Raw genomic sequence first — 54,922 nt, forward strand, 5'->3', positions numbered from 1 at the left:
TGTCCGGCAAGATCAAGCTCGGGCGGCGCGCGGCCGACGGCCGGCAGAATCTTGTCTCGATCATGGGTCCGTCGGACATGCTGGGCGAGCTGTCGCTCTTCGACCCGGGGCCGCGCACCGCGACGGCCACCGCGGTCACCGACACCCGGCTGGCCCGGCTGCGCAAGCAGGCGCTGCGGCCGTGGCTGCACAACCGGCCGGAGATCTCGGAGCAGCTGCTCCGGGTGCTCGCGCGCAGGCTGCGACGGACGAATGACAACCTGGCGGACCTCATATTCACCGACGTCCCCGGCCGGGTTGCGAAGAACCTCCTGCAGATGGCAGGCCGGTTCGGCACCCGCGACGGGGGCGTCCTCCGCGTCACGCACGACCTCACCCAGGAGGAGCTGGCCCAGCTGGTCGGCGCGTCCCGGGAGACCGTCAACAAGGCGCTCGCCGACTTCGCGTCGCGCGGCTGGCTGCGTCTGGACGGCAAGAGCGTGATCATTCTGGACCCGGAGCGCCTGGCCCGCCGGGCCCGCGTCTAGATCCTCTCCTCATCGTTACGAGCCCCGGCGGGTGATCCGCCGGGGCTCGGCGCGTTTCGCCCCTGCTGGTCGCTCGTTACGACGTGTGGCAACAGGGCCGGGCCGCAAACGTAGAGGGGTTGCACATGGCTGTCCTCGACACCGCCATCGATCCACGCAACCCGACGTACCAGGAGAACCGTGACGCGATGCTCGAGCGCCTCACGGTGCTTGCGAACGCGCTTGACCTGGCACGGGCAGGTGGCGGCGAACGACACGTCACCAGGCACCACGCCCGCGGGCGGCTGATGCCCCGCGAGCGGATCGATCTGCTCCTCGACCAGGACGCGCCGTTCCTGGAGCTCTCCCCGGTCGCGGGCTGGCACACCGACCACCCGGTCGGCGCCGGCGTGGTCACCGGGCTCGGCGTCGTGGAGGGCGTCGAGTGCGTCATCGTCGCCCACGACCCGACCGTACGCGGCGGCGTGCTCAACCCGATCGCGCTCCGCAAGATCGAACGCGCCGGCGAGATCGCGCTGGCCAACCGGCTGCCGCTGGTCAGCCTGGTCGAGTCCGCCGGCGCGGACCTGCCCGCGCAGGCCGAGGCGTTCGTGCCCGGCGGCTCCGTGCTTCGCGACCTGGCCCGGCTCTCCGCCGACCGGATCCCGACCGTCTGCGTGGTCTTCGGCGACGCGGTCGACATGGCCGCCTGGCTGCCCGGACTCTCCGACTACACGGTGCTGGTCCGCGCGCAGGCCAAGGTCTCGGTGGCCGGGCCGCGGCTGGTCCAGGAGGCGACCGGCGAGGTCTCCGACGGCGAGGCGCTCGGCGGCGCCGCCATGCACGCGAACCGCTCCGGACTGGCCGACTTCCTGGCCGAGGACGAGCGCGACGGGGTACGCCTGGCCCGCCAGTGCCTGCGCCGGCTGAACTGGCGCAAGCTCGGCCCGCCGCCGCGCACCGCGCTTCCCGCACCGCCCAAGCACGACGCCGAGGATCTGCTGGCCATCCCGTCCGCGGACGAGCGTGGCCCGTTCGACCCGCGCGAGGTGCTGGCCCGGATCGTCGACGGCAGCGACTTCGACGAGTTCAAGCCCGGCTACGGCCCCGCGCTGGTCACCGGCTGGGCCGAGGTGCACGGCTACCCGGTCGGCGTGCTCGCCAACGCGCGCGGCGTCCTGGTCTCCGCGGAGGCGCAGAAGGGTGCGCAGTTCATCCAGCTCGCGAACGCGACCGGTACGCCGCTGGTGTTCCTGCAGAACGCGTCCGGCCTGATGACCGGCGCGGAGTTCGAGCAGGGCGGGATCGTCAAGCACGCGTCCGCAATGATGAGCGCCGTCGCCGCATCAGGCGTCCCGCACCTCGCCGTCAACCTGGGCGCCGCGCACGGAGCCGCGGCGTACGCGATGTCCGGCCGTGCCATGCGCCCCCGATTCCTGTTCAGCTGGCCGAACGCGCGCGCCGCAGCGCTCGCGCCCGCCCAGCTCACCGGCGTGCTCACTGCGCTCGCCCGGCAGGCCGCCGAGGTCAAGGGCCAGCGCTACGAGGAGGACTTCGACCGCAACCTGCGGATGAACGTCGAGCGGCAGGTAGACGCGCAGACCGCCGCGCTGTTCGTCTCCGGCCGGCTGCACGACGACGGCGTGATCGACCCGCGGGACACCCGGACCGTACTGGGCCTGTGTCTATCCGCGATCCACAGTGGCCCGGTCGGTGGCGCCGACCGGTTCGGCGTTTTCCGGATGTGAGGACTTGATGATCCGACGACTCCTGGTCGCCAATCGCGGAGAGATCGCCAGGCGGATCTTCGCGACCTGCCGGCTGATCGGCATCGAGACGGTCGCGGTCTACTCCGACGCGGACGCCGAGGCGCCGCACGTGGCCGAGGCCGACTACGCGGTGCACCTGCCGGGTAACGCGCCTACCGCGACGTACCTGCGGGGTGATCTGATCCTGCACGCGGCCCGGAAGACCGGCGCTGACGCGGTGCACCCCGGCTACGGGCTGCTCGCCGACAGCGCGGACTTCGCGGCCGCGGTCATCGACGCGGGCCTGACCTGGATCGGTGCACCGCCGAAGGCGATCGCGCTGCTCACGTCGCGGCTCGAGTCGCGGGCGCTGCTCGCCGACGCCGGTGTGCCGATGCTTCCCGCGTTCGGCGAGCCGGAGCACGTGCCCGGCTTCCCGGTGCTGGTCAAGGCGGACACCGGCAGCGGCGGGCGGGCCATGCGCATCGTCCGCGACCCGGACACGCTCTCCGACGCGTTCGCGGCCGTACGCCGCGAGGCCGCGCAGCTGTTCGGCAACGGCACCGCGCTGGCCGAGCCGTACATCGAGCGGGCCCGGCACATCGAGATCCCGGTGATCGCGGACGCGGTCGGCGGCGTGATCACCTTCGGCGAGCGCGAATGCTCCATCCAGCGCCGCTACCAGAAGCTGATCGAGGAGACGCCGTCCCCCGCGGTCTCCCCAAGCCTCCGCGCCGAGCTGTGCACGGCCGCCACCGCGGTGGTCCGCGCCTCCGGTTTCGTCGGGGCCGGCGCGGTCGAGTTCCTGCTCGCGCCGTCCGGCGAGTTCTTCTTCCTGGAGATGAACACCGCGCTGCAGGTCGAGCACGCGACAAGCGAGTGCGTCTCCGGCTTCGACCTGGTCCGCCTCCAACTGCTTGTCGCCGAGGGCGCGCCGCTGCCGATGAGCAGCCCGCCACCGGTCCGCGGCCACGCGATCGAGGTGCGGCTCTGCGCCGAGGACCCGGCCTACGCCTGGCTGCCGTCCACCGGCCGCCTGCACCGCTTCCACGTGCCGGACGTGACCGGCTCGTTCAAGCCGCTCCCCCAGCCCGGCCTGCGCCTGGACACCGGCGTCGGCGACGGCTCGGTGGTCGGCGTCTACTACGACTCGATGCTCGCCAAGCTCGTCGCCTGGGCACCGACCCGGCACGAGGCCGCGCGCATGCTTGCGGCCGCGCTCACCCGGTCACACATGCACGGCGTCGTCACGAACCGGGACCTCCTGGTCCGCGTGCTGCGCCACCCCGCGTTCCGCTCCGGAAACGTCGACATCAGCTTCCTGGACCGGCACCCCGAGGTCTTCGCGCCGCTGCTCTCCTCGGTCGACGCGGTCCGGGTCTCCTGCCTCGCCGCCGCGCTGGCCGGGGCCGCCGCCCGCCGCGCCTCCAGCCCCGTCCTCGCCACCATCCCGTCCGGCTGGCGCAACGTGCCGAGCGGCGCCCAGATCACGGTCTACGACGGTCCGGCAGGCCCGGTCGAGGTCGGCTACCGCCTGGAACGCACGGGTGAACTGGCCGGCTGGTGGGTCCGCGCCGTCGACCCCGAGGAACTCGACCTGGCCGGCCTCGGCGCGCCCCCGCTGACCGACGACCACCCGCCGGTCGCGGTCGTCGACGCCGACCCCGAACGCGTCGTCCTTGACGTCAACGGCATCCGGCTGGCGTTCGGCGTACACCGCGTCGGCGACGTCTCCTACGTCGACAGCCCCGAAGGCTCGGTCGCCCTCACCGAACTGCCACGCTTCCCCCGCCCGTCCGAACTCTCCGACGGCTCGCTCACCGCGCCGCTGCCCGGCGCCGTCGCCCGCGTCATGGTCGTCCCCGGCCAGCGCGTACGCGCCGGTGACCTGCTACTCACCGTCGAGTCCATGATGGTCGAGCATCCGGTCCACGCCCCGTCCGCAGGCGTCGTCGCCTCGGTCCCGGTCCAGCCCGGCATCCACGTCGCCGCCGGCACCCTGCTGGCGGTCCTCAACCCCGACTGAGATCCAGATCTACCCGCTCCCGCCGTGGTTCCGCCCGCATGCTCCCGCGGGCACTCGAACCTGCCTGGGGACGACCCCAGACCCCGACCCAGATCTACCCGCTCCCGCCGTGGCCCCGCCCGCATGCTCCCGCGGGCCAACCTCGCGGCGGGCTCCGCTGGCGCTCCGCACGTCGCTCGGAGCCGGTTCCGCCGTGGCCGGGAAGACCCTAGGAGCCGAGGAACCGGCGGAACCAGCTGCGGAAGCCGGGGTTCGGCACGGTCGGGTGCGGGTCGCCGTGGGAGGCACGTGGCGGCGTGTACGTGTCCCCGCGGTACACCCGGCCCGGCTGACGCGGCGGCTTGTTCGGCCCGGGGCCGGGCGGCGCCTCCGGACGCGGGTTCGGGAACGGGTTGCCGCCCTGGGCCGGCAGGCGGACGTCGTAGAGCATGTCGCGCAGGTCCGCGGCGGTCGGCCGGGCCTCCGGCTCGTTGGCCATGCCGCGGCGGAGGACCGCGATCAGCTCGTCCGGCACGTTCGGCAGGCCGGGGATGGGCTGGTTGAACATGTCCATGATGGTGAGCAGGCTGGGGTTGCGGTCGTCCTTCCACCGCGGCGGCTTGCCGCGCAGCATCGCGTAGAGCGTGGCGCAGAGCGCGTAGACGTCGACCGCGGCGGACGGGCGGGACGCGCGGAACATCTCCGGCGGCGCGTAGGCGGGCGTGAGGACCTCGAGCGTGACGTTCGGGTCGCGCATCTCGGCCAGCACGGCCAGGCCGAAGTCGGCAAGGACCGCCTCGTTGAACTTGGAGTAGAGGATGTTCGCCGGCTTCACGTCGCGGTGCAGGACCTGCTCGTTGTGCGCGTCCGCGAGCGCGTCGGCGATCTTGATGCCGACCGAGCGGGCCTGCGCGGCCGCCAGCGGCGTGCGGTTGGCGTAGGAGCCCTCGCACAGTTCCATGATCAGGTACGGGTGCCCGTCCGCGGTCACACCGACGTCGAAGAGGTCGACGACGTGCGGGTGGGAGGACATCCGGCTGGCGGCGCGGGCCTCGCGGAGGAAGCGGGCCCGGTCGCGTTCGTCCCCGAGCGCGCGGTTCTCCACCTTGATGGCGACCTCGCGGTCCACCGAGATCTGGGTGGCCCGGTAGATCGTGGCGTACCCACCGCGGGCAAATTTCTGCAAATCCGTCATTCCGGGCACGACGGGCACGCGTGCATTACCGCCGGACCCGTCAGCGGGAGGCGGTGGCCGTTCCGAGTCCCCGGTCACGGATTAGAAAATACGCGATGCCGCCGGTCGAGCCACAGGCCGATGCCGGTCGCCACCGCGCCGATGCCCTCCCAGGCCGCCACGCCGAAGAACCGGCCGGGTGCCTCGCCGGTCACCACAAGCAGCGTGAACACGGTAAACGTCATCAACCGGAAGAGTGCGGTGAAGAGGTAGAACGACCGCCACTCGGTCCAGACCGAGACGAGGTAGTAGACGCCCATGTTGAACGAGGCCATCGACGACGCCAGGATGAACACCCGCGTGTAGTCGCCCGCGGCCCGCTGCGCCTCCGGGACAACCTCGAAGCCAAGACTTGCGAGCATGGAGTCCGGCGAGATCAGGCCGGTCGCGCCCATGATGATCGCCAGGACACCGAAGACGGCCATGGTCCATCCGGCCATCGATCGAGGCAACCTCATTGCACCCTCCACACAGGAGTTCCGGCTACGGCCGGATCATGCTAGCGGCTGTTCCAGAGCGAGACCATCCGTCAACGGACTGCCACCGAGGCGATCGAGCATCGCGTCCGCCTCGGCCCGCTCGCTCACCTGCTCGCTCGCGTAGGCCAGCCGCACCGCCTCGGCCGCCTCCTGGCAGGCCTGCTCCGGCTGGTCGTTGGCGAGCAGCGCGGCCGCCAGCACCCGGTGCGACCGCACGCCGCTGCGCACGTCCTCGGCAGGCATCGCCACCGCCCGGCGCGCCCAGTCCAGCGCCTGGATCGTCTGCCGCTCGGCCAGCAGCGCCTGTGCGTAGGTGGCGACCGCGTCCCGCCGGGAGAACAGCAGCGACGGCGCCCGGCCGGCCGCGATCGGCGCCAGCAGGCCCACAGCGGTCAGTGCGTCCCCGGAGGTGAGCCGGACCGCGGCCAGCAGCACGCGCGGCGCGACCTGCGCCGGTGCGAGCGGGTTGTGCGGCTCGACAGCGGTCAGCACGGACCGCGCGTCCTCCTCCGCGCCCGGCACGTCACCGAGCCGCAGCCGGACGAAACCTCGCATGGTGCCGGCGATGCCCAGCAGCAGCGGATGCGACGTGCGGCTGCCGTAGCCGAGCGCCTCGGTGAGCAGGTCGTGCGCGTGCTCCCACTGGCCGAGACCGCGGGCCACCGCGCCGCGTACGGAGAGCGCCAGCCCGCGCCCCCAGTCGTCGGAGATCTCGCCGAAGTCCCGGTACGCCACCCGCGCCTGATGATCCGCGTCCACCAGATCGCCGAGTTCCGCCGCGGCGAACGCGTCCACCGCCCGCAGCGTGCCGACCGCCCACGACTCGCCCAGCCGCTCACCGAACGGCAGGAACGAGCCGGCCAGCCGCCGCGCCTCGCCCAGCTCACCGGCGAGCAGTCGCGCGAACGCGGTGGTGCCACGCACCCAGGCGTGCCCGACCGGGTCGCCCAGCTCCGCGAAGAGCTTCGTGGCCCGGTCCAGCACCGCCTCACTGCCCGCGAAGTCGCCGCGCGCGGTGGTGACCCAGGCCAGGTCCTGCAGTGACCACGCCTGCCCGTGCCGGTCGCCCGCGGCCTTGGTCACCTGGAACGCGGCCGCGAACCGGCTGCTGGCCTGGCTGAGCCGGCCGGTGAAGAAGTCGTTCATGCCGAGTCGGCGCATCGCCTCCGCGCGTTCGGCGGGCAGGCCCGCGTCGGTCGCCACGTTCAGCGCGTCCTGCCAGGCCTGGGCGGCACGCTGGCCGTCGCCGAGCATGCGCAGCGCCTGGCCCGCGATCAGCAGCGCGCCGGACCGGCAGGCCGCGTCGTCGCCCGCGTTCGCGCTGAGCTTCTCGGACAGGTCGAGCGCCTCGGAGATCCGGCCGTTCTGGAGCAACGCGTTCGCGTGCACGAGCTGGTCGGAGTCGGAGAGGGCGTCGTCGGAGAGCGCGATGGCCCGCTCCGCGTAGTCGACCGCGAGACCGGGCTCGCCCATCGCGTGCGCGCGCCTGGTCGCCCGGCCGAGCGCGGCAACGCCGAGCGGCACCACGTCGCGGACGTCCGAGTCGGTACGCAGCCCGACCGCGTCCGCCAGCCGCAGCGCGCACTCCACGTGGTGCGCGATGAACAGGTCACGCGCGTCGTCGGTCATGCCGCTCGGGCCGGTGAACCCGCTGGACAGCAGCGGCTCCACCTCCTCGTCCTCGGCCGCGGCCCAGCGGGCCAGGAACGCGTGCCGCTCGGCCAGGTCCGCCTTGCCGATCCCGGCGTACGCGGCCTCCCGCATCAGCGGCGTGCTGAACGCGAAACCGCCACGGGTGCGTACCAGCATGCGCCGCTGCATCAGCTCCTCCACCGCGCGCTCGAAGTCGCCCGGGTGCCGCCCGCAGAGCGCGTGAAGCGTGGCCGTGGCCACCTGGTCGCCGATCACGGACGCGTCGCGCAGCACCACCCGCGAGTCCGCGGGCAGCGCGTCGATGCGCGCGGCGAGCACGGCCGCGAGATCGCGGGAGAGCAGCTGGCGGTCGAGCGAGCCGGCCGAGAGCCGCCACTTGCCGGCCGCGTTGGCGCCGACCGCGGCCTTCAGCGCACCGCGTTCCATCAGCAGTGTGACAAGCTCGGCGAGGTAGAACGGGTTGCCCTGCGCGGTGGCCAGCAGCCGGTCGGAGTCCTCCGGCGGCAGCTTTCCGCCCTCCAGATAGGAGGTGAGCAGCCGGGCCGCGTCCGCGCCGCGCAGCGGGGGCAGCGAGTACACCTCGGCCTCGGACATCCGGGTCATGATCCCGGCGGTGCGCACCACCTCTGGCCGGCCGAGCAGCAGCACCAGCGCGGGCCCGGAGAGCCGGCCGAGCGTCACGCCGAGCGCCTCGATCGTCTCCGGCGTGGCGTCGTGCAGGTCGTCGACGACCACGAACAGCGGCGCCTCCGCGGCGAGCGCGCTGAGCAGCACGGAGACCGCGGCCGGCAGCATCTCCGCGTCCGGCGGGGCCGGGATGTCCTGTGACGACCAGTCGGGCGCGCCGGTGGCTGTCTGCGTCTCGCCGTAGCCGAGCAGCGTCATCAGCGCCTCCACCGCGACCGGCGAGTCCGGCGAGGTCTTGGCCAGGCGCTGGGCCACGCGGCGCACGCGCTCCTCGACCGCGGCCCGGGTGGCGCCGGTGAACGGCTCGTTCGGCAGGCCGATCGCGGACCGGACCAGGTCGGCAAGGGGTGCCAGCCGGCGACGCTCGCCGAACGCCACGCACTTGACCGCGAGCACTGTGGCGCCGCCGGTGCCCTCGAAGCCGGCGGCAAGCCGTTCCGCCTCCGCGCCGAACCGGGACTTCCCGAGCCCGGCCTCGGCCGTCATGATCAGCACGCCCGGCTCGTGGCGGTCGATGACCTCGGCGAGGCGGCTGGCCACCCGGCCGAGTTCCGCTTCCCGGCCGACGAACGGCGCCTCGTCGCCGAGGCCGGACCGGGTGCCGGGCGCGTCGCGCAGCCCGAGCAGCTCGAACGCGGCGACCGGCTGCCGCTTGCCCTTCAGCTTGAGCGGGCGCAGCTGGCGCCAAGACGCGAGGTGCCGGGTCGCGGCCATGGTCGTCTCGCCCGCGTAGACCGCGCCGATCGCGGACGCGTCCGCAAGCCGGGCCGCGGTGTTCACTGTGTCGCCGATGACCGTGTACTCGAGCGAGGCCTGGATGCCGGCGACCACCTCGCCGGTGTTCAGCCCGACGCGCAGGCCGAGCGGGGCGCCGCCGCCGCGTTCGTCGTCGAGCACGCGGCGCACCGCGCGCTGCATGGAGAGGGCGGCCCGGACCGCGCGCTCGGCGTCGTCCTCATGGGCCACCGGCGCACCGAAGACCGCCATGATCCCGTCGCCGGTGAGCTTGTCCACGTGCCCGCCGAACGTCTTGACCGCGCCGGCAAGCGCGGCGGTGACCCGGTCGGTGACCGCGCCGACCCGCTCCGGGTCGACCTCCTCGGACCAGGACGTGAAGTCGGACAGGTCTCCGAACAGGACCGTGACGACGCGGCGTTCCGCTGCCGGCAGCGCTGTGGCGGTCTCGGCAGCGGCGGGTAGGGCTGCGCCACAGTTGTGGCAGAACCGGGCATTCGGGACCGCCACCGTCCCACACACCGGACAGGTCACGGTGGGTCCAACCCGGCGGATCCGCTCGGGAATTCCCGGTCGAGCGCGTGCAGGTGGTCGAGCTGGGCGCGCACCGACCACTCGGCCGCCCACCACAGCGAGCGGTCGACGTCCGCGTACACCCGCGCCACCACCTCCTGCGCCGTGGTCGCGCCGGCGCGCACCGCGTCCCGCACCTGGTCGAGCCGGGCGGTCCGGTGCGCGTGGTAGAACGCGGCGGCCGCGCCGGTGTCCGCAAGCGCCGGGCCATGACCCGGAAGACCGACGATCCCACGGTACGACGAGAGCCGCTCGAGACTCCCCAGATAGTCCCCGAGATGTCCGTCCGGCCAGGCGACAACTGTCGTGCCCCGGCCCAGGATCGTGTCGCCGGTGAGCACCACCCGCTCGTCGCCGAGACCCGCCACGAAGCTCACCGAGTCGAGCGTGTGGCCGGGCGTGCTGAGCACCTCAAGAGTGAGGCCGGGGACGGCGAGCGGCCCCGCGCTCAGCAGCTGATCGCCGTGCTCCGGGTCCGCGGCCAGGATCGGCGTCCCACCGAGCCGCGCGGACAGCGACCGGGCGCCCTCGGCGTGGTCCGCGTGCCCGTGCGTGATCAGGATTGCCGCGAACGGCAGGCGCTCGGCGATCGCGGCCAGGTGCTCCTCGATCTCCGGCCCCGGGTCCACGACCAGGCCGAGCGCGACGTCGGGCGCGCGCAGCAGCCAGGTGTTGGTGCCGTCAAGAGTCATCGGGCCGGGGTTGGGCGCACGAAGCAACGTCACCCAACGAGGCAACGCCTCCGCGAGTTCCCCCGCGGAGGCGGTGATGTGTCCTGGCCCACTCATGACTCGAATCTTACGGCGATACCTGGATCAGGCCGTGAGCTCGACGATGACCTCGACCTCGACCGGTGCGCCGAGCGGCAGCTCAGCCACGCCGACCGCGCTGCGGGCGTGCCGGCCGGCCTCGCCGAACACGGCGCCGAACAGCTCGGACGCACCGTTGATCACACCGGGCTGGCCGGTGAAGCCTGGTGCGGACGCGACGAAGCCGGTCACCTTGACGATCCGCGCGACCCGGCCGAGGCCGACGAGCGCCTCGATCGCGCCGAGCGCGTTCAGCGCGCACTGGCGGGCCAGCGGCGTGGCGTCCTCGGCGGAGACCTCCGCGCCGACCTTGCCGGTGGCCGGGAGCTTGCCGTCGACGAACGGCAGCTGGCCGGAGACGTAGACGTGATTGCCGGACTGCACGGCCGGCACGTACGCGGCGACCGGCGGCACGACCTCGGGCAGCACCAGACCGAGCTGCGCGAGATTGGCGTACGGGTCGATCGGCTCGGTCATCGTCACTCCTTCGGGCGCTTCAGGTAGGCCACCAGCTGCTCCGGGTTGGGTCCCGGCACGACCGCCACGAGCTCCCAGCCGTCGTCACCCCAGTTGTCGAGGATCTGCTTCGTGGCATGGGTCAGCAGCGGCACGGTCGAGTACTCCCACTTCTGCATGGTCCACAGACTAGAGGCTGCGTCGTCGAGCCCCGCATGACCGCTCCGGTTACGCTGGCCGACGGCGTCGCTGACGCCCGGTGAAGAGCGACCCCGCCGCACCCCGACCGGAGGAAGTGAGATGACGACCCCGCCAGACGGTTCGTACCCTCAGGAGGGTTTCGGTCCTGCTCCTGCGCCTCCGCAGGAGGGGTTCGGCCCCGCTCCAGAACAGCCGAGACGGCGTAGGCCGACGGTCCTGATCGCGTCGATCGTGCTGGCCGTGGTGGTCGTGCTGTGCGGTGGCGGCGGCCTGGGCGCGTTCCTGCTGCTGCGCTCCGTCGAGTCCGGGACCGGCGCGCCGGAACCCGCGCAGGCGGTGGACAGCTTCCTCACCGCGGTCTACGCGGACAAGAACACCGGCGAGGTCGCGCAGTACGTCTGCTCGGACAGCCGGGACAGCGCGGACATCGACGCCAAGATCCAAGAGGTCCGGGGGTACGCGGAGCAGTACGAGGACCCCAAGTTCGACTGGACCGCGCCGCAGGTGTCGAACGAGAACGGCGACACCGCGACGGTGACCACCACGGTGACGCTTGTCACCGCGGACGAGAAGACCGCGGACCAGGCGCTGACCTTCACAGTCGTGGAGAACAATGGGTGGTGGGTCTGCGAGGTCAAGGGGTGAGCAGGTGACGGCGGTGGACTGGTCGGCACGCCTGCACGTGGTCACCGGTAAGGGCGGCACCGGCAAGACGAGCGTGGCCGCCTCGCTTGCGCTAGCGCTCGCCCGGGACGGCAACCGCGTGCTGCTTGTCGAGGTGGAGGGCCGGCAGGGCATCGCCCAGCTGTTCGGGCTGGACCCGCTGCCGTACGAGGAGCGCCGGATCGCCACGGCCCCGGGCGGCGGTGAGGTCCGTGCGCTCGCGGTCGACGCCGAGGCCGCGCTGCTGGAGTACCTCGACATGTTCTACAAGCTCGGCGCCGCGGGCCGGGCGCTGCGCAAGGTGGGCGCGATCGACTTCGCCACCACAATCGCGCCCGGCCTGCGGGACGTGCTGCTCACCGGCAAGGCCAAGGAGGCCACCACCAGGTCGGTGAACGGGCGCCGGGCGTACCACGCGGTGGTGGTGGATGCTCCGCCCACCGGCCGGATCGGCCGGTTCCTCAATGTGACCGCGGAGACCGCACGGCTGGCCAAGATGGGCCCGATCAAGACGCAGTCGGACGGGGTGGCCGCGCTGCTGCGGTCACCGATGACGTCGGTGCACGTGGTGACGTTGCTTGAGGAGATGCCGGTCCAGGAGACGCTCGACGCGATCGTGGAGCTGGATCAGCTCGGCATCCCGGTCGGCAACGTCATCATCAACAACGCGCTTCCGCCGTTGCTGGCCGCGGGCCGGCCCACCCAGGCGGAGCTGCGGCGCGGGCTGGCCGCGGCCGGGCTGCCTGCGGACCGGGCGACCGTGACCGGGCTGCACGCGGAGGCGAAGAGCTATCTGGCCCGCCGCGAGCTGGAGGATTCGCTGCGTGCGGAGCTTTTGGAGTTGAACCGGCCGCTTATCGAGCTGCCGCAGCTGCCGGGCGGGATCACGCGCCACGGGCTGGACGTGCTCGCCGACACGCTGCTGCGCTAGGCGACGGCCGTTAGGCTCGGATCGTGTCCGCTGATCTCGACGTCGACGCGATCCTCGCCGACCCCGGCTCCCGCATCATCGTGTGCTGCGGCGCCGGCGGGGTCGGCAAGACCACGACCGCGGCCGCGGTGGCGCTTCGCGCGGCGGAGCGCCACGGCCGCCGCACGGTCGTGCTGACCATCGACCCGGCGAAGCGGCTGGCCCAGTCGCTCGGCCTCTCCGAGCTGGACAACACGCCCCGGCAGGTCAAGGGCATCGACACCGAGGCGACCGGCGGCGAGCTGCACGCCATGATGCTCGACATGAAGCGCACGTTCGACGACGTGGTGCTCGCGCACACCGACCCGCAGCGGGCGCAGGAGATCTTCGCGAACCCGTTCTATGCGGCAATGAGCTCGACCTTCTCCGGTACGCAGGAGTACATGGCGATGGAGAAGCTCGGGCAACTGCGGGCCCGCGACGAGTGGGACCTGATCGTGGTGGACACGCCGCCGTCCCGGTCCGCGCTTGACTTCCTGGACGCGCCGGCCCGGCTGGCCCGGTTCCTGGACGGCAAGATGCTGCGGCTGTTGCTGGCCCCGGCCAAGACCGGCGGCCGAAGCGTGTTCAGCCTGGTCACGGCATCGTTCGGGGTGTTCTCCCGGGTGGTCCAGAAGGTGCTTGGCGCACAGCTGCTGACTGACCTGTCCGGGTTCGTGGCCGCGCTCGACTCGATGTTCGGCGGGTTCCGGCAGCGGGCCGAGCAGACGTACCGGATCCTGCAGGCCGAGGAGACGTCGTTCCTGCTTGTGGCCGCGCCGGAGCCGGACGCGGTACGGGAGGCCGCCTACTTCGCGCAGCGACTGCGCGACGACCGGATGCCGCTGGCCGGCCTGGTGCTCAACCGCATGCACGCGTCTGCCGCGCCGGGGCTCACCGCGGCGGACAGCCTGGCCGCGGCAGATGCGCTCGAGGAGTCGGGGGAGAGCCCGGCCACGGTGGACGCGCTGCGCATCCACGCGGCGCTCACCGAGCAGGCGGAGCGGGAGCAGCGGGTGGCGGCGCGGTTCACCACAGCGTTCCCGACAGTGCCGACGGTGGTGGTGATGGCGCAGCCCGCCGACGTGCACGACGTCGACGGGCTGCGGAGTATCGGTGAAGCGCTCGCCTAGCCGGCGTGCACCAGAACGTTAGGGCGACTCTTGTCCTGTTCCCGGAGCGCCGCCTCGAACATCTTCCGCCACGATGCCACATGCGGATGCCGGCGCAGCAGCGCACGCCGTTCCCGCTCGGTCATTCCTCCCCATACGCCGAACTCGATGCGGTTGTCGAGCGCGTCCGCCAGGCATTCGTTACGGACCGGGCAGCCGCGGCAGATCCTCTTCGCCACGTTCTGCTCGGCGCCCTGCACGAAGAGCGCGTCGGGATCGCCGTTCTGACACGCCGCCATGGTCGGCCAGTCGCTGATCATCCCCATCTGTGCACGTCCCCCCAAGCTGTACCGCCGCCGACCCGTATCCCCCGGTCGCGGCACGTGTCCCCTGCCGGTTCGTCCCGACCGGCCACCAGATCCCCCGGTCACTCCCCGCAATCCTTGCGGCACGAAGAGTGACATTCGATCTCCGGAACATCATGCTCTGTAGTTAGGCGATTACGCAACGTTGTCTCTTAAATCGACCAGGTCGGACACTTCGCCCTCTTCACCCGATAATTCGATATTTATCGATCAGTTGCTCATGCATCCGGGCGGATCTGCGCAAACGGCGACACCGGCGGCCGGGAGCAGGCACACTGGTGCGGGGAGAGATGCCGCGCGCCACGGTTCGTGCGACTTGCACAACGATTCCGGCAGCCGCCGCGACATGCTCTCGATCGGTCATTTTTCGGCCGCGCGTGCCATACCGGACACAACCGGCAAAATGCGCTATTCGCCGTAGCCTGTCGTGGTGAGCTGGATCAGGAAACGCGACCACACCGTCTTTTCCGGGGCTGCCTCATTGGGCATCTGCGGACTGCTGGCCGGCCTTGTCGTGGCCGCGGCCGCCTTTCCGGCGGTGGCCATGTCCGGCCTGGCCGCGAAGGCCGGCGCCGAGACGTTCGACAGGTTGCCGAATGAGCTGATCGTGCAGCGTGCGCCGCAGAACACCTATCTCTACGCGTCGGACAACCACACGCTGATCGCCATGATCTACGACGAGAACCGGAAAGACGTCGCGATCAACGACATTCCGCCCGTCATGCGAAACGCCATCATCGCGGCCGAGGACCACAACTTCTACCGGCACAACGGCGTCGACATGAAGGGCATCGCGCGCGCGTTCGTCAACAACAAGTCGGGCGCCGCACAACAGGGCGCCTCCACCCTCACCATGCAGTACGTCCGGATGGCGATCTCCTACTCCGCCACCCACCCGGCCGATGTGGTCCGCGCCACCGAGGACACCAGCGCCCGGAAACTGCGTGAGATGCGTTACGCGATGCAGGTGGAGAAGGAACTCTCCAAGGATCAGATCCTGGAGAAGTACCTGAACATCGCGCCGTTCGGCAACGGCGCATACGGCGTCTGGGCCGCAAGCCAGGTCTACTTCAGCCGGCAGCCCGAGGATCTGAGCACCGAACAGGCCGCGATGCTGGCCGGCATGGTGAAGGCGCCCTCCGCGTTCGACCCGACCACGAAGACCGGCCACCCGCTCGCGCTCACCCGGCGCAACTATGTGATCGACAACATGACCGAGATCGGCGCGATCACACCGGCCGAGGCGATCCGGGCCAAGGCCGCGCCGCTCGCCGTCAACGGCACCCGCGCGCCGAACGGCTGTGTAAGCGCGTCCGAGAACATCTGGGCCTTCTTCTGCGACTACGTCTACCGCTGGTGGATGGAGCAGGACGACTTCGGCGACAGCCCGTACGACCGGGAGCGCCGGCTGAAGAGCGGCGGCTACCGCATCGTCACCTCGATGGACGTCAAGACGCAGCAGGCCGCGCGGAAGAACGTGCACAAACGCGCGGCCGACGGCAACCGCAACGCCATCATGGTCGCGGCCGTCCAGCCCGGCACCGGGCGGGTGCGCGCGCTCGCCGTCAACCGCGTCTACAAGAACGACGACGCGCACAACCGGCCGAACAGCGACCCGAACAAGCGCCGCGCCGGCCTGCGGGGCACCTACCCGAACACCACCAACCCGATCATCACCGGCAGCGTGGACGTACCCGGGTATCAGGGCGGTTCGGTGTTCAAGATGTTCACAATGGTCGCGGCGCTGGAGAAGGGCTACCCGCTGAGCTACACGATCTACGCGCCGGACACCTACCAGTCGCGGTACATCGTGGCCGCGTCGAGCCCCGCGGCCTGTGCCGGGCGGGCGCTCTACTGCCCGAAGAACGCGGTCAAGAGCATGGCCGGCGTACACAACATGTGGAGCGCGTTCGGGCAGTCGGTGAACACCTACTTCATCCCGCTGCAGGAACGCGTCGGCGCACAGAACGCGGTGGACGTGGCCAAGCGGCTCGGCATCCGGTTCCGGGCCCAGAACGACGCCCGGTTCGCCGGCGATGAGGACGCGGCCGCGCAGTGGGGCGCGTTCTCGCTCGGCGTCTCCGCCACCACGCCGCTCGACCTGGCCAACGCGTATGCCACGCTCGCCGCGGACGGCCGCCACTGCGAGCCGATCCCGGTGATCGAGATCCGCCAGGAGGGCAAGCCGCTACCGGCCGGCGAACCCCGCTGCGACCAGGCCGTGGACAAGGAGGTCGCGCGCGCCGCGATCGACGCGGCCCGCTGCCCGGTCGGCGACCGCTCGGCGACGTCCCGCTGCCGGGGCGGCACGTCCACCGCCACCCGCCGCGCGGTGGGCAAGCCGATCGCCGGCAAGTCCGGCACCACGGACGGGGAGCGCACCGCCACCTTCGTCGTCACCACGAAGCAGCTCACGGTCGCCGGCATGGTCGCGGATACGGACAACGCCAACACCACGATGAGCGGCGGCGGTGACGGCTGGGGCGACCCGCACAACGAGGCGGTCAACCCGGCCGTCTACCAGACGCTCGCGGACGCGATGGAGGGTGTCGAGGCCAAGGAGTTCACCCCGCCCGGCCACCGGACGATCAACGGCAAGCTTGTCAACATCCCGAACGTGCGCTGCAACTCCGAGCCCGACGCGCACACCCGCCTGGTGGCGCGCGGCTTCGAGGTGCAGGTCGCGGCCGGGCGCATCGACTCGCACTGTCCCGCGGGCGCGGTCGCGAGCACGGAGCCGGGCGGCAGCACGATCGAGGGCGGCGTGGTCGTGCTCACGCTCAGCACCGGCCGGGCGCCACGCCCGCCGGCGCCCACCGCAACGCCGTCGCCGAAGGTCTCGACGACGCCACCGCCACCACGCTGACGCGTGCCTCAAAGATCACAATCGCGCCGGGGGTACGTCCCCCGGCGCGATTGTGATTGTGATGTGGTCTTCAGACGGCGAGCTGGCGGCGCACCTCGGCGGCGACGCGGCCACCCTCGGCGCGGCCGGCCACCGCGGTCTTCGCCGCCTTCATCGCCGGCCCCATCGACGCCTGGCCGCTCAGGCCGGTCAGCGCCTCCGCGACGATTCCGGCCAGGTCCTCGTCGCTGAGCTGGGTCGGCAGGTAGCGGTCGATGATCTCGAACTCGGCCAGTTCCTTCGCCGCGGACTCGGGGCGACCGGCATCCGTGAACGCCTGCGCCGACTCGCGCCGCTTCTTGGCCTCCTTGGCCAGCACCGCGAGCACCTCGTCGTCCGCGAGCTCCCGCTTCTCCCTGCCGGCGACCTCGGCAGTGCCCACGGCGGCGAGCGTCATCCGCAGCGTCGACGTGGTCAGCTCGTCCCGAGCCTTCATGGCGGTGTGCAGGTCATCGTTCAGGCGGTCCTTGAGCGTACCCATGGGGAGTGAAACTACCCTTGGTGGAATGCGGAAGCGCACCCTTTTCAGTCTGGCCGCCGGCACGGTCGCCGCCGGAGCCGCCACCCTCGCCTATGCCTCGCTCGTCGAGCGCAACATGTTCACGCTGCGCCGATTCGACGTGCCAGTGCTGGCGCCCGACGCCGAGCCGTTGCGCATCCTGCACATCTCGGACCTGCACATGATGCCCGAGCAGCGGCGCAAGCAACGCTGGGTCGCCGCGCTGGCCGCCACCGACCCCGACCTCGTCGTGGTCACCGGCGACAACATGGCCGACCCCGCCGCGGTTCCCGGAGTCCTCCGCGCGCTGCAACCCCTGCTCGACCTGCCCGGCGCGTTCGTCTTCGGCTCCAACGACTACCGCGGGCCGATCTTCAAGAACCCGTTCAGCTACTTCAACCCCAACCGGGAGTACGTCCAGGGCGCCGAACTGCCCGCCGACGAGCTCCGCCAGGTCCTGACCGACGCCGGCTGGACCGACCTGAACAACGCCCGCACCACGATCAAGGCCGGCGGCCGCGTCATCGAACTGGTCGGCGTCGACGACCCGCACGTCGAGCGCGACGACTACCCGCTGGTCGCCGGCCCCGCCTCGGACCTCGCCGACCTGCACGTGGCCCTCACCCACAGCCCTGAGCCCCCGCTGCTCGACCTGATGGCCGCGGACGGCTTCGACCTGCTGCTGGCCGGCCACACCCACGGCGGCCAGGTCTGCGTCCCGTTCTACGGCGCCCTGGTCACCAACTGCGGCCTCCCCCGCAACATGGTCAAGGGCCTGCACCGCTGGCCCGGCTCCGACTCCTGGCTGCACGTCTCCGCAGGCCTCGGCACCCACCCCACCGCCCCGGTCCGCTTCGCCTGCCCGCCCGAGGCGTCCCTGCTGACCCTGATTCCGCGCTGACCCACGCCCCGGTGCCCTGCGCTGACGCGCGAAGGGGATACCGAATTTGCCCTCGGGTTGCGATCCGCTAGTATTTGATCCGCACCCCGGGGTATGGCGCAGCTTGGTAGCGCGCCTCGTTCGGGACGAGGAGGCCGTCGGTTCAAATCCGGCTACCCCGACCGGTAAGTGCAGAGCAGGGCCGTTTCCCTCCGGGGAAGCGGCCCTGACTCATTTCCCCGGCGTGTGCGATCGGACCGCCGGGGCGGCGTGAATCGCCGGTGGACAATCGGGGGAACACGCCTTGACGAGGGCGTCTCCTCCGCGAGACTGGACAGATGGTCAAGACGCTGCGCCCGCAGAGTTACAACGAGGTGTTCTACGTCGGGCATTACTTCCGTGAGGGGTTCGCGGTGGTGATGGACCTGACCAGCCTGACCGACGAAGAGGCCACGCCGCTTGTGGACTTCGCGGCGGGCCTCATCGTCGGGCGGGGCGGTGAGATGGAGCGTCTCGCGCCCAAGATCTTTCTGCTGCGGCCGCCCGGGATGAAGGAGTCGGACCTGCCGAACGTCCCGGTGCTGGCGCCGGCGCCGATCTCACGCGGCGGGCTCTGACCGGGCCTAGGCGGCGGTCTCGGCCAGGCCGCAGGCGCGCTGCACGGCATTCACGTGCGCCGTCATGTCCGTGGCGAGCGCGACCACCCGCGGCGCGTTGTCCATCCGCTCCTCGTCGGTCAGGCCTTTGAACTCCTCACCCAGCCGCAGCATGCTGTCCACGTCCACAGTCAGGTCCTTGACCGCCACGCGCAGGTCCCCGTCGAGGACCAGCATCGTCGCGTACCGCTTCATGGTGGCCACCTCGTCCCGCATCTGCGCGGCGGTCGGTGACTCCGCGGCCGTGGTCGTGGCCGGAACGCCCTTCCCGGTCGTGTTCGCCTGCACCGCAGGCGTGCCGGCCGCGGGAGCCTGCGCCGCGGCGAACCCGCCGCACACCTCCCGCTTGGCGAACTCGTTCGCGCCGAACGTCAGCCCGAATCCGAGCAACACGATCGCGACCAGCCCGACCGCGATCGGACCGGCCGGGGAACGGGTGGGCGGCGGCGTCCACATCACCGGCGACGGGGCACCGGGCGCGGAGCCCGGGGAGTAGTAGGCGTTGGTCAGCTGCTGGTACGGATTCGCCGGCACAGCCGAGGGGGAGCCGTGCGGCTGCTCGGTCGTCATAGGCCTGGTCACAATCATGTTGGGGACGGAACGCCTGCTCAATCGGCACCCGCCCCACCACCCTTAGAACTCCCCGTCCGCAACCGGCGGCCCGGTCAGAGGCGGACCGGCATCAGGATGGTGAAGGAGTCGGGGCTGTGGAGGGCGAGGGGCATGATCGGGCCGTCCAGCTCGAGGACCAGCTGGCCGGGGGCGCCGGCGTCGAGGGCGGCGAGGAGGAACTCACGGTTCAGGGCGATCTGGTGGGGGGCGGACGGGTCACCGACGGTGAGCGTGCCTGCCGCATCAGTGGTCAGGACCAGAATGGGGAGGTTCTCGTGCAGCACGGTCGGGGCGGCGGCGACCTCGCGGCGCAGCGCGGCCGCGTCCACGGTCAGGCGTAGGGGCTCACCGGCCTTGGCGGCCAGCGCGCGGCGGTAGTCGGGGTAGTCGCCGGGGAGGACCGGAACGCCGCTCAGCTCGTGGCCGCCGGCGACCACAGCGATCGCGTCGGCGGTCAGGGAGAGCATGACCGGGCCGCCGGTGGCGAGCAGGGGCATGAGCGCGTCGACAAGCGGCAGCGGTGCGATCACGCCGAGGTCCGGGCCGGTGAGGTCGAGGAGCGGAACGTCGGCGACGGCCATCCGGTAGCGGTCGGTGGTCACCAGCCGTAGCGCGCCGTCGCAGATCTCGATCAGGACGCCGCCGAGGACGGGCAGCTCCGGGTCGGTGCCGGCGGCGTGGCGGACGGCCGCGAGCGCGTCCCGTAAGGCGGCGGCGGGCGTGGTCAGCACGGTCATCGGGGCCTCCGCGGGGTGGTGTTCACCGTCGATCAGGCGGTGGATCCGGGAGAGTTCACGCCGCGCGTCGGCCAGGCCGTGCTCGAGCCGCCGCAGGTGCGCGTCGAGCAGCGCGTGCAGGGCCGGCCGGTCGTCGAACCGGTCGAGCATGGCGGTGATCTGAGGCAGCGGCATGCCGACCCGGCGCAGGCCGGCGACCAGGCGTGCGGCGGGGACCTGCCCCGCCGCGTACCTCCGGTAGCCGTTGCGCGGGTCGACGAACGCGGGCACAAGCACGCCGGCCCCGTCGTAGAACCGCAGCGCGCTGATGGTCAGGCCGGTGGCCCGCGCCATCTCCCCGATGCCGATGCCGGCGGAAGAGCTCTCCACGACGGGAACCCTCATCCCTCGACCTGGTGGAGGGTCAAGCCACGCAGAACTCGTTGCCCTCCGGATCGGCCATCGTGACCCAGGTGTTCGGGCCCTGCCTGCCGTTCCAGAGGAACGTCGCCCCGCGCGCGGTGAGCCGCTCGACCTCGGCCGCCCGCTTCTCGTCGCCGACACGCACGTCGAGGTGGATGCGGTTCTTCACGGTCTTCGCCTCGGGGGCGGTCTGGAAGAGCACCCGCTGCTCGGTGGCCGGGTGCCGGATGGCCGCCCCCGAGGCCCAGACCAGCGCGCCGCGGTGGGTCGTGGTCTCGGCCTCGGTGGCGTACCCCTTATCGATCATGCTTTTGATGAAGGTCGCGTCCTGTGGCTCGACGGACCAGCCGAGCGTCTCCGCCCACCAGTCGGCCTGGGCGTGCGGGTCAGCGCTGTCGATCGCGACCTGGAAGTCGTATGCCATGCCCCGATCGTAGGGACAGTTACGCCTCTTCCGCGGCTTCCGTGCGGTCCGGCTGCTCGGCGAGCAGCGTGAACTTGAACTCGGTGGTCGCCGAGTCGGGGTCCTCCTCGGAGGTCACCGTGTACGACTCGACCCGCACGCCGAGCCCGAGCGTGTCCGCCGCGGTCAACGCCTCGGTCAGCTCCTGCACGGTGTGGAAATAGGCGGTGTAGATCTCGCCGGGTTCTTCTTCGAGGACAGCTTCGGTAGTCATGTCGGCCGAGCCTAGATCCAGAACGGGCCGCGCGCCCGGTAGCGACGCGGCCCGCACCCCCTAAAGAGCGAGCCAGATGGTGGTGTCCGGCGGCAGCAGGCCGTCGTCGAGCGGCCCGCTGGCGAGCAGGACCTCTCCGGTGAACGGCACGGCGGACGCGGAGAGGTTCGCCACGCAGGCGAAGCCGGAGCCGCGCCGGAACGCGAGCACGTCCGGCTCCGACGGCAGCCACGCCAGTGGACCGGAGACCGACCTGCGCAGTGCCAGCGCGGACCGGTAGAGCGACAGCATCGACGCCGGGTCGGCCCGCTGCACCGCGACTGTCCGGTCCTTCCACCCGCGTGGTTGCGGCAGCCACGGCGTCCCGGTCCCGAATCCGAACGGCGGTTCCGTGTCCGACCACGGCAGCGGCACCCGGCAGCCGTCCCGGCCCGGATCGCGGTGCCCGGAGCGGTGCCACATCGGGTCCTGCCGCAGCGCGGGCGGAATGTCCTCGACCTCCTCCAGACCCAGTTCCTCGCCCTGGTAGACGTAGGCGGCCCCGGGCAGCGCGAGGCTGAGCAGCGCGGCCGCCCGCGCCCGGACCGTACCCAGGCGGAGGTCTGTGGGGGTTCCCTCGCGCTTGGCGGCGAAGCTGAAACCGGTCTCCTCGCGGCCGTAGCGGGTGACCGGCCGGGTGACGTCGTGATTGGAGATCACCCAGGTGGCGACCGCGCCGAGCGGCTCGTGCACGCGCAGCGTGTCCTCGATGACCTGCCGCAGCCGGGCCGGATCCCACGGGCTGCACAGGAAGTCGAGGTTGAACGCGGAGTGCATCTCGTCCGGCCGCAGGTAGCGGGCGAACCGCTCCGGGGACGGCAGCCAGACCTCGCCGATAAGCGTCCGGTCGCCCTCGTAGGAGCCGATCACCTGACGCCACTCGCGGTAGATCTCGTGCACGCCGTCGAGGTCGTGGAACGGGTGCGGTTGATCAGGAAGAACCGGTGGAAGGGCCGGGTCCTTGACAAGCAGCGCGGCCGAATCCACCCGGAAGCCGTCCACCCCGCGGTCCAGCCAGAACCGCAGGATGTCGAGGTGCTCCTCCCGTACCCGCGGATGGTTCCAGTTGAGGTCGGGTTGGGCCTTGTCGAAGAGGTGCAGGTACCAGGCGCCGTCCGGGGTCTGGGTCCAGGTCGGCCCGCCGAACTCGCCCTCCCAGTCGGTCGGGCGCTCGGGGCCGGGGCGGAACCAGAACAGCTCGCGCTCCGGCGCGTCAGGTGACGCGAGCGCCGCCTGGAACCACGTGTGCGCGGACGACACGTGGTTCGGCACGATGTCGATGATGATTTTGATGCCGGCCGTGTGCGCTTCCGTGATCAGCGCCTCCGCCTCGGCAAGCGTGCCGAAGATCGGCTCGATGTCCCGGTAGTCGGCCACGTCGTAGCCGGCGTCCGCCTGCGGCGACGGGTACCACGGGCTGAACCAGATCGCGTCCACACCCAGGTCGACGAGGTGGTCGAGGTGGGCGCGCACGCCCGCCAGATCACCGATGCCGTCCCCGTTCCCGTCCGCGTAGCTGCGCGGATAGACCTGGTAGATCACCGCGTCACGCCACCATGTGCTCACGTTCACCCCTTCATTGCCCCGGCCGACAGGCCCCCGATGATGCTGCGCTGGAAGATCAGGAAAATTACGACCATCGGGATGCTGGCGATCACCAGGCCGGCGAGCATCATGTTCAGCGGCACCTGGCTGGTGAGCGACAGCCGGGACAGCGCCACGCTCAGCGTCTGCGCGGCCGGCGACGGCAGCACCAGCAGCGGCCAGAGGAAGTCCTTCCAGATGCCGATGATCGCGAAGATCGAGACGACGCCGAGGACCGGCCGGGACAGTGGCAGCACCACCGACCACAGCACGCGCAGCCGGCCCGCGCCGTCGATCGCGGCCGCGTCGAGCAGGTCGTTCGGGATCTGGTCGAAGAACCGCTTGAGCACGTAGATGTTGAACGCGTTCGCGACCGCGGGCAGCCACAGCGCCCACGGCGTGTTCAGCAGGTTCACGCCGAGAAGCGGCACGTCCGTCACGGTCAGGTAGGCCGGGATCAGCAGCGCGGACGCGGGCAGCATCAGACTGGCAAGCATGCCGCCGAGGATCACGTTGCCGAGCACCGGCCGCAGCTTGGACAGCGCGTAGGCCACCGCCACGTCCAGGACAAGCACGAACAGCCAGCCGCCGAACGCGTAGAACACCGTGTTGCCGAAGTAGCGCGCGATCTCCATCCGGTTCCACGCGTCCGCGTAGGAGCCCGGGTGGAAACTCTCCGGAATGAACGTGGGAATCGGCTGGGCCAGCTCGACAGGGGATTTCAGCGCACCTGTCACCATCCAGTAGATGGGGAACAGGAACGCAAGCGTGAACGCGACGGTCACGGCGCCGAGCACCGCGAAGTAGAGGCCCCGATGGCGGCGGAGTTCCGTCTCCGAAATGAGCGTGCGCATCAGGACTCCTGGCTTCGGGTGAGTCGCAGGTAGACGGCGGAGAACGCGCCGAGCACCACGAACAGCGTCACGCTCATCGCGGCGGCCAGGCCGAAGTCGTTGTTCACAGTGAACGCGTACCGGTAGATCAGCACCATCACCGTGATCGTGTCCGGATTCGTGGTGCCGGTCAGCTGATAGGGCTCGATGAAGACCTGCATGGTCGCGATGACCTGCAACAGCAGCAACACAAGCATCAGGAAGCGCAGCTGCGGGATCGTCACGTGCCGCAGCCGCTGCCAGAGCGACGCGCCGTCCAACTCCGCCGCCTCGTACAGCTCGCCCGGAATGCCCTGCAGACCCGCGAGGTACATCAGCGTCGCGCCGCCCAGGTTCGCCCATGTCGAGACCAGGACCAGGGAGAACAGCGCGGTGCTCGGGGACTGCGTCCACTGCGAGGTAGGCAGCCCGGCCGCGCTCAGGACCGTGTTGAAAAGGCCGTTCCCCGGGTCGTAGAAATAGCGCCAGAGCAGCACGACCACGATCGGCGGCAGCATCACCGGCAGATAGACCGCGACCCGGAAGAACCCTTTCAGGTGCCGCAGCTCATTGAGCAGGATCGCCAGGAACAGCGGCACCAGATAGCCGAAGACCAGCGCGAACCCGGTGAAGACAAGCGTGTTCCGCCACGCGGTCCAGAACAGCGGATCCTCGAACAGCGCGACGTAGTTCTCCGTGCCCACCCAATACGGATCGGTCACGAAGTTGTCCTGCTGGAAGCTCAGGATGATGCCGCGCACAAGCGGGTACCAGGAGAACAGCGCGAAACACACGAGCCCGCCGGCCATGAACGCGTAGGCCAGCAGATTGTCGCCGATCGCCCGGCGCAGACGCCCGCTTCGCGGCCGCTTCCGAGGATCGGGAGGCGTCTCCGTCCGGGCCGGAGCCGACAGGACCGCCATCGTGGTCACCTTTCCTCAATTCAAGCCCATTCAGCGGTACGACAGGAAGGCGCGACGGCCTTCGCGCGAGGGAGACGGCGCCGCCGGTTGCCCCGGCAGCGCCGCCCCTCGCCCTACTTGACCGACGCCAGGATCTGGTTGACCTGCGTCTCCGCGTCCGCGAGGAGCTGGTCCACGTTCGCGTTACGGTCGGTGAGCACCTTCTGCATGGCCACGTCGAGCACCGCGTAGACCTGCTGCGCGTTCGGCGGCTCAAGCTTCACCGGGATGCTCGGCATCGCGGCCTTGAACGGCGCGTAGTTCTCCTGCGGCACGTTCGCGTACTTCGCGTCCGCGGTCGCCTGGATCTGCGCCGCGTCACCCGTGAAGATCGCCGGCTCGGGCAGGCCGACCGGGAGCTTGTTGTCGGCGTTCCACTTGTTCTCCGCCTCGAACCGCTCCGCGCTGGTGAACCAGAACGACAGCCACTTCAGGCCGGCCTTGATCTTCGCGGGTGAGGCCTTGGCGTTGAACATGTAGCCCTCGCCGCCGCCGAGCGTGCCCGCACCACCGGGGATCGGGCCGAGCCCGTACGTCTCGTACTTCCCCTGGTACTGGTTGACGATCGTCGGGATGTTGTCGGCCGTCGCCACGTACATGCCGAGCTTGCCCGAGCCCATCATCTGCAGCAGGTCCGCCCACTCGAGCAGCTGCTTCTCGCCCATCGAGTTGTCCGTCCAGCGCATGTCCTTGAGCTGCTGGAGCACCTGCTTGCCCTGCGCGCTGTTGAACGCGGCCTTCCACGTGCCGCCCCCGTTCACCGCGACCTCGCCACCGAGCGAGTAGATCTCCGTGGTGAAGTGCCAGCCGCCGGTGTTGCTCTTCGAGTAGTCGCCGTAGCCCACGTGCCCGTCGCCGAGCGCGCTGATCTTCTTGGCCGCGTCGCGTACCTCGGCCCAGGTCTTCGGCGGCGTGGCCGGGTCAAGCCCGGCCTTGGTGAACACGTCCCGGTTGTAGAGCAGGCCCATCGAGTAGTTCTTGTAGGGCAGGCCGTAGGTGCCGCCCTTGTCGTCCTGGAAGACGCGCAGCACCTCCGGCTTGATCTGCGCCGCGACCGGAACCTCGCCCAGGTACTTGCTGATGTCCGCGACCTGGCGCTTGGCGATCAGGTTCGCCGGGTCGGTGAAGTAGACGTAGAAGACGTCCTCCAGCTGACCACCTGCAAGTTTCGCGGCGAACGTCTGCGGGTCCATCTTGCCCTCGCGAGGGTCAAGATCGATGTCGGGATTCGCCTTCTCGAACTCAGCCACGTTGTCGAGGAAGCGTTGGTGGTTGGCGGCCTCGGTGGCCGGCGGCAGTCCGTTGATCACCAGGGTGACCTTGCCGCCCTCCTCCGTGTCGTCGTCGCCGGAACCGCACGCGGCGGTTCCGAACCCGAGCCCGACGACAAGCAGGAACCCGAGAGTCGTCCGCATCCGATGTGTGCCCATGGGAACGGACCCCTTCCGTGGGGTGTGTAAGCAAAGTGATGGCTCTGTAACGCCGTGTTTCGTGTCGATGACGATACAAACACCAACCAGAGACCGCAAGAACTGCACAACATCAAGAAAATATCCGACGGTACGACGTGGAGGCGCGAAAAACGGCCCCTGACCATCAGGTCGTGGGCCGTTTGCTCGGTTTTATGGCTACTGGCGCGGTCGAGCCGCTTCGGGTTACCGGCGCGGTTGAGCCGCCTCCGGGCTATCCCCGGGGCACCGGCGCGGTCGAGCTGCGCACCACCAGCTCCGGCTCGAAGAGCAGCTCGTCCGCGGCGATCTCCGCGCCGTCGATCTGCTGCACAAGCAACTCCACCGCGGACTGGCCCATCGCCTCGATCGGCTGCCGCACAGTGGTCAGCGGCGGATCCACACTGTTCATCAGCGCGGAGTCGTCGAACCCGACCACCGACACGTCCTGCGGCACCCGCAGTCCCAGCCGGCGCACCGCCCGGACCGCACCCAGCGCAAGCACGTCGCTTGCGCACAGGATGCCTGTGACGCCCTGCTTGACCAGCTTCGCCGTGGCGGCACGCCCGCCCTCGGTGGAGAAGCTCGACCGCTCCACGTCAAGCCGGATCCTGCCCCCGTGCGCGGCCACCGCGGACTCGGCCGCGGCCAGCTTCCGTCGCGACGGCACATGGTCCGACGGCCCGAGCAACGCGCCGATCCGGGTGTGGCCGAGCGAGACCAGATGCGCGAGACCCTGCTCGACCGCCTCCGCGTCATCCGTGGACACCAGCGGGAAGCCCAGCCCGTCCACACCCGCGTTGACAAGCACGGCCGGCAGCCCGCGGTCGGTCAGCTTCTTGTAGTGCTCGTGCGACGCATCAGCCATCGCGTAGTTGCCGCCGGCGAAGATGATTCCGGACACCTGGTGCTCGAGCAGCATGTCAAGGAACTCGACCTCGGAGACGCCGCCGATCGTGCGCGCGCACAGCACAGGCGAGAACCCGCGCTGCACAAGCGCGCCGGTCACCGCCTCGGCCAGCGCCGGAAATATCGGGTTCTGCAGCTCCGGAAGCACCAGGCCGACAAGCCGGGCGCGCTCGCCGCGCAGCTTCGTCGGGCGCTCGTAGCCAAGCACGTCAAGCGCGGTAAGCACCGCGGTGCGGGTCGCCTCGGAGACGCCCTCCCGCCCGTTCAGCACCCGGCTGACGGTGGCCTCGCTGACGCCGGCCTTCTTCGCCACCTCGGTCAGTCGTCTCGTCACGTACGCAATACTACGTCGCGATTTGCGAAAAAACCGAACCGAAATGTGTCGTGTAACAGAAAGCCGGCGTCAGCGCTTTGCAAGAATCCTCAGTTGAGCGCCTTGATCGCGTCAAGCGTCGCCCGGTGGAACGTCGGGTACGCGTAGATCATGTGCCGCAGCGTCGCCACCGGCACCTCGCCGTGCACCGCGACCGCCAGACCGCTCAGCACCTCACCGCCGGTCACACCCGCGGACGTGGCCCCGACCAGCACACCCCGGTCCACGTCCTCGACCACCTTGATGATGCCCGCGTTACCCGGCCCGTGGATGTACCCACGCGACGACTCGGACACGTCCGTCACGCCGACCCGCACGTTCAGCCCCTGCTCACGCGCCTGGCGCTCGGTCAGGCCCACCGCGCCGACCTCCGGATCGGTGAACGTGACCCGCGGCAGCGCCCGGTAGTCCGCGCCCGGGCCGCCCTGGCCCAGAATGTCCCGCACCGCGATATCCGCCTGGTACATCGCCATGTGCGTAAACCCGCCCCGGCCGGTCACGTCGCCGATCGCCCACACGTTCTCGCCGGCCCGCATCCGGTCGTCCACCTCGATGAACCGGCCGGACGTGTCCACCCCCGCGTCCTGCAGGCCCAGCCCGCCGAGCTCCGCCTTCCGGCCCAGCGCCACCAGCAGCTTCACCGCCGACACCTCGGAGCCGTCGGACAGGCCCACCACGAACCGTGCCCCGTCGTGCGAGACGCGCTCCGCCCGTACCCCCGTGTGGATCTCGACGTTGTCGGCCCGAAGGGCCGTTTCCACCACCGCACCGGCCTCCGGCTCCTCCGCCGCCAGCAGCCGGTCACCGCCCTCCACGACCGTCACCTGCACGCCGAAACGCGCGAACACCTGCGCGAACTCGACGCCGATCGCGCCACCGCCCAGAATCACAAGCGACGGCGGCAGCTGCTCCACCTCGACCGCCTCGCGGTTCGTCCAGAACGGAGTTCCGGCCAGTCCGTCGATCGGCGGCACCACCGGCACGGTCCCGGTCGCCACCACGATCCCGCGCTGCGCGATGTACTCGTTGTGGCCCACCCGCACCCGGTTCGGCCCGGTGATCAGCGCGGACCCGCGCTCGAACCGCCCGCCCTTACCCGTAAACCGGTCCACCGCCACCTTGTCGTTCCAGGTGTCGGTCGCCTCCTCCCGGATCCGCTTGGCCACCGGCGCCCAGTCCGCCGTCACAGTCGCCCGCCCGGCCAGCTGCGCCACCCGGCGCGCCTCCACAAGCGCGTTTCCCGCCCGGATCATCATCTTGGTCGGAATGCACCCGTAGTACGGACACTCCCCACCTACCAGCCGACTCTCGATCCCCACCACGCTGAGTCCCGCGACAGCCAGCCGGCCACCCGCTTCCTCACCGCCCACACCAAGCCCGACAACGACAACATCGACCTGCTCCGGCTGCCCCATGCAGTCAGCATGCCACCCACCCACAGTCCCCGGTACGCCGACGGCCTTGCCGCCTGCACCACCCGTTTCACCCTTCCGCCACATAATCGACTATGTTGGTCTTCATCGACCCCCACCGGTGGGAGTAATCATGTCGCGACACCCGATCCGCGCTGGTCACCTGATACCTCGCAACGGCCACTACCCTGAGGTAATGACCCGTCTCACCTTCGACGTGCCCGAGGAACTCGCCGCGCGCATCCGCAAGGTCGCCGGCGAGGATCCGACCGCCTGGTTCGAGGCCGTCGCCCGGGATGCGCTGCTCAAGCAGGAAGCGACAGCGGTCGCCGAGTTCGAGGCCGGCCACGCCGACGAGGCATGGGAGCGGGAGCGCTGGGCTGCGTGATACGCCGCGGTGACATCTACCGGCACCGGCTCGGCCGCCACTTCGTGGTCGTTTCAACCGCCCGCCTGAACGAGGTAGGCACCGTCATCGTCGCTGAGATCCACGACCTGGTGCCGTCCGGCATGCAGGGAATGCTCGCCATCGCACTCGGCCCCGCCGAACCGCTGACCGGTGCGGTGCTGGCCTGGCGGGTGAACTGGCTCGCCGGCGACCGCCTCGGCGACCCGGTCGGCAGCCTGTCCTCCGAGGCGATGGAGCATCTCGACATGGCCCTACGAACGGCCATGGACCTGTAGAGCCGTCTTGTAGCGTTCTCGGCTGTGACACTGATCAATGACGCGTTCGAGCCGGTACGCTGCGCTTTCGCCTCGCTCTTCGCATCCGGTGAGGAGACCGGGGCGGCGCTCACCGTGATCCATGACGGCGTCGTGGTGATCGAGGAGTGCGGCGGGTGGCGGGATGCGGGGCGGCGGACGCCGTGGACGCTTGACACGCTTGTCGGCGTCTACTCGGTGAGCAAGCCGGTGGCCGCGCTCTGCGTGCTGCTGCTCGTGGCGCGCGGCCGGCTCGGGCTGGACGACCCGGTGGCCCGGCACTGGCCGGAGTTCGGCGCGGCCGGCAAGTCGGAGATCACGGTCCGGCAGCTGCTCACCCACACCGCGGGCGTGGTCGCGTTTCCCGAGCACGTCGACGCCGAATCCACGACGGCCGGCTCGCCCGCCGGCTCATCTGCCGACTCATCTGCCGACTCTCGGCCGCTTGTCGCCGCGGACCTTGCCGACTGGGATCTGCTCGTCTCCTCGCTGGCCGCCGCGCCGCCGGCCTGGGAGCCGGGCACTGTGGCCGGCGAGTTCGCGCTCACCTACGGCCATCCGCTCGGCGAGCTGGTCCGGCGCGTCGACGGGCGCACCCTCGGCGCCTTCCTTCGCGACGAGATCGCCGTACCGTGGAATCTTGATTGTGCCTTCGGCCTTTCCGCCGGCCAGCTCGCCCGCTGCGCCGACCTCGAGCACGGAGACCCCGACTGGCCCCGGACCTCGCTCGGCGAACCAGGCAGTTGGCGCTGGAAGGCCCTGGCCAACCCGCCCGGCACCCGCGATCTCGACGTGATCAACGGGCCGCTGTGGCGGCAGACCGAGATCCCGGCCGTCAACCTGCACACCACCGCCACCGCGCTGGCCCGCCTCTACGCCAACCTGCTGTCCGGTGGCGCCGGCCTGTTCCCCGCATCGCTGATCACCGAGGCGACGTCGGCGCAGTACACCGGCTTCGACCTGGTGCTGGATCGCGAGGTGACCTGGACGCTTGGCATGCAGCTGGAACCGGACGGCAGCTGGGGCATGGGCGGGATCGGCGGCAGCTGTGCCTTCGCGGACCCCTCCCGCGGCTACGCCTTCGCCTACACCACCCGTCATCTGGCCGACTTTGACCGCGTGGACCGCCTGGTCGACACGCTCAACGCGCTGCTCTGACGGCCTACCACCGCGTCCGCCGAATCGGCGAAGGCGTGGTCCACATAATCGGCCACGCTGGTCGCAATGCTCCAGATACGCGGCCTCAACCGGCGCTATCTGGATAGTCCAGCGCAACGGTTCGCTCAGACCTGTCTGGCCGCTGACTGACCCTACGACGTGAAGGCCGACTACCACGCATCGAATGCGAAGATCGACAGTACGCGATAAATGAGGTCCGAACGGGGGTAGCACATCCGTACTACCGGATAGCCTGCCGGGATGACGGAGACCTCCAGCGGCGACGATGCAAAAGCCGCCCTCGCCGGGCGAGCCGCGACCGTCAGCCAGGCGGCTCAGGGCCTTCGGCGGGAGTCGGGCGAACGACACCTGCCGAAACAGCGGACGGCGGTCGGTGACGAACGCGGCGCGGCGCCTCGATGGCCGGTTCCCGCCGACGACACCACCCCGGTCGTCTTCATCTCCGCGGTCGGTGCCGACGGCGCGTCCTGGCAGCCCGTCATCGACAGGCTCACCTGCGGCGCCCCGGCCATCTCCTACGACCGGCCCGGCATCGGGTCCTGCCCACCACGGACCGGCCCGAATCCGGCGATCCCGTACAGCGTGTTCGCCGACGAGCTTCTCGCGCTCCTGAAAGCGAAGGGCATCGACGGCCCCACAGTCCTGGTCGGGCATTCGGTCGGGAGCCTGATCGCCCGCGTCTACGCTGGCCGTTATCCGGATCGGGTCGCCGGCGTGGTGCATGTCGACGGGTCGATTCCGCGCCTTCACCTGCTCGTGGCCGGGGAACCGTTCTTTGACGGCGACGGGCCGGGCGCGACCGAGTTGGACACGATCGCCGGCGAGGTCGAGGTACTGCGCGCGGCTGTTCCGCGGGCGCCGGCCGTGGTGGTGTCACGGGAACCCGGCCGGCATCCCGAGCTACCGCACCCGACCGACGAGTTGTGGACCGTCTATCAGGAGCAGCTTGCTGCCGAGTGGGGCGCGCCGCACATCATTGCCGACGGCTCAGATCACCAGGTGCCTCGCGACCGCCCCGACGTGATCGCCGCCGCCGTGGACGCAGTCGTCATCGCCGCCCGCAATGACGCGGCGGTCAGACTCCGCCAGTGGTGAAGGCGCCGGCCAGCAGACCAGCTTGACTAGCCATGCCGATTAAAAGCCAGAACCTACCTAGCCTGGCTAGTCAGGAATAGTCTGCGTGCATGAGCTTGGATCCCGATGACCCACGCACGCCGTCTCAACAGATCGCTGCAGCCCTGCGTGCGGAGATCAAGACAGGCAAGTTCGCCGCGGGCGAGAAACTGCCCTCCCAGAACGATCTTGTAGAGCGCTTTAGCGTCGCCCGCGAGACGATCAAGGCCGCGCTGCGCAAGCTCCAAGAGGAACGCCTGATCGTCACCCGGCAGGGCAGCGGCACCTTCGTCCGCGCCAACACGGAGCGTCCCGTGGGTCTGCGCCCGCACGTCGAGCGCGCCTTCGAGCAACCGAACGTGACAATCGACTTCGCAGGATTCTCGGGCGAAACGCTCTACAACTCGATCCAGGAGACCTTGGACAAGGTCCGCATCGGCCGGCTGACCCCCGAGTCGATCCGCTTGCGCATCCTCATCTCCGACATGGGCGTCCCGATGGCAGTCCCGTGCCGCGCCGAGGACCAGGCCGACGACCCCGCGATCCGCGCCCGCTCCAAGCGCATAACGGACCGCTCCATCCAGGCGGTCACCGACGCCGTCCAGGAACTCGCAGATCTGGCGTTGGTCAAGACCGCGGAGATCGAGGTGCGAGCTCACAGCGCCGCTCCGCTGTTCAAGCTGTTCATCATCAACGGGGAGGAAGCGTTCTTCGGCTTCTACCCCGTGGTCGAGCACACCGTCAGCGTCGAGGGCAAGCCGCTAGCCATCTACGACGCCATGGGCAAGGACGCCGTCCTCTTCCCCTTCAGCCCCAGCGACGACGACAACACGAACGACGCGCTGTACGTCCAGCAGGCCCGCGCCTGGTTCGACAGCCTGTGGAACACGATCGCCCGCGAGTACGTCGCATGACTGCCCCGGATCTGGCCGCCCTGCTTTCGAGGGCCCGGGTCATCCTTTTGGACTTCGACGGCCCGGTGTGCAGCATCTTCGCCAACTATCCCGCGCCCACGATCGCCGCCGAGCTGCGACAGGTTCTCGTCGACCAGGGCGTCACCCTCACCGACGACATAGCCGACGAGCCGGACCCACTGGAGGTGCTGCGCTGGACCGGCAGACTCGGCCGCGCCGCATTAACCCGAAAGATCGACCACGCGTTGACGGCCGCAGAACTCACCGCGGTACGTAGCGCCGAGCCGACGCCCTACGCGCGCGAGTTCATCGTGGCCGCCCACCAGGCCGGGAAGCGTCTTGCCATCGTCTCCAACAACTCCGCCGACGCGTGCCGCGCCTACCTCACCGACCGCCGACTCCAGCAATACATCACCCCGATCATCGGCCGCCCTTTCGCCGATCCGTCTCGGATGAAGCCCAGCCCGGATCCGGTGCTCACTGCTCTCGCCGCCCTCGACGCCGAGCCGGACGAATCCATCCTCATCGGCGACTCCGTCAGCGACATCGAGGCCGCCCATGCGACCGGAGCCACTGCGATCGGATACGCCAACAAGCCGGTCAAGTTTCGGCATCTAGATGCTGCCGACAGCATCGTAGACAGCATCGATGCATTGGTTACTTCCCTCGCCGCCGACGAACTGTAAGGCATCCGGCACCATTTACTTCTTTAGCAGTAATCCTGCTGACGAACACGCCCATTCACAAACAATGTGCCAGGATCTGGGTATGAAGATTATGCTTGACACAAACCTTTTGGTCATACCTTGGTGACGAAGGAACTGCCAAGGATTTCGACGCTGAGGTGAAGCGGCGAAAATCAAAAATTGTAATGGCGCCGAGCACGCTGATTGAAGTCGTTCGACTTTCCAACCCTGAGGTTCGCCAGAAAATCATTCAGACACTTACAAGCGGGCCGCGTCACCGCTTGACTACCGAGGTTCACTTGGAATGCCTTGAGGTCGTTTCCGAGGCCAAGAGAGTACGACCGAAATGGCTGCACCAGGTTTACAATGCCGGGCGAATCTCATCACTCAACACCTACTGGACGAAGACAATCTGGAGTGAAGCAGTCAACGACTCACAACGGCTATACACGTACGAGACTAGCAGGTTGCCGGAACGTGATCTCCTCACCTCAAGGCAACGCGAAACCAGAAAGCAGATCCTACAAGATAAGTTCGACATTCGTCCGCTCACCGCGCTTACAGCCGACCTATCCGCAGACACTATCCCAGCGGAGTTTATGGAAGGATGGCCGGGACACCCCGTCGAGGCGTGGAGAGTGATGTCCTGGACCCTTTACTGGAATCAGCTAGTCAGAGTACCCGTTCGAGCGATCATCACAAAAGAAGACCGTACCGTCGCCGATTGGGCGGGCGCTTACCTTAAGCTGGAAAGCATCCGATCAGAAAAGGCTGACTTTCTGAGGTTTTGGGCTACCGATGTTGAACTCAGCAACATGCCGCGCAATTGGCTGAGGTGGGCAGTTAACGTCATGCAAATGAACTCGAAAGTGACACCGGGAAATCCGGCAGACGAACAACACAGCGCCTACCTAGTAGACTGCGACGTATACCTCTCAGCCGATGCAAACTACGTTAAAATTCTGAACGAGGTACGGACAGACGCACCTTTTTCTTTTGCCGAGCCCTGCCTCGTCTCTGGCGACAAAGATACGCCAGTAGTCGATAGGATCATCGCGGCTCTCTGAGATTGGCATACAACCAATCAATCGATATGCGGTCCACCCCGATCAACGTAGACTGAAATTTGCCGCCGCATACTCGGGTGGATATCTAGCTCTGCCAGTTCACCGACCGTGAACCAATCGACGTCGCTGGCCTCATCGTTCGCCGTGGGAAGACCGCGGGTCGGCCGAGCCAGGAAAGTTACTTCGTATTCCTGGCGCACCTCGCCGTCGGTATAGGCGACAATGTGGCCGGGGTCGGAGAAGATTCCGAGAAGGCCGGTCACCTCGACCTCGACGCCGGTCTCCTCAAGCGTCTCGCGGATCGCGCACTCGGTCGGAGTTTCCCCGATCTCCATCTTGCCCATCGGCAGCGCCCACTGACCGGTATCCCGACGCCGCTGGAGCAAGATCTCCCCGGCGTCGTTGACGGCGAGAACGCCGCAGGCCGGCACGAGAGAGTTCGCCTTGGGTGCCTGCGGGTCGTTCCAGTATTCGGTGCGTCCCATTGAGTTAGACCTCCGCGCCCAGCCAGGGCATCGAGGTCTCCCAGACCCGGTCGAAGCCGCTGGTGTAGTGATCGAACATGACTCCGCCGTCGACCTGACGGAAGTGGTAGGTCGGGTTGACGCTGGCAGCTTCACCGTAGACGTGCGGGTTGACCAGGACTTCGTCGTCGTAGCGGAAGATACTGTTGTAAAGAGTGGTGGGGTGGAGGCGGATCTCGCAGCCGTCCGTGGACGCGATCTCGCGGTAGTACGTCAGGGAGGCACGGATCTTCGCGGCCAGCGTGCCACCGAGCCGTTCCTCCCGGTCGCGGACCGCCACCGCGTCGCTGCCGGGGTCACCGAAGCAGAGCCGGACCTTCACGCCGGCCGCCAGCCGCGCGGCGAGCATGTGTGCCGCCCGGGGCTGGATCTGGGCGAAGAACGTCCCGGAGAACACCAGAACGTCAATCCGCTCCTGGGCCTCCGAGAGCAGCCGTAGCCACAGCTCGCGCGGCACCGACGCCCTGTCCGGGTAGATCTCGATCAGCTCGGCCCGTGACGCGTCGGCCCGCTTGCCGACCAGGGCCGCGACCACCTCAGGCCAGAGATACGCCTCTTCCGCGCCCAGCCGTTTCGCCGCCGTCCAGCGGTGCCGGCGATGTGGAACCCGCCCGAGGCTGATCCATCGTTCCACCGTCTTCGGATCTACCCCGCAGTCGTCCGCAAGATCTTCGATCCGGACGCCACGTCGCACCATGACTGTTCGCATACGTTCGATCACATCCTTATTGGACGTTCTCCGGACAGGACGTTTCAACCCCGTCTCCGGACGTTTCATGAGGACCGTGGACGTTCGCCAGCTATCCGTCAGGGCGGATGGAACGTGTGCCGGCCACCGGTTGAATGGCTCCTGTCACTACGGCGGGTTCGTGACACCAGACGGCTGGCACCTTTTGGATCACTCAACCCATCTCACTCGTCCCGATCCGCATCCGGGATGAGACGCCGATGGCGACCGGCCGGGAGTGCACCGAGCGGCACTTCCGGCCGTCACCTTTCATCCAAGCGCCGGCGGAGGCCAGACATGGACACCCCTCTCCCCCACCGTGAGCGAGGCACGCACCTACCGGCCGAGGCATACGAGGGTCGGCACAGACAGGAAGACTCCGCAGCCTTCTCCGTGCCGCTGGACGTGCTCCTCCGCGTGAAGAAGGCGATCGAGTCGCTATGACGCGGAGGGACGAATCTCAACCCCGGCCCGGCGACAGCCTCAAGCTCAAGGAGGCCGACTACAAATTTGGCCTCGGTGACCTCACCGCTCAGATCAGCCAGGTGCTCTCCCTGGAGAAGTTCGACGCCGAGCCCTGGTGGCGAGTCCGTGCTTTGTGCCGCAGGGCGGCAACCGACCGAGGGGCCGAGCGGGAGCTGTACGTCCGCGCCCAGGCGGTAGCTGCCGCACGCAGAGCCGCCGGCATGGCATCCCCTTGAACATCACCTCTCTACCCACAACCCGAGGAGACACATACATGCCGATGCCGACCGAAGGTGTCTTCGAACATCCAGCCTGGTGCGTGCCGAGAGAGTGTCTGGCCGGCTCGCCGGATCAGCATCAACGGCACCGCAGCGCACCGGCCGGGTTCCGCCTTCAGGACGACGCGTGCGGCACCCGGCTGATAGCCAGGGTCACCGAGTCCGTGGTCGCGCCACGACGGCTGTTCCTGGAAGTGGATGTCTACCCGGACGACGCGGACGAACCTCACCACGAGCTGCGGATCGCCTTCACCGATCTCCTGGGAGTGGCGAGGTTCAGCCTCGGCATCATGGCGGACGCGGTGGCGCATGAAGCAGGACCCATCGAGCACTTCAACGCAGCGGCATAGTCCAGCCCGTACAACTGCCGAATTGCTCTGTTTGGGATCAAGGCACCGCGCAAGCGCGGTGCGGGTGCGGCCGGCCCGGCTGACGGCAAACCGCGCCGGAGCGGTGAACCGCCGAAAGCCGCCGGGAGAGCCGCACCCCACGAAGGAGACGCCGTGACGATCGCTGCGGCTGGCTGAGTATCGCTGTGCGTCCGGCGCTCGGCTGCTGGCGGGCGGGGTCCCGATCGAGATCGTGCAGATGATCCTCGGTCACTCGACACCGGCGATCACCTGACGGGTCTACGCGCACCTTCTCCGCCAGGAGACGGCCGATCAGGTCGAGAAGGCGTCGGAGCTTCTGACGCGTCACCGGCCCCGTCGATCCGCCGTGTGAGCAATCCGTGAGCAACGGCCCCGCTCGGACGCGCTCCATACCTAGCCGGATAGCAGCACGCCCACCGTGCATTTCTGCTGGTGGGCGGCGCTCTAGCCCGGCGAAGGGGTAGGTGGCCAGGGGCGGGGTCGAACCGCCGACCTTCCGATTTTCAGTCGGACGCTCGTACCAACTGAGCTACCTGGCCGTAACGCAGAACGCCGCGCTTTCGCACGGCGATTGCTGCGTGGCGGTCCTGACGGGACTTGAACCCGCGACCTCCGCCTTGACAGGGCGGCGAGCACTCCAACTGCTCCACAGGACCTTGCTGTCTTGCGTTTCTAATCTTACAATGCCCCGGCTCGGCCGGTGCACGTGCCCCCAACGGGATTCGAACCCGTGCTACCGCCTTGAAAGGGCGGCGTCCTGGGCCACTAGACGATGAGGGCGGCTCCGCAATCATCGCACACGCTCTGCTGAGCGTTTACTGTGACTAGCGGTGTCTTGCTCTCACCGGCCCCGCCGGAGGCATGAGAAGCATATGTCATGCCCGCGCTCGCCTCCAAATCAGTATCCCCGCGCGTCGCGCCCGCCCGAAATATGGGGAAAAAGGGGGCCAGCAGGGGGCAGACTACTCACTATGAGCGATGAGCCCGATGCCGACGGCGATATCGCGCAGTTGGTGCACGTCGGGCGCCAGCCGATCTGGTCGAGCGATCGCCGGCTGGTGGGGTACGAACTGCTGTTCCGCGGCGGCGTGGGCATCACCGGCAGCTTCGCCACCAGCCAGGTCATCGTGAACGCGTTCACCGAGTTCGGGCTGACGGAGATCGCCGGGGATCGGCTCTGCTTCATCAACATGACGAGGGAGTTCCTTACCGACGAGTTGCCGCTGCCGTTCGGGCCGGGTCAGTCAGTGCTTGAGGTCCTGGAGACCATCGTGGTCGATGACGAGCTGATCGCGGGGGTGGAGCGGCGGGTCGCGCAGGGGTACGCCATCGCGCTCGACGACTTCGTACTCGGCACCGGCCACGAGCGTCTGATGGGCCTGGCCGACTACGTGAAGCTTGACATCCTGAACACGGAGCGCGGCCAGCTTCAAGAGATCGCCGAGGCCTGCCGGGCGTTTCCGGACATCACGCTGCTCGGCGAGAAGGTGGAGACCGAGGAACACCTGGCGCTCTCCGAGGAGCTGGGCTGCGAGCTTCTCCAGGGTTACCTGCTGGGCCGCCCGCAGGTGCTCTCCGCGCAGGCGCTGTCGCCGTCCAAGTTCAGCCGGATCCAGCTGATGACCGCGCTGCTGAAGCACGACGTGGAGATCGAGGAGGTGGTCTCGCTTGTCACCCAGGATCCGGCGCTGTCCTTCCGGCTGCTGCGGGCCAGCAACTCGGTGGCCGCAGGCGTCACGAACCGGGTCTCGTCCGTGCACGAGGCGGTGGTGATGCTCGGCATCGCCCAGGTACGCCAGTGGGTCGCCCTGATGGCGCTCAGCGACGTCTTCGACTCGACCGAGGGGCCGGTGGACGCCGCGCTCTCCCGCGCCCGCATGTGCCAGCTGGTGGCCGCGGAGCTGCACCAGCCGATGGACGCGGCGTTCACCGTGGGTCTGCTGGACCGGGTGGCGGACCTGATCGACGTGTCGTCCGAGGAGCTGGCCGGGCAGCTGCCGCTCTCCGTGGAGGTGTCGGCGGCGCTGTCCGACCAGACCGGCGGGTTGGGGCAGGTGTTGCGGACCGTGCGCGCCTACGAGAGCGGCGACCTGGACTCAATCCGGGAGACCGGGATCGACCCGGCCCGCCTGACGACCAGTTTCCTGGCCGCGGCGGGCTGGTCAACCAACGCGATCGACGCGCTCTACTCCGGATCCGCTCCGCGTCAGTAGTGGCAGCACCAGGCCGACCGCGTCGTCGAGCGAGTGCGGTGTGGCGGTGCCGGCCGGCAGCGCGGCGCGGTCCCAGCCGGGCCCGGCCGCGATCAGCAGCATCGCGTGGCGTACCCCGGACATCAGCGTGTGCAGTTGATCTGCGCCGCCGGTGGTGGGCAGCTGCGACCAGATGACCACGGCCACCGGTGCGGTGCGGCCGACCGCGTCCGCGAGCGCGAGCGTGGGGACGCGCGCGCCGAGCAGCCGGCAGGCGGCACCGTGCTCGGCGAGTGCGGCGGCCAGCGCCTCCAGCGGCAGACTGTGCTGGTCCTCGTCGGCGCAGGCGAGCAGCACCTGCGGTGACTGTCCGTATGCGACAGGTCGAGTGACCGTGCCAAGCGCCTCGGAGATGCACCGGGTCAGCAGGTGTTCGACCTCGATGTAGCGGCCGGTCGCGGCGTACCGTTCCCCTATTCCGACGAGTACCGGAACCAGCAGCTCAGACCAGGTCTGAACGACGCCGATCTCCGCTATGGACGAGGCGATCAGCTCGCGCATGGCGGGCGCGTCGAGCCGCATGGCCGCGGTGGCCAGCCCTCGAGCCTCGGGCGCGGCGTAACCGAGAGCTATGGCGTGACCGCCTCCGTGCCGAGCCCCAAGTTCAAGATCATCTGGGGGTACGGTGGGAGCGCGCGTCGCGAAGCGGGCAGCATCGGCCGCGGGAACGCCGTCCGCGGTGAGCCGCCGCATCACCTCCAGCCGGGCAAGATCCTCCTCGGTGTAGCGGCGGTGCCGTCCGCTCTCGTGTCGGCTCGGACCGAGTCCGTATCGTTGATGCCAGGTGCGCAGCGTGGTGACCGCGATGCCCAGACGGTGCGCGACCGCCCCGGCAGTCAGGCCGTCATCGCCCACCCGACCGCTCCGCGGCTGATATCGGCGCCCCGGCCGGCTCGCCGGCCTCGACGAGCGCGAGCAGATGCCGGACGACGCCGGAGAACCACGGCGCGAAGGTCCGGTCGTCGCCGTCCAGCTCCGCACGCAACGCGTCCGGGCTGACCCAGCGCAGCTCCGCGACCTCGGACGGGTCCGGCGCGATCGCGGCGCCGGCCGGGAAACGGCCGAGCAGCACGTGGTCGTACTCGTGCTCGACGCGCCCGGTCGCCGGGTCCTCCGCGTGGTACAGGTGCACGCCGATCTCGGTAAGCGGCAGCGCGTCCACGCCCAACTCCTCGCCGAGCCGCCGGTTCGCGGAGACGTCAAGCGACTCGCCCGGCTCGGGGTGGCCGCAGCAGGCGTTCGCCCAGCGCAGCGGGAACCGGGTCTTCACGGCGGCCCGCCGCTGCAGCAGGATCCGGCCGTCGTCGTCCACAAGCAGCACCGAGAACGCGCGGTGCAGCCGCCCCGGTGCGACGTGGGCCTCGGCGACAGTGGCGCTGCCGTGGGGACTTCCGTCCTCCCCGACCAGTTCCACGAGGTGTTCCTCACGTGAGGTCATGTGGTGCTCCCGGTGATCCGCGCGGCGGCCAGCTTTCCAGAGATCAGAACCATCGGTACGCCGACCCCGGGTTGGGTGCCCGAACCGGCGAACACCACATTGTCTATCGAGGGGTGCAGGTTCCCCGGCCGGAAGGGCCCGGTCTGGAACAGGTTGTGCGAGGCGGCGAACGGCGTACCGGCGGCCATGCCCTGGTCGGCCCAGTCCGCGGGCGTGATCGTACGCATCACCTCGACACCGTCCCGGAAGCCCACGTACCCGCGCTCCTCAAGCGTGGCGAGCACCTGGTCCGCGTACCTGTCGGTGAGCTCGCCCCGCCAGTCCAGCGGGCCGGTCTCCAGGTTCGGCACCGGGGCCAGGATGTAGTAGCTCTGCTTACCCTCCGGCGCGAGCGACGAGTCGGACATGGTCGGGTTGCAGACCAGCAGCGACGGGTCGGTCATCAGCTCTCCGCGCCGGATCACCTCGTCGAACGTGCCGCGCCAGCTCCGCCCGAAGTGGATGTTGTGGTGCGCGATCTTCGAGTAGGCCCGGTCCGAGCCGACGTGCAGCACCACGCAGGACGGTGAGTACTTCAGCTTCCGGCGCGGCGCGGGGCCGGGCAGCAGGTCCCGGTAGGCGACCGGCAGATCGGGGTTGAGCACGAACGCGTCCGCCTCGATCCGGTCCCCGTCCGTGGTGATCACCGCGGTGGCCCGCCCGTTCACCGTCTCCACCCGGCTCACAGTGGTGTTGTAGCGGAACTCCACGCCGTGCTTCTCGGCCGCTGCCGCCATGCCGCGCGGCACCGCGTGGATGCCGCCCTTGGGGAAGTAGACGCCGGCCACCGAGTCCAGGTACGCGATGACCGCGTAGATGGCCAGTGCGTCGTGCGGCGACAGCCCGGCGTACATCGCCTGGAACGAGAAGACGCGTTGCGTGCGCGGGTCCTTGAAGTACTGGTTGACCTTGGACTGCAGGCGCCGCATCGCACCGCTGCCGAGCAGCTTCAACATGCCCAGGTTGACCAGGTCGAGCGGGGAGTCGAGATTGCGGTCGATGAAGTCGTCGCGCTCGAGCTTCCACAGGTTGCTCGCGAAGTCGACGAAGCGCAGGTAGCCGTCGGCCTCACGCGGGCCGCACACCCGGGAGATCTCGCCGGCCATCTGCACCGTGTCCGCGATCACGTCCATGGTCGAGCCGTCGGGGTAGAACGCGCGGTACGCCGGGTTAAGCGGGCTCAGCTCGACCCAGTCGGACAGCTCCTCGCCGACCGCGGCCAGCGGCTCCGCAATCAGCTCCGGCATGGTGAGCACTGTCGGGCCGGTGTCGAAGGTGTACCCCTCGGCGTCCAGCCGCCCGGCCCGGCCGCCCGGCACCGGCTCCCGCTCGACGATAGTCACGCGCCGACCGGCGCCGGCCAGGTGCAGCGCGGCCGCGAGACCGGCCAGCCCGGCACCGACGACCACGACATGATCTGAGGCCCCGCTCACCGTACGCATTCGTGTCCTTCCGTTCTGCTGCACGGCAATCATGCCTGGCGTTGGGTCGCGGTGACTGCCAACCCGGTCAGCATGTTGCGCGTCACGTCGTCGATCGGTGCCCGGCGCAACGCATGCACGGCCGCCGCCACCCGCTCCTCGATCATCTTTTCCACCCGTTCCGGGGCGCCGGTGTCGGCCACCACCTGGGCCAGGTGCTGTACATCCGCCTCGGTACGCGGCTCGCAGCCGAGCTCGGCCAGTTGCGCGGACGTGGCCATCTCGCGGGCCAGCATCAGCAGCGCTGTCGGTTTGCCGGCGAGCAGGTCGTCGCCGGCCGGCTTACCGGTGACGGCGGGTTCGCCGTACACGCCGAGCAGGTCGTCGCGGAGCTGGAAGGCCTCGCCGACGCCCAGACCGTACCCGCTGTAGGCGTCGAGCAGCGCGTGCGAACGCTTGGCCGTGGCGGGCGCGGCCAGCGTCAGTCCGAAGTGGAGCGGCCGGAGCACGGTGTAGGCCGCGGTCTTGTGCCGTGCGACCCGCAGCGCCCGGGCCACCGACCAGCTGCCCGGCTCCGCCTCGCCGAGAATGTCCAGGTACTGCCCGGCGATCGTCTCTATTCGCATCTGGTCGTAACAGCGCCGGGCGCCGAGCAGCACGGCGTCGCTGACGTCCGCGGCGCCGAGCAGCCGGTCGGCCCAGACCAGGCAGAGGTCGCCGATCAGCACGGCCGAGGCCTCGCCGAACCGGGCAGGGTCGCCCCGCCGGCCGGCCGCCGCGTGCTGGGCCTCCAGCACGCGGTGCGCGGTCGGATGCCCGCGCCGGGTGTCCGAGCCGTCCATCACGTCGTCGTGGACCAGCGCGAACGTGTGCAGCAGCTCCAGCGCGGCGAACGCGGGCAGCACCGGCTCGACGCGCTGCTCCGGGCCGGCCGCACCACGCCAGCCCCAGTAGGCGAACGTCGGGCGCAGCCGCTTGCCACCGGCCAGCACACAGTCGCGTGCGGTACGCGCGAAGCCGCCGAGCGCGGGGTCCATCTCATCGAGCGCGGCGATCTCCCGCGCGAGGAAGTCGGCGAGCGTGCCCTCGACCGCATCGGTCAAGTTCAGCGCGGCCGGCCCGGTCAGATTCGGCGCCATGACGGGCATCGGAAGGTCATGTGATTGATCCTGGTGGGGGAAGGGCGGCATACCGAGCGCATGCAGGGCGAGCGTGTCGTTGGCCACCCGAGGGACGGTACCCTAGGATCGGCAGTTGCGTCGATTCGTGAGTCGATTCACCTCATCAGGGAGCGGGCATGGAGTTGTCGGAGAGTTACGCGCGCTGCCGTGAGCTGCACCGCGAGCACGGCCGTACCTACTATCTGGCGACCCGGCTGTTGCCCGCCTGGAAGCGCCGCCACGTGCACGCGCTCTACGGCTTCACCCGGCACGCGGACGAGATAGTCGACCGCACCGAGGACCTGCCGCCACAGCGCCGGGCCGAACTGCTGACCGAGTGGTCCGACCGCTTCCTGGCCGGCCTGCGCGGCGAGCCGGTCGACGACCCGCTGCTGCCCGCGGTGCTGCACACGATCGCGGTCTTCGACCTGGACCTGGCGGACTTCGACGCGTTCCTGCGCAGCATGGCGATGGACCTCACGGTCACCCGCTACCCCACCTACGACGACCTGCTCGAGTACATGGAGGGCTCCGCGGCCGTGATCGGCACGATGATGCTGCCGATCCTCGGCACGGACGACCGGGTCGCCGCGCGCGAGCCGGCCCGCCAGCTCGGGTTCGCGTTCCAGCTGACCAACTTCACCCGGGACGTGGCCGAGGATCTGGAGCGCGGCCGGGTCTACCTGCCGGAAGAGGACCTGGCCCGGTTCGGCCTGACCGCGGACGACCTGTTCGCCTGCGCGGACCGCCGCTCCGCCACGCCGGAGGTGGCGGCGCTCATCGAGTTCGAGACAGCGCGCGCGCAGGAGCATTACGCGGCCGCGGCGGACGGCGTGACAATGCTCTCCCCCGCATCCCAAGCCTGCATCCGCACTGCTTACCTGCTCTACGGCGGCATCCTGGACGAGGTCGCGGCCGGGCGTTACGACGTTTTCGAGCGACGCGCCACAGTGCCGAACCGCCGCCGTGCCGGAGTCGCGGCCCGCGCGCTGCTCACCCCGGCCGGCACACCGGTGCCGCTGCCGGGGCCGCGGCTCGACCGGCAGGCGATCCTGGCGGGAGGCCGATGAAGACCGCCGTGGTGCTTTTCACCCGGGACCTGCGGGTGCACGACCAGCCTGCACTCGCCGCCGCCTGCGCGAACGCGGAGCACGTGGTGCCGCTGTTCGTGCTTGACCCGGCGCTGCTCGGCCGCTCCGCCAACCGGGACCGCTTCCTCCACCAGGCCCTCGCCGACCTGCGGGCGAGCCTGAAGGAGCGCGGCGCCGACCTGATCGTCAGGCACGGCGACACGGTGACCGAGACGATGACCGTCGCCAGGCAGGCCGAGGCGGAGGGCATCGCGCTCTCCGCGGACGTGAGCCGTTTCGCCACCCGCCGGCAGGACCGGCTGCGCGAGGAGGCGGAGCGGCACCGCATGTCGCTGCGCCTGCTCCCCGGCGTGACCGTATTGCCGCCCGGCGCGGTCAAGCCCGGTGGCGGCGAGTTCTACCGGGTCTTCTCCCCCTACTTCCGCGCGTGGGAGCAGGCGGGATGGCGGGACGAGGTGGCCACGCCCAGAAAGATCAGCCTGCCGCCGGGCGCGGGTGACCTGGGCATCGCGCTGCCGGACCTACCGCCGGGCGAGTCCCCGGACGCGGCCGCGGGTGGCGAGACCGAGGCGCGACGCCGGCTGAAGGCCTGGATGACGCACCTCGACGCCTACGACGACCAGCACGACGCGATGGCGGACGACGACACCTCGCGGCTCTCCGCGTACCTCCGCTTCGGTTGCCTCTCTCCGCTCTCGGTGGCGAACGCGGCGCGGGCGAAGGGTGGCGCCGGGGCCGCCGCGTTCGTCCGTCAACTCTGCTGGCGGGACTTCTACTACCAGGTCACCGCCGGATTCCCGGAGATCTCCGGCAAGCCGATGCGGGCCACCGGCGACCGGAACTGGCGTTACGACGACCAACATGCGCTTGAGGCGTGGCAGACCGGCCACACCGGCGTGCCGGTCGTCGACGCCGGAATGCGCCAGTTGCAGGCCGAGGGCTGGATGCACAACCGGGCACGCCTGATCACCGCGGCGCTGCTCACCAAGCACCTGCGTCTCGACTGGCGCGAGGGCGTCGAGTGGTTCTTCAGGTGGCTGATCGACGGCGACGTGCCGAACAACTCGGGCAACTGGCAGTGGGTGGCCGGCACCGGCAACGACACCCGCCCGCACCGCAGATTCAACCCCATCAGACAGGCGCAGCGGTACGACGCGGAGGGCGACTACGTCCGCCGTTACGTACCCGAACTGGCCGGCATCAAGGGCCCTGAGGTGCACATGCCCTGGCGTCTGGACGGCTTCGGCAAGCTCGGCTACCCACCCCCGCTCGAGTCCCACGGCGACGAGGCAGTCTGGCTGCGGTGAGTGGTGATGCAAGCCGGCGCTACCCGGGGACAAGGGGGTTCCTCGGGTAGCGCCGGTCCGGGGCGATGGATCGACGGTCGCGGGCACCAGCCCTGCCCGTTCGTCGCGCTCCGTCTTGCCGTGCCTGCTGTATCGGTCGTCCACGTGGGCTGCTGAGGAATCCGCCGCAGGATTTCGGAGCCGGCCCTGATCAGGCGATTTCCGCCTGATTCCCTCACTTGATGACGCTACCCAGTGGACACTGGGACGACGGATCGCCGCTCGGACAGCATCCCGGGAGTTCGCCATGACCCAACCCCTGCCACCGGACTTCGTCGCCCCGGAGATCCGGCCCGCCACCGCTCCGACCGCCACCGCTCCGACCGGCAGCGCCGGAGCGCCTGGCGTGCCCGCGCCGACCGGGCAGCAGACCACCGGCTCGCCGAATACCGGCACCCGGTAGCGCCACCTGACTCCCTAAATACCCAAAAAAGGGTAGAAAGGGGTCATGGCCTCTGCAATCGCGGTGATCGTCGTCGTGGCTCTGCTTGCGGTGATCGCCAATCTGAAGGGCCGCCTCTGGCTGGCGGTCGTCCTCGTCGCGGTGCTCGGGGCGCTCGCCAGCAACACCCCGGGCCCGCTCGGCCAGTACGCGGACCGAGGCGCGAAATGGGTGCTCTCGATCCCGATCAAGGTCGGCGGCCTCCTGGACTGAGGCGTATGCGAGGGAGTGTCGCCGATCCATTTAAAGCGCTGTCGCCTTGACCTTCCAGCTGCTGGTGAACGGCGCGCCCTGGCAGCGGTCGCCGGCGTCCCCGCTCAGCGCCACGGCACCGAGCAGCCGGATCGTCCGGTCCGCGCCGGCCGGGATGACCACGGTGTCGTACTCGGCCCCGTCCGTGACGGAGACCGGCGAGTCCGCGATCAGGAAGCGGCCGCACACCTCCTGCACGTCGTCGTCCGCGAACCGCAGCACCGCGTTGTTGATGCTCGTATTCGAGATCTGGACGGCGATCTCGTTGTCGTTGCGGACCGGGATGACGATGTCGGCCGCGTGCTTCTCCCCCGGCCAGAGCCCGGTTTCCTCGCCCGCGTAGTCAGTGGCCGGCGTGCCGACCTTCAGTGGCGCCAGGCTCTGCGCCGACCCGGTGATCGACCCGCTGGAGACTGTGGTGTTGAACGCGGCATAGGCGATCCCGCCGGTGAGCACGGCCGCGACGGCCAGCCCGACCGCGACGATCGCCATCCGCTTGTCGGCGCTACCCATGACTCTCCTCATGGAACGGGCGTGGGAGTCGGGCTCGGGCTCTCGGTCGGCGCGCTCGTCGCCTCGGTCACCGGCGGGGGCACCGTCACCGGCGTCTCCACCGGCGCACCAGTCGTCTCCACCGGCGGTGGGGAGGCCGGCACCGGCGAGACCGGCACGGAGGCCACCTCCGAGACCGGGACCACCGCGGGCGGCGAGACCGGCTCCGGGGTGACAGGCGCGGCCGGGTCGGTGATCGACGGGTCCACAAGCGGTGTGGCGGTGACCGGCGCGACCGGCACCGGCGTAAGCACTGTCGGTGTGCCCGGGACCGTGGAGAGCACGACTGTCGCGACCGGCCGGCCGTCCGGGCCGATTGTGGTGCGCACAGCCACCCCGACCTGCGGCGCGCCAGCGCTTGGCGTCATTGTCACGCCGTCCACGCTGACCTCGGAGGTGGTCGACCAGCCGACGGCCGCCACCGCGACGCTGCCCATGCCCACCATCGCCATCAGTCCGGTGGCGGCGAGCACCACGGCCGGCATCCGCTGCTCCTGCCAGACCCGGCTCGCCAGCAGCCGTCGATACGCGTTGGCAGGCACAATCTCCGGCACGTTCCGCTCCCCCGGTCAGAAAAAGATCACAAGCCAGCGTGGGTACGGCGTGCGCCGCTCCCTATGCCCACAATCCTCTCTTAGCGGGCATACCGCCGACCTTAAATAAACAGACCCAACCGGACAATTAATGTCTTCTACGAAGCGCCGGTCGGTGCGGAGCCGTGCGCGTTCGACCGACCCTGAAAGACGTAAATCCGGAAATATCCGTTTTGGCGGGCGGCCGTTGCGGTAAGGGCCGGTCAGTCCGCGATCGAGGCGGCGCCTCACGGTCCCGCCTTCCTATGCGCCCGCCCCGCGGCCGGTCAGTCCGCGATCGAGGCGGCGCCGCCGAGGTCGGCGCGCGTGCCGGCCACGTAGCCCTGGCGCATGCCGCCACCCGCCAGCCGACGCCGGCTCGCGGTCCGCAACTGCGGATAGCTCTCCGAGACCCGCGCCTCGACCCGGTTCGACCGGTCCACAAGCACCAGGTCCGTGGAGGCCCCCGCCGCCGCGGCCGCCGACGCCTCCGACTGGCGCAGCCGGCCCGTGACCGCGGAGCCGAACCCGGCAAGCCAGGACCTGCGGAACGCTGCCGCGTTCTCCCCCGGCGGCACCGGAGCGGCCGCCATCCCGTGCGCGGCCTGCACAAGCAGCGAGGTGTAGAGCAGCTCGGCCCGCTCCAGGTCGCTACCGAAGCCGAAGAGGTGCATCGTCCACGCGTCGCGCTCGCGGCGGCGCACCGAGCGGCAGCGCAGCGCGCCGGCCACGCCCGCAAGCAGACCCGCCTTGTCCAGCGCGTACGGCGGATGCAGCACCACCACCCGGTCGCCGACCAGGTCGGTGCCGGGCTCGCGGGCGGCCAGCAGCGCACGGTCGACGCCGTACTTGGCGATCAGGTCCGCGGCCTTGGCCGTGAACGCCTCCGCCTCGGCCGGCGTGCAGGCCGGGTCCTCGGCCTTCGCCAGCAGCTTGCGGACCTTCGAGAGGATCTGGTCGGACATGCTCAGCTGATCTAGGCCGCGCGCCGCTTGAGGGTGGCCACCGCGGACCCGGCAAGCGTCAGCAGGCAGTCCGGCAGCTGGCCGTCCGCGAGCGCGGCACCGAAGAGCGCCTCGCCGGTGGGCATGTCCGAGTTCGCATAGGCGCTGACGAAGCGTGCCACCCAGCGGGCGTCGTACTTCGCCTGGTCGATGCCGGGGAAGTCCAATGTCCACGCTCCAGCGGGGACATCGACGCCGACCATCGCGGCGGCCAGGCACCAGGCCAGGTTGTACGCCCCGACGACACCGTCCCGGTCGACCACCGCGTCGAACGTGGTGACCACCGCATCACTGTCACCCGCCAGCGCGAGGTGAAGCACCTGCGCCGCGTCATCAAGCGACTCCGATGGAAGGTCAGTCACGCCCGAAAGCCTATGTCGGACCGTCAAGGTTGCGGACGGGGATGCCCCAGGACGGCACATTTGCTTAAGGAGTTCTCAAAGATGCGCAGAAGCGGTGATCAGGGACGACGCAACCCGCAGGTGATACGCGCTGTGCACACACGGTCACCGGTCTCGTCAGTGATAATGATCTCATAAGTGGCTGTGGACGCACCCCGGAAGATCGGGGTAGCGACGCCGGTGACAGTCCCGTCCCGTACCCCCTTGTGGTGGGTGGCGTTGATGTCCACGCCGACCGCCGCAGGCCGGCCCACCGAGCGGCCGTGTGCCACGGCACCCAGCGAGCCCAGGGTCTCTGCCAGCACGCAGGACGCCCCGCCGTGGAGCAGGCCAGATGGCTGCGTGTTTCCCTCGACGCGCATGGTCCCGATCACCCGATCGGTGGACGCCTCTGAGATCGTTATCCCCATCAGGCGAACCAGCGCACCCTGATCGCCGTACCCATCGACAAGATCAGACATCGCATCCCTCACCATCAGTGACGTTACCGCTGAGTCGGATTGTGTTCTCAGCGCCATCGGCAAGGGGCCTAAAGCGCGCTAATGTGCGCACGGCGACCCTTGGGAGGAGGAACTCCATATGCGCATCCGACGTGGCACGGCCATCGCCGCTGCCTGCGCGGCTCTGCTTGTGGGAGTCACGGCATGCGGCTCGACCGAGGGATCCTCGGAGAGCGGCGGCGCCGGCGGACCGATCCAGCTGTACGGCACTGACGGTAACATGATCAGTTCTTTCGGTGACGAGTTCGATCAACCGGGCACCCTGCGGGGCATGAAGGGCACCACGCCCATGACCCCGCTCACCGACGACTTCAAGGCCCGGCTGAAGACAGTCGACGCGGAGCTTGCGGACTACGTCTACTCCGGAGAGACCTACGACGCGGTGCTGATGAGCGCGATCGCGGCGGAGCTCGCCAAGTCGACAAAGCCGTCCGCGATCGCGGACCAGCTGATCGGCATTCCCACCGGCGGCACCCCGTGCGACACGGCGAAGACCTGTCTCGCGCTGGCCAAGGCCGGCAAGGACCTGGCGTACCGCGGCGTCTCGATGCGCAGCGGTGGTTTCACAGATGCCGGCGAGCCGTCCGTGGCAAGTTACGCCACGCTGCACTTCGACGGCCAGGACCAGCTGGACGAGGGCAAGATGGAGTTCGTCGGCGCCGGTGACGAGACGCAGACCTCCACCAAGTCCGTGCAGCCCGGCTCACGCGGCTCCGGCTCGTCGAGCACCGGCGCGCCGCTGAAGATCGGCGGCCTGCTGCCGAAGAGCGGTGACCTCAAGGGCGCCTACCCTCCGATGGCCGCCGGTGCGGCGCTCGCCATCAAGGAGATCAACGCCGCCGGCGGAGTGCTCGGCGAGAACGTGGTCTTCGTCGAGGGTGACGACGGCACCAGCGCCGACATCGCGAAGGCGACAGTCGAGTCGCACATCCAGGCGGGCGTGCACGTGATCCTCGGCGCGGGCGCATCAGGCATCTCCACCGCCGTGCTGCCACAGGTCAAGGCGGCCGGTCTGGTCCTCTTCTCGCCCTGCAACACCGCGTCCAGCCTGACCGGCGCGGACGACGGCGGGCTCTACTTCCGCACCGCCCCGTCGGACGTCATGCAGGGCGCCGCGCTCGGCGACGTGATCCTCCGAGACGGGCCGAAGCGGATCGCGATCGTGGCGCGCAACGACGAGTACGGCAGCGGCCTCGAGGAGAACCTGCGGGCCTCGCTGGACCGGTCCGGCGTCTCCGCGGACAACATGATGGCGCTTACCTACGACCAGCCGGACGACGAGGCGGGCAACGTCGACTTCACCTCCGGGGCCAAAGAGATCAAATCGTTCAAACCGGACGCGCTGGTCCTGATCGGGTTCGCCGAGTCCGCAGACGTGATCAAGGCGCTACTCTCCGCGGGCATCGAGTTCAAACACTGACCATTGAGCCAGGTCAGAGCTGGCACATTTCCGGGATGTCCCTTCGTGGCGTGACCTCGTAAGTTCTTCTCAGCAGCCGCGAGGTGCAGCGAAGAACGAGTAGCCGCGAAGGGATATCACGGACATGAGCAGCGAGTTCACCCCCGATGACACCGCCGTCACCACAGATGTCGACACCACCGCCGATGAGGGCCTCGGCCTGAGCGACCCGGGCCTGGACGACCCGCACGCCGCCACCCCGATCGACACCGAGTCGGACCTGACCGCCGGCGACGACGGCGTCCTGCTCGTCGAGCAGACGCTGGACGGCTCCACGAACGTGTACGTGGACTCGGACGGCGACGGCTTCGCCGACCTGATCGTGTCGGACCTCGACAGCGACGGCACCGCGGACGTCATCTCGGCCGACACCGACGGCGACGGCCGGATCGACACCGAGCTGTACGACGTCGACGACGACGGCGTGATCGACGCCGGCGTGCAGGACACCAACAGCGACGGCGTGGCCGACGTCTTCATGAGCGACACCAACCACGACGGCGCGCCCGACGTGGTCGAGGTCGACGAGGACTACGACGGCGAGGTCGACTACTCCGTCCGCGACACCGACTACGACGGCAACGCCGACGAGATCGTGATCCCGGTCGCCCCGAACACCCCCGTCAACCCGTACGCGGCCGGCTGAATCCAGCCCTGAGCAAGTGACTGGCGGGCGCCGACGCTGGGTAGTAGACGACCCGCGTGAGCCCGGAGATACTTCCGCACGCGGGTCGCGCGAGGCGCGCGATCGCCCTACGGTGAACCAGCGCTGCACCCTCACGACTCAGCGCCCCCTCGAACGCCTTCGGAAGGATGCCCGCCATGACCGAGCCGCAGGAGACCGTCGAGACGCGCGGTGACGACCGGGTCGAACTGCTCGCCGCCGACACCGACGGCGACGGCCGGCCCGACGTCTGGGTGGTCGACACGGACGGGGACGGCAAGGCCGACCTCTTCCAGTTCGACACCGATCACGACGGCAAGGTCGACATCACCATGGTCGACCTCGACGAGGACGGCACCCCGGACACCATCGTGGACGGCGACGGCGGCCACCCGCCCAAGGTCTAGTTTTGCTTCTCTGCTTTTGGTCGTCGCTTCGCTCCTCCGGGCTCGACGCCACGGCCGAAGAAAGGCGTTCTCAGGCAGACGAAGAGCGTGTCTGACTGAGAACGACTTTCTTCGGTCGTCCGCGCCTCACGACGTGGTCACGCAAGCGACGGGTCCGGAGAAACTGCAGACAAATGCGTCGGTGGCGGCAGTCGGCTCTGGGGCCTCTGGAGGCGGGGAACTGCGGAGAAGAGCGTCGGTGGGGGGCTAACGGCTTCGGGCCCCACTCCAGAGGCGGGAGACTGCAGATGGAGGATGAGGGCCGGTGGGGTGCTATCGGCCGCCTAGGGCGGAGATGGCGGCCCAGAGGGCCATCATGATGATTCCGGCGGCACCTGTGAGCGTGAAGGCGCTGCGTAGGGTGCCGCCTTTTGTGTCGGGGGCGAGAGCTTCCGGGTGGCCGAGGCGCACCAGGGATGAGCGGTGGGCGCGTACCTCGCGGGTGAAGCGGGTGACTGACGCGGTCTCGCCGGGGCCGGTCGCCTGGCTGAGGGAGACGGCCAGGTGGGCCTGGGCGCGTTGCAGGCGGCGGACGGCGACGCGGGCGCGCATGCCGGCACGGTGGTGGGCGTGGGAGCGGGCGGAGGCGCGGCGGGTGCCGGAGCCGAGGGCGCGCAGTTCCGCGTCGGTGGCGATCTCGGGATTGTGCAGGGCGGCCAGCAGGGCGACGTAGAACTCGGCCTCGCGCTCGTGGGCGCGGCGGACCACGTAGGCGATCAGCAGCAGCGGTGGGATGCCCTTGACCACCAGGATCAGCAGCACGCCGAGCGCGCCCTCCACCGGGCCGTCAAGCAGGAACGGCGTGTTCCACAGGAAGTGGCAGGCCCAGGAGCCGCAGAACGCGAGCACTGCGACGCCGATCCGCCACGGCAGCCGCCGGTCGGTGCGGACGACCAGGTAGCCGACGCCGAAACCGGCAAGCGCGCCGAAGAGGGTGTGGCTCCACAGCCCGGCGAGGAAGCCGCGCAGGAAGAACGTGACCACGACCGGGGAGATCCTGTCCCCCTGGCCCTCGACCGCGACCGCGTTGACGGCGAAGACCACGTCCTCCGCGACCTGGAAGCCGAGCCCAACCATCGCGCCGTAGACCACGCCGTCAAGCGGGCTGTTCACCTGCGCGGCCGCGACCAGCACGATCGCGAAGACGCCGAGCACCTTGACCGTCTCCTCGACGGTCGGGCCGACTATCGCGGCGCCCCAGGTGGTGGCGAACCCCGGGGAGATCAGCTTGGCCAGCACGTTGTGAAGCGCGCCGGAGCCGGGAATCGCCACCGCGGTCGCCACAAGCGCGCCCCAGGCGAACGCGGTGGCCAGGAGCGTGCGTGGTTCCCGCTCCATGAAGTCCAGACCACCGACGAAGACCCAGAAGGGTACGGCGTAGAGCGCGAACAACACGACCGCGACCACTGTGGCGACCGGGTAGACCGTGATCGACTCGCGCAGGAACATCGCCATTCGCGCCAGGCCCGCCACCAGCAGCAGCGCGAGCACCCAGAACGCGGGCATGAGCAGTGTGCCGCGGTTCAGCGCACCTTCCGGCGAGGGCAGGACCTCGTTGCCACCGCCGCCGGTCACCGCGCTCACCTCGTACCCCGGAATGTTATTGATCGTGTGGAGGCGTCGATGACCGGGCGGGCCGCGGACAGTTGCGGGTCGGTGCCGCTCACCGTGACCTCGATGGAGCGTTCGCCGGCCAGGAAGACCGCGTATCGGCCGCCCCGGCCCGGCGCGCTGTAGCCGCCGGCCAGGCCGCGCAGCTGCCCGTTCGCGGTGTCGATGTCCGCCTCCCGGCCGACGACCTGGTAGCCCCGGTTGGCGGCGATCTTCCGCCGGAGCTTGTCCGCCGCGTCGGTCAGCCCGCCGTCGAACGGCTGGACGACCACGGCGTAGCGGATCGGGCCGACCAGGAAGAGCACGGAGCCGCGTTCCTCGCCGGGGCGCGTCTGGGTGAGGTCCAGGAGCGCGCCGGGCGGTGGGATCACTGACACGCCGCCGCCGACGTCGTAGGGGAGGCCGGCCGGAACCGCCTCAGTGGACTCCAGCGACCTGTCGAAGGCGGGCAGCCCGAACGCGAGCAGACCGAGAATGAGCACGATGGAGCCGCTGCCGAGCCCGTTACGCAGCAGCCGACGCCACATACCCACACATAGACGCTAGCGGTTGCAGTAACGATTCGTGGTGTTCTTCTCACGGATGGTCCGAGCGGCCGAGGCGGTTCCGGCTGTTCTGTCAGGCTTCCAGCGTCAGTGTGGCGAGATAGTACGGACGGTCGGCATCGTCCACATCGGTGAGCCGCCAGCGCGTTCCGGCCACCAGCTCGCGCAGTTCGTCGACGGAGCAGAACAGGTAGTCGAACCAGTCGGTGGTCAGCTCCCGGTAGCGCAGCCGCAGTCTCAGCTGCCCGCCCAGCCGGCCGCGCGACCTGTTGAGATCGTGATAGCCGACGTGCAGCGGATCCGTGGTGCCGTACGGGTCGGTGCCCTGCGCGATCACCTGCGCGCCCGGCGCGGCCATCTCGGCCAGCGCGTCCAGGAAGCCTGCCGCGCGGTGATGCCCCTCAAGCAGCCCCAGGTTGTTGCCGAGCAGCAGGAACGTGTCATAGCGGCGGTCTCCGCGCGCGTGCTCGTCGACCGTGGCCGTCACCGTGTCGCGTACGCCGCGCCGGCGAGCCACCGCGATCGCGCCGGGCGAGGTGTCCAGTCCGGTCACCTGCAC

General features: G+C 69.6%; 56 protein-coding genes, 4 tRNA genes and 1 pseudogene (2 of these 61 only partly in view). 26 read left to right on the forward strand and 35 right to left on the reverse strand.

From position 1 onward, the window contains the following. The 3 genes from ACIA8K_RS14085 to ACIA8K_RS14095 form a co-directional block, all read left to right on the forward strand. Positions 1 to 527 carry the 3' portion of a Crp/Fnr family transcriptional regulator gene (locus ACIA8K_RS14085; RefSeq protein WP_396058628.1) on the forward strand. Its footprint begins 151 nt before the window's first position, so only the last 527 of its 678 coding nucleotides appear in the window; its start codon lies off the left edge, out of view; it ends in the stop codon at positions 525 to 527. A 125-nt stretch (positions 528 to 652) separates the two neighbouring features. Then, positions 653 to 2,254, forward strand: a complete 1,602-nt coding sequence (locus ACIA8K_RS14090; RefSeq protein WP_396058630.1) for an acyl-CoA carboxylase subunit beta — start codon at positions 653 to 655, stop codon at positions 2,252 to 2,254. Positions 2,255 to 2,261: 7 nt separating this feature from the next. After that, entirely contained in the window at positions 2,262 to 4,280 is a 2,019-nt protein-coding gene (locus tag ACIA8K_RS14095; RefSeq protein ID WP_396058632.1) for a biotin carboxylase N-terminal domain-containing protein, read from the forward strand. 229 nt (positions 4,281 to 4,509) lie between these two features. On the opposite strand, the pseudogene ACIA8K_RS14100 reads toward ACIA8K_RS14095, so the two are convergent. From ACIA8K_RS14100 to ACIA8K_RS14125, 6 genes and pseudogenes are all read right to left on the reverse strand, one after another. Continuing rightward, positions 4,510 to 5,454, reverse strand: a pseudogene (locus ACIA8K_RS14100) (serine/threonine-protein kinase); the annotation flags it as partial. Between the two features lie 74 nt (positions 5,455 to 5,528). Continuing rightward, positions 5,529 to 5,951, reverse strand: coding sequence for a hypothetical protein (locus ACIA8K_RS14105; protein ID WP_396058634.1), 423 nt, complete (start codon positions 5,949 to 5,951; stop codon positions 5,529 to 5,531). Positions 5,952 to 5,987: 36 nt separating this feature from the next. Then, positions 5,988 to 9,581, reverse strand: a complete 3,594-nt coding sequence (locus ACIA8K_RS14110) for an adenylate/guanylate cyclase domain-containing protein (protein ID WP_396058636.1) — start codon at positions 9,579 to 9,581, stop codon at positions 5,988 to 5,990. Continuing rightward, a complete protein-coding gene (locus ACIA8K_RS14115) occupies positions 9,578 to 10,408 on the reverse strand; it encodes an MBL fold metallo-hydrolase (RefSeq protein WP_396058638.1) in 831 nt (276 codons plus the stop codon). The genes ACIA8K_RS14110 and ACIA8K_RS14115 overlap by 4 nt, the downstream gene beginning before the upstream one ends. A gap of 27 nt (positions 10,409 to 10,435) precedes the next feature. Then, complete coding sequence (locus ACIA8K_RS14120; protein WP_396058640.1) at positions 10,436 to 10,906, reverse strand: RidA family protein; 471 nt, start codon at positions 10,904 to 10,906, stop codon at positions 10,436 to 10,438. Between the two features lie 2 nt (positions 10,907 to 10,908). Next, complete coding sequence (locus tag ACIA8K_RS14125; RefSeq protein WP_198154048.1) at positions 10,909 to 11,064, reverse strand: hypothetical protein; 156 nt, start codon at positions 11,062 to 11,064, stop codon at positions 10,909 to 10,911. 262 nt (positions 11,065 to 11,326) lie between these two features. Here ACIA8K_RS14125 and ACIA8K_RS14130 point away from each other — a divergent pair, with 262 nt between their 5' ends. From ACIA8K_RS14130 to ACIA8K_RS14140, 3 genes are read left to right on the forward strand one after another with little or no spacing between them, the layout of a single operon-like run. After that, positions 11,327 to 11,731, forward strand: a complete 405-nt coding sequence (locus tag ACIA8K_RS14130; protein ID WP_396058642.1) for a hypothetical protein — start codon at positions 11,327 to 11,329, stop codon at positions 11,729 to 11,731. A 4-nt stretch (positions 11,732 to 11,735) separates the two neighbouring features. Beyond that, a complete protein-coding gene (locus ACIA8K_RS14135) occupies positions 11,736 to 12,680 on the forward strand; it encodes an ArsA-related P-loop ATPase (protein WP_396058644.1) in 945 nt (314 codons plus the stop codon). A 23-nt stretch (positions 12,681 to 12,703) separates the two neighbouring features. After that, positions 12,704 to 13,831: an ArsA family ATPase gene (locus tag ACIA8K_RS14140; protein ID WP_396058646.1), complete on the forward strand. Its 1,128-nt coding sequence runs from the start codon at positions 12,704 to 12,706 to the stop codon at positions 13,829 to 13,831. Here ACIA8K_RS14140 and ACIA8K_RS14145 read toward each other — a convergent pair. Then, positions 13,828 to 14,136 carry a WhiB family transcriptional regulator gene (locus tag ACIA8K_RS14145; RefSeq protein ID WP_396058648.1) on the reverse strand — a complete coding sequence of 103 codons (309 nt, stop codon included), beginning with the start codon at positions 14,134 to 14,136 and terminating at the stop codon, positions 13,828 to 13,830. The genes ACIA8K_RS14140 and ACIA8K_RS14145 overlap by 4 nt on opposite strands. Positions 14,137 to 14,614: 478 nt before the next feature. Here ACIA8K_RS14145 and ACIA8K_RS14150 point away from each other — a divergent pair, with 478 nt between their 5' ends. Continuing rightward, entirely contained in the window at positions 14,615 to 17,041 is a 2,427-nt protein-coding gene (locus ACIA8K_RS14150) for a transglycosylase domain-containing protein (protein WP_396059214.1), read from the forward strand. 70 nt (positions 17,042 to 17,111) lie between these two features. Here ACIA8K_RS14150 and ACIA8K_RS14155 read toward each other — a convergent pair whose 3' ends face one another. Beyond that, entirely contained in the window at positions 17,112 to 17,561 is a 450-nt protein-coding gene (locus ACIA8K_RS14155; RefSeq protein ID WP_396058650.1) for a GatB/YqeY domain-containing protein, read from the reverse strand. A gap of 25 nt (positions 17,562 to 17,586) precedes the next feature. Here ACIA8K_RS14155 and ACIA8K_RS14160 point away from each other — a divergent pair, with 25 nt between their 5' ends. The 3 genes from ACIA8K_RS14160 (at position 17,587) to ACIA8K_RS14170 (ending at position 19,076) form a co-directional block, all read left to right on the forward strand. After that, the gene (locus tag ACIA8K_RS14160) at positions 17,587 to 18,480 is read left to right on the forward strand and encodes a metallophosphoesterase (RefSeq protein ID WP_396058652.1); all 894 of its coding nucleotides are present in this window, start codon (positions 17,587 to 17,589) and stop codon (positions 18,478 to 18,480) included. Between the two features lie 87 nt (positions 18,481 to 18,567). Next, a tRNA-Pro gene (locus ACIA8K_RS14165) sits at positions 18,568 to 18,641 on the forward strand. 156 nt (positions 18,642 to 18,797) lie between these two features. After that, positions 18,798 to 19,076, forward strand: a complete 279-nt coding sequence (locus ACIA8K_RS14170) for a cell division protein SepF (RefSeq protein WP_396058654.1) — start codon at positions 18,798 to 18,800, stop codon at positions 19,074 to 19,076. 6 nt (positions 19,077 to 19,082) lie between these two features. Here ACIA8K_RS14170 and ACIA8K_RS14175 read toward each other — a convergent pair whose 3' ends face one another. From ACIA8K_RS14175 to ACIA8K_RS14220, 10 genes are all read right to left on the reverse strand, one after another. Further along, positions 19,083 to 19,685: a hypothetical protein gene (locus ACIA8K_RS14175; RefSeq protein ID WP_396058656.1), complete on the reverse strand. Its 603-nt coding sequence runs from the start codon at positions 19,683 to 19,685 to the stop codon at positions 19,083 to 19,085. Between the two features lie 95 nt (positions 19,686 to 19,780). Then, a complete protein-coding gene (locus ACIA8K_RS14180; protein ID WP_396058657.1) occupies positions 19,781 to 20,848 on the reverse strand; it encodes a MerR family DNA-binding transcriptional regulator in 1,068 nt (355 codons plus the stop codon). 19 nt (positions 20,849 to 20,867) lie between these two features. After that, positions 20,868 to 21,290, reverse strand: coding sequence for a VOC family protein (locus tag ACIA8K_RS14185; protein WP_396058659.1), 423 nt, complete (start codon positions 21,288 to 21,290; stop codon positions 20,868 to 20,870). Positions 21,291 to 21,309: 19 nt separating this feature from the next. Further along, positions 21,310 to 21,543, reverse strand: a complete 234-nt coding sequence (locus ACIA8K_RS14190; RefSeq protein WP_396058661.1) for a hypothetical protein — start codon at positions 21,541 to 21,543, stop codon at positions 21,310 to 21,312. Between the two features lie 60 nt (positions 21,544 to 21,603). Further along, entirely contained in the window at positions 21,604 to 23,148 is a 1,545-nt protein-coding gene (locus ACIA8K_RS14195; protein ID WP_396058663.1) for a glycoside hydrolase family 13 protein, read from the reverse strand. A gap of 2 nt (positions 23,149 to 23,150) precedes the next feature. Next, entirely contained in the window at positions 23,151 to 24,020 is an 870-nt protein-coding gene (locus tag ACIA8K_RS14200; RefSeq protein WP_396058665.1) for a carbohydrate ABC transporter permease, read from the reverse strand. Continuing rightward, a complete protein-coding gene (locus ACIA8K_RS14205; RefSeq protein WP_396058667.1) occupies positions 24,020 to 24,961 on the reverse strand; it encodes a carbohydrate ABC transporter permease in 942 nt (313 codons plus the stop codon). Before ACIA8K_RS14205 ends, ACIA8K_RS14200 begins: the two co-directional genes overlap by 1 nt. Before the next feature lie 113 nt (positions 24,962 to 25,074). After that, positions 25,075 to 26,430, reverse strand: coding sequence for an ABC transporter substrate-binding protein (locus tag ACIA8K_RS14210; protein WP_396058669.1), 1,356 nt, complete (start codon positions 26,428 to 26,430; stop codon positions 25,075 to 25,077). A 253-nt stretch (positions 26,431 to 26,683) separates the two neighbouring features. Then, positions 26,684 to 27,691: a LacI family DNA-binding transcriptional regulator gene (locus ACIA8K_RS14215; RefSeq protein WP_396058671.1), complete on the reverse strand. Its 1,008-nt coding sequence runs from the start codon at positions 27,689 to 27,691 to the stop codon at positions 26,684 to 26,686. 89 nt (positions 27,692 to 27,780) lie between these two features. After that, a complete protein-coding gene (locus ACIA8K_RS14220; RefSeq protein ID WP_396058673.1) occupies positions 27,781 to 29,145 on the reverse strand; it encodes a dihydrolipoyl dehydrogenase family protein in 1,365 nt (454 codons plus the stop codon). A gap of 193 nt (positions 29,146 to 29,338) precedes the next feature. Between ACIA8K_RS14220 and ACIA8K_RS14225 the strand changes: the two genes are divergently transcribed. The 7 genes from ACIA8K_RS14225 (at position 29,339) to ACIA8K_RS14255 (ending at position 34,803) form a co-directional block, all read left to right on the forward strand. Next, positions 29,339 to 29,530 carry a hypothetical protein gene (locus ACIA8K_RS14225; protein ID WP_396058675.1) on the forward strand — a complete coding sequence of 64 codons (192 nt, stop codon included), beginning with the start codon at positions 29,339 to 29,341 and terminating at the stop codon, positions 29,528 to 29,530. After that, positions 29,527 to 29,826, forward strand: coding sequence for a type II toxin-antitoxin system PemK/MazF family toxin (locus ACIA8K_RS14230; protein ID WP_396058677.1), 300 nt, complete (start codon positions 29,527 to 29,529; stop codon positions 29,824 to 29,826). The genes ACIA8K_RS14225 and ACIA8K_RS14230 overlap by 4 nt, the downstream gene beginning before the upstream one ends. A 24-nt stretch (positions 29,827 to 29,850) precedes the next feature. Beyond that, positions 29,851 to 31,002, forward strand: a complete 1,152-nt coding sequence (locus ACIA8K_RS14235) for a serine hydrolase domain-containing protein (protein ID WP_396058679.1) — start codon at positions 29,851 to 29,853, stop codon at positions 31,000 to 31,002. Positions 31,003 to 31,263: 261 nt separating this feature from the next. Continuing rightward, positions 31,264 to 32,118: an alpha/beta fold hydrolase gene (locus ACIA8K_RS14240; protein ID WP_396058681.1), complete on the forward strand. Its 855-nt coding sequence runs from the start codon at positions 31,264 to 31,266 to the stop codon at positions 32,116 to 32,118. Between the two features lie 89 nt (positions 32,119 to 32,207). Next, positions 32,208 to 33,050, forward strand: coding sequence for a GntR family transcriptional regulator (locus ACIA8K_RS14245; protein WP_396058683.1), 843 nt, complete (start codon positions 32,208 to 32,210; stop codon positions 33,048 to 33,050). Further along, on the forward strand, positions 33,047 to 33,736 hold the full coding sequence (locus tag ACIA8K_RS14250; protein WP_396058685.1) for an HAD family hydrolase: 690 nt from the start codon (positions 33,047 to 33,049) through the stop codon (positions 33,734 to 33,736). Before ACIA8K_RS14245 ends, ACIA8K_RS14250 begins: the two co-directional genes overlap by 4 nt. A 95-nt stretch (positions 33,737 to 33,831) precedes the next feature. Continuing rightward, positions 33,832 to 34,803, forward strand: a complete 972-nt coding sequence (locus ACIA8K_RS14255) for a hypothetical protein (RefSeq protein WP_396058687.1) — start codon at positions 33,832 to 33,834, stop codon at positions 34,801 to 34,803. Between the two features lie 17 nt (positions 34,804 to 34,820). Here ACIA8K_RS14255 and ACIA8K_RS14260 read toward each other — a convergent pair whose 3' ends face one another. Next, complete coding sequence (locus ACIA8K_RS14260) at positions 34,821 to 35,288, reverse strand: NUDIX hydrolase (RefSeq protein ID WP_396058689.1); 468 nt, start codon at positions 35,286 to 35,288, stop codon at positions 34,821 to 34,823. A gap of 4 nt (positions 35,289 to 35,292) precedes the next feature. Further along, positions 35,293 to 36,024, reverse strand: coding sequence for an XRE family transcriptional regulator (locus ACIA8K_RS14265; protein WP_396058691.1), 732 nt, complete (start codon positions 36,022 to 36,024; stop codon positions 35,293 to 35,295). A gap of 769 nt (positions 36,025 to 36,793) precedes the next feature. On the opposite strand from ACIA8K_RS14265, the gene ACIA8K_RS14270 reads away from it, so the two are divergent. Further along, the gene (locus ACIA8K_RS14270) at positions 36,794 to 37,147 is read left to right on the forward strand and encodes a hypothetical protein (protein ID WP_396058693.1); all 354 of its coding nucleotides are present in this window, start codon (positions 36,794 to 36,796) and stop codon (positions 37,145 to 37,147) included. 486 nt (positions 37,148 to 37,633) lie between these two features. Here ACIA8K_RS14270 and ACIA8K_RS14275 read toward each other — a convergent pair. The 3 genes from ACIA8K_RS14275 to ACIA8K_RS14285 form a co-directional block, all read right to left on the reverse strand. Beyond that, a tRNA-Phe gene (locus ACIA8K_RS14275) sits at positions 37,634 to 37,707 on the reverse strand. A gap of 40 nt (positions 37,708 to 37,747) precedes the next feature. Beyond that, positions 37,748 to 37,824: transfer RNA gene (locus ACIA8K_RS14280), tRNA-Asp, on the reverse strand. Positions 37,825 to 37,875: 51 nt separating this feature from the next. Beyond that, positions 37,876 to 37,948, reverse strand: a tRNA-Glu gene (locus tag ACIA8K_RS14285). A 191-nt stretch (positions 37,949 to 38,139) separates the two neighbouring features. Here ACIA8K_RS14285 and ACIA8K_RS14290 point away from each other — a divergent pair. Continuing rightward, entirely contained in the window at positions 38,140 to 39,381 is a 1,242-nt protein-coding gene (locus tag ACIA8K_RS14290) for an EAL and HDOD domain-containing protein (protein ID WP_396058695.1), read from the forward strand. On the opposite strand, the gene ACIA8K_RS14295 is transcribed toward ACIA8K_RS14290, so the two are convergent. From ACIA8K_RS14295 to ACIA8K_RS14310, 4 genes are read right to left on the reverse strand one after another with little or no spacing between them, the layout of a single operon-like run. Next, a complete protein-coding gene (locus ACIA8K_RS14295) occupies positions 39,331 to 40,275 on the reverse strand; it encodes a MerR family transcriptional regulator (RefSeq protein ID WP_396058697.1) in 945 nt (314 codons plus the stop codon). The genes ACIA8K_RS14290 and ACIA8K_RS14295 overlap by 51 nt on opposite strands. Next, positions 40,265 to 40,858: an isopentenyl-diphosphate Delta-isomerase gene (gene idi / locus ACIA8K_RS14300; RefSeq protein WP_396058699.1), complete on the reverse strand. Its 594-nt coding sequence runs from the start codon at positions 40,856 to 40,858 to the stop codon at positions 40,265 to 40,267. The genes ACIA8K_RS14295 and idi overlap by 11 nt, the downstream gene beginning before the upstream one ends. Next, positions 40,855 to 42,339 (reverse strand): phytoene desaturase family protein, encoded by a 1,485-nt coding sequence (gene crtI / locus ACIA8K_RS14305; protein WP_396058701.1) that lies wholly within the window; start codon positions 42,337 to 42,339, stop codon positions 40,855 to 40,857. Before crtI ends, idi begins: the two co-directional genes overlap by 4 nt. Before the next feature lie 29 nt (positions 42,340 to 42,368). Further along, a complete protein-coding gene (locus ACIA8K_RS14310) occupies positions 42,369 to 43,457 on the reverse strand; it encodes a polyprenyl synthetase family protein (RefSeq protein WP_396058703.1) in 1,089 nt (362 codons plus the stop codon). A 158-nt stretch (positions 43,458 to 43,615) separates the two neighbouring features. On the opposite strand from ACIA8K_RS14310, the gene ACIA8K_RS14315 reads away from it, so the two are divergent. The 4 genes from ACIA8K_RS14315 to ACIA8K_RS14330 all read left to right on the forward strand — a co-directional run bounded on the left by ACIA8K_RS14315 (position 43,616) and on the right by ACIA8K_RS14330 (position 46,570). Further along, positions 43,616 to 44,548 carry a phytoene/squalene synthase family protein gene (locus ACIA8K_RS14315; protein WP_396058705.1) on the forward strand — a complete coding sequence of 311 codons (933 nt, stop codon included), beginning with the start codon at positions 43,616 to 43,618 and terminating at the stop codon, positions 44,546 to 44,548. After that, on the forward strand, positions 44,545 to 45,876 hold the full coding sequence (locus ACIA8K_RS14320; protein ID WP_396058707.1) for a cryptochrome/photolyase family protein: 1,332 nt from the start codon (positions 44,545 to 44,547) through the stop codon (positions 45,874 to 45,876). The genes ACIA8K_RS14315 and ACIA8K_RS14320 overlap by 4 nt, the downstream gene beginning before the upstream one ends. Before the next feature lie 286 nt (positions 45,877 to 46,162). Further along, positions 46,163 to 46,318 carry a hypothetical protein gene (locus ACIA8K_RS14325; protein ID WP_396058709.1) on the forward strand — a complete coding sequence of 52 codons (156 nt, stop codon included), beginning with the start codon at positions 46,163 to 46,165 and terminating at the stop codon, positions 46,316 to 46,318. Positions 46,319 to 46,363: 45 nt separating this feature from the next. After that, the gene (locus tag ACIA8K_RS14330; RefSeq protein ID WP_396058711.1) at positions 46,364 to 46,570 is read left to right on the forward strand and encodes a hypothetical protein; all 207 of its coding nucleotides are present in this window, start codon (positions 46,364 to 46,366) and stop codon (positions 46,568 to 46,570) included. 30 nt (positions 46,571 to 46,600) lie between these two features. On the opposite strand, the gene ACIA8K_RS14335 is transcribed toward ACIA8K_RS14330, so the two are convergent. The 5 genes from ACIA8K_RS14335 to ACIA8K_RS14355 form a co-directional block, all read right to left on the reverse strand. Then, positions 46,601 to 47,122, reverse strand: a complete 522-nt coding sequence (locus ACIA8K_RS14335) for a hypothetical protein (protein ID WP_396058713.1) — start codon at positions 47,120 to 47,122, stop codon at positions 46,601 to 46,603. 8 nt (positions 47,123 to 47,130) lie between these two features. After that, the gene (locus ACIA8K_RS14340; RefSeq protein ID WP_396058715.1) at positions 47,131 to 47,715 is read right to left on the reverse strand and encodes a hypothetical protein; all 585 of its coding nucleotides are present in this window, start codon (positions 47,713 to 47,715) and stop codon (positions 47,131 to 47,133) included. Between the two features lie 305 nt (positions 47,716 to 48,020). After that, entirely contained in the window at positions 48,021 to 48,698 is a 678-nt protein-coding gene (locus ACIA8K_RS14345) for a DUF2786 domain-containing protein (RefSeq protein ID WP_396058717.1), read from the reverse strand. Between the two features lie 11 nt (positions 48,699 to 48,709). Further along, complete coding sequence (locus ACIA8K_RS14350; protein ID WP_396058719.1) at positions 48,710 to 49,099, reverse strand: hypothetical protein; 390 nt, start codon at positions 49,097 to 49,099, stop codon at positions 48,710 to 48,712. 98 nt (positions 49,100 to 49,197) lie between these two features. Further along, positions 49,198 to 49,599 (reverse strand): PaaI family thioesterase, encoded by a 402-nt coding sequence (locus ACIA8K_RS14355; RefSeq protein ID WP_396058721.1) that lies wholly within the window; start codon positions 49,597 to 49,599, stop codon positions 49,198 to 49,200. A gap of 118 nt (positions 49,600 to 49,717) precedes the next feature. Here ACIA8K_RS14355 and ACIA8K_RS14360 point away from each other — a divergent pair, with 118 nt between their 5' ends. The 3 genes from ACIA8K_RS14360 (at position 49,718) to ACIA8K_RS14370 (ending at position 52,168) form a co-directional block, all read left to right on the forward strand. Next, positions 49,718 to 51,058 (forward strand): ABC transporter substrate-binding protein, encoded by a 1,341-nt coding sequence (locus ACIA8K_RS14360; protein WP_396058723.1) that lies wholly within the window; start codon positions 49,718 to 49,720, stop codon positions 51,056 to 51,058. Between the two features lie 124 nt (positions 51,059 to 51,182). Next, on the forward strand, positions 51,183 to 51,743 hold the full coding sequence (locus ACIA8K_RS14365; RefSeq protein WP_396058725.1) for a hypothetical protein: 561 nt from the start codon (positions 51,183 to 51,185) through the stop codon (positions 51,741 to 51,743). 176 nt (positions 51,744 to 51,919) lie between these two features. Further along, positions 51,920 to 52,168: a hypothetical protein gene (locus tag ACIA8K_RS14370; RefSeq protein ID WP_396058727.1), complete on the forward strand. Its 249-nt coding sequence runs from the start codon at positions 51,920 to 51,922 to the stop codon at positions 52,166 to 52,168. Between the two features lie 312 nt (positions 52,169 to 52,480). On the opposite strand, the gene ACIA8K_RS14375 is transcribed toward ACIA8K_RS14370, so the two are convergent. The 3 genes from ACIA8K_RS14375 to ACIA8K_RS14385 all read right to left on the reverse strand — a co-directional run. Next, the gene (locus tag ACIA8K_RS14375; protein WP_396058729.1) at positions 52,481 to 53,791 is read right to left on the reverse strand and encodes a PrsW family intramembrane metalloprotease; all 1,311 of its coding nucleotides are present in this window, start codon (positions 53,789 to 53,791) and stop codon (positions 52,481 to 52,483) included. After that, complete coding sequence (locus ACIA8K_RS14380; RefSeq protein ID WP_396059216.1) at positions 53,788 to 54,345, reverse strand: hypothetical protein; 558 nt, start codon at positions 54,343 to 54,345, stop codon at positions 53,788 to 53,790. The genes ACIA8K_RS14375 and ACIA8K_RS14380 overlap by 4 nt, the downstream gene beginning before the upstream one ends. A 91-nt stretch (positions 54,346 to 54,436) precedes the next feature. After that, positions 54,437 to 54,922, reverse strand: partial view of a class I SAM-dependent methyltransferase gene (locus ACIA8K_RS14385; protein ID WP_396059218.1) — the 3' portion only. 255 nt of this gene lie beyond the right edge of the window; 486 of the gene's 741 nt are visible here — the last part of the coding sequence; its start codon lies beyond the right edge, outside the window — the gene reads right to left on this strand; its stop codon occupies positions 54,437 to 54,439.

Source organism: Catenuloplanes sp. NPDC051500, from assembly GCF_044454585.1.
GTDB lineage: Bacteria > Actinomycetota > Actinomycetes > Mycobacteriales > Micromonosporaceae > Catenuloplanes.

Excerpts from the sequence above, each read along its gene's own strand:
- ACIA8K_RS14240 (WP_396058681.1), top strand. The coding sequence starts at position 31,264 with ATGACGGAGACCTCCAGCGGCGACGATGCAAAAGCCGCCCTCGCCGGG.
- ACIA8K_RS14210 (WP_396058669.1), bottom strand. The coding sequence starts at position 26,430 with ATGGGCACACATCGGATGCGGACGACTCTCGGGTTCCTGCTTGTCGTC.
- ACIA8K_RS14160 (WP_396058652.1), top strand. The coding sequence starts at position 17,587 with ATGCGGAAGCGCACCCTTTTCAGTCTGGCCGCCGGCACGGTCGCCGCC.
- ACIA8K_RS14260 (WP_396058689.1), bottom strand. The coding sequence starts at position 35,288 with ATGGGACGCACCGAATACTGGAACGACCCGCAGGCACCCAAGGCGAAC.
- ACIA8K_RS14090 (WP_396058630.1), top strand. The coding sequence starts at position 653 with ATGGCTGTCCTCGACACCGCCATCGATCCACGCAACCCGACGTACCAG.
- ACIA8K_RS14355 (WP_396058721.1), bottom strand. The coding sequence starts at position 49,599 with ATGTCTGATCTTGTCGATGGGTACGGCGATCAGGGTGCGCTGGTTCGC.
- ACIA8K_RS14225 (WP_396058675.1), top strand. The coding sequence starts at position 29,339 with ATGACCCGTCTCACCTTCGACGTGCCCGAGGAACTCGCCGCGCGCATC.
- ACIA8K_RS14105 (WP_396058634.1), bottom strand. The coding sequence starts at position 5,951 with ATGAGGTTGCCTCGATCGATGGCCGGATGGACCATGGCCGTCTTCGGT.
- ACIA8K_RS14290 (WP_396058695.1), top strand. The coding sequence starts at position 38,140 with ATGAGCGATGAGCCCGATGCCGACGGCGATATCGCGCAGTTGGTGCAC.
- ACIA8K_RS14155 (WP_396058650.1), bottom strand. The coding sequence starts at position 17,561 with ATGGGTACGCTCAAGGACCGCCTGAACGATGACCTGCACACCGCCATG.
- ACIA8K_RS14315 (WP_396058705.1), top strand. The coding sequence starts at position 43,616 with ATGGAGTTGTCGGAGAGTTACGCGCGCTGCCGTGAGCTGCACCGCGAG.
- ACIA8K_RS14115 (WP_396058638.1), bottom strand. The coding sequence starts at position 10,408 with ATGAGTGGGCCAGGACACATCACCGCCTCCGCGGGGGAACTCGCGGAG.
- ACIA8K_RS14205 (WP_396058667.1), bottom strand. The coding sequence starts at position 24,961 with ATGGCGGTCCTGTCGGCTCCGGCCCGGACGGAGACGCCTCCCGATCCT.
- ACIA8K_RS14365 (WP_396058725.1), top strand. The coding sequence starts at position 51,183 with ATGAGCAGCGAGTTCACCCCCGATGACACCGCCGTCACCACAGATGTC.
- ACIA8K_RS14310 (WP_396058703.1), bottom strand. The coding sequence starts at position 43,457 with ATGGCGCCGAATCTGACCGGGCCGGCCGCGCTGAACTTGACCGATGCG.
- ACIA8K_RS14185 (WP_396058659.1), bottom strand. The coding sequence starts at position 21,290 with ATGGCATACGACTTCCAGGTCGCGATCGACAGCGCTGACCCGCACGCC.
- ACIA8K_RS14330 (WP_396058711.1), top strand. The coding sequence starts at position 46,364 with ATGGCCTCTGCAATCGCGGTGATCGTCGTCGTGGCTCTGCTTGCGGTG.
- ACIA8K_RS14180 (WP_396058657.1), bottom strand. The coding sequence starts at position 20,848 with ATGAGGGTTCCCGTCGTGGAGAGCTCTTCCGCCGGCATCGGCATCGGG.
- ACIA8K_RS14170 (WP_396058654.1), top strand. The coding sequence starts at position 18,798 with ATGGTCAAGACGCTGCGCCCGCAGAGTTACAACGAGGTGTTCTACGTC.
- ACIA8K_RS14190 (WP_396058661.1), bottom strand. The coding sequence starts at position 21,543 with ATGACTACCGAAGCTGTCCTCGAAGAAGAACCCGGCGAGATCTACACC.
- ACIA8K_RS14360 (WP_396058723.1), top strand. The coding sequence starts at position 49,718 with ATGCGCATCCGACGTGGCACGGCCATCGCCGCTGCCTGCGCGGCTCTG.
- ACIA8K_RS14095 (WP_396058632.1), top strand. The coding sequence starts at position 2,262 with ATGATCCGACGACTCCTGGTCGCCAATCGCGGAGAGATCGCCAGGCGG.
- ACIA8K_RS14380 (WP_396059216.1), bottom strand. The coding sequence starts at position 54,345 with ATGTGGCGTCGGCTGCTGCGTAACGGGCTCGGCAGCGGCTCCATCGTG.
- ACIA8K_RS14335 (WP_396058713.1), bottom strand. The coding sequence starts at position 47,122 with ATGGGTAGCGCCGACAAGCGGATGGCGATCGTCGCGGTCGGGCTGGCC.
- idi (WP_396058699.1), bottom strand. The coding sequence starts at position 40,858 with ATGACCTCACGTGAGGAACACCTCGTGGAACTGGTCGGGGAGGACGGA.
- ACIA8K_RS14245 (WP_396058683.1), top strand. The coding sequence starts at position 32,208 with ATGAGCTTGGATCCCGATGACCCACGCACGCCGTCTCAACAGATCGCT.
- ACIA8K_RS14175 (WP_396058656.1), bottom strand. The coding sequence starts at position 19,685 with ATGACGACCGAGCAGCCGCACGGCTCCCCCTCGGCTGTGCCGGCGAAT.
- ACIA8K_RS14265 (WP_396058691.1), bottom strand. The coding sequence starts at position 36,024 with ATGGTGCGACGTGGCGTCCGGATCGAAGATCTTGCGGACGACTGCGGG.
- ACIA8K_RS14125 (WP_198154048.1), bottom strand. The coding sequence starts at position 11,064 with ATGCAGAAGTGGGAGTACTCGACCGTGCCGCTGCTGACCCATGCCACG.
- ACIA8K_RS14120 (WP_396058640.1), bottom strand. The coding sequence starts at position 10,906 with ATGACCGAGCCGATCGACCCGTACGCCAATCTCGCGCAGCTCGGTCTG.
- crtI (WP_396058701.1), bottom strand. The coding sequence starts at position 42,339 with ATGCGTACGGTGAGCGGGGCCTCAGATCATGTCGTGGTCGTCGGTGCC.
- ACIA8K_RS14220 (WP_396058673.1), bottom strand. The coding sequence starts at position 29,145 with ATGGGGCAGCCGGAGCAGGTCGATGTTGTCGTTGTCGGGCTTGGTGTG.
- ACIA8K_RS14370 (WP_396058727.1), top strand. The coding sequence starts at position 51,920 with ATGACCGAGCCGCAGGAGACCGTCGAGACGCGCGGTGACGACCGGGTC.
- ACIA8K_RS14145 (WP_396058648.1), bottom strand. The coding sequence starts at position 14,136 with ATGGGGATGATCAGCGACTGGCCGACCATGGCGGCGTGTCAGAACGGC.
- ACIA8K_RS14270 (WP_396058693.1), top strand. The coding sequence starts at position 36,794 with ATGCCGATGCCGACCGAAGGTGTCTTCGAACATCCAGCCTGGTGCGTG.
- ACIA8K_RS14250 (WP_396058685.1), top strand. The coding sequence starts at position 33,047 with ATGACTGCCCCGGATCTGGCCGCCCTGCTTTCGAGGGCCCGGGTCATC.
- ACIA8K_RS14325 (WP_396058709.1), top strand. The coding sequence starts at position 46,163 with ATGACCCAACCCCTGCCACCGGACTTCGTCGCCCCGGAGATCCGGCCC.
- ACIA8K_RS14200 (WP_396058665.1), bottom strand. The coding sequence starts at position 24,020 with ATGCGCACGCTCATTTCGGAGACGGAACTCCGCCGCCATCGGGGCCTC.
- ACIA8K_RS14345 (WP_396058717.1), bottom strand. The coding sequence starts at position 48,698 with ATGTCCGACCAGATCCTCTCGAAGGTCCGCAAGCTGCTGGCGAAGGCC.
- ACIA8K_RS14320 (WP_396058707.1), top strand. The coding sequence starts at position 44,545 with ATGAAGACCGCCGTGGTGCTTTTCACCCGGGACCTGCGGGTGCACGAC.